The following is a 57671-nucleotide window of genomic DNA, read 5'->3' as shown; positions in this document are numbered from 1 at the left end:
GTGATAACGCCGCATCGGCGGTGGGCGTCGGTGCGGTTAATGCGGGCGATGCCTTTATCTCGCTCGGCACGTCGGGCGTGATTTTTGTGGTTAACGATCGGCTGCGTGCCGATCCGCAATCCGGCGTGCACGCTTTCTGCCATGCGCTGCCGGGACGCTGGCACCAGATGAGCGTGATGCTCAGCGCCGCCAGCTGTCTGCGCTGGCTGTGCAATCTGCTGTCGGTCACCGAAAGCCAGCTGATGGATGAGATGGCACAGCTCAGCGCGGAACAGCTGCGTCAGGCACCGCTGTTTCTGCCGTATCTCTCCGGCGAACGCACGCCGCATAACGATCCGCAGGCGACCGGGGCATTTTTCCATCTGCGCCACGAAACGCCGCGCGCGCTGCTCGGCTATGCGGTGATTGAGGGCGTAGCGTTTGGCCTGGCGGATGGTCTGGCGGTGCTGGGCGATACGCAGCAGCAGATTCAGCAGTGCAGCCTGACCGGCGGCGGTGCGCGCAGCACGCTGTGGGCGCAGCTGATTGCCGACGTGCTGCAGCTGCCGATAGTGACCCATCCGGCCAGCGCCTCCGGCGCGCTGGGTGCGGCACGGCTGGCGTGGCTGGCCGACGGCGGCAGTGAAGCCGACGTGTGCCTGAAGCCGCCGGTGCAGGCGCGCTATCAGCCCGATGCGGCGCGCGGGGCCGTGCTGCAGCAGCGGCTGCGCCTGTTCCGTGAACTCTATGTACAACAACAGCAGGCGCGCGCGTTGCTGCCTGCCTGATCGGATTAGCGAACGGAAGGAAGATTGTCATGCAATCGAACGCATACTGGTTTGGCTTACCGAAAAAGATGTTCTGGGGCTTTCTGGCCATCGCCATTTTCATGGCCGGCGACGGCTTCGAAATGGCGTTTCTCTCGCGCCACATCACTGACATGGGCTTTTCGCCGGCCCAGTCGGCGGTGGTGTTTACGTTTTATGGTCTGGCCGCCGCGCTGGCGGCGTGGGCCTCCGGTGTGGTGGCGGAGCTGATTACGCCGCAGCGCGCCATGATGATTGGCTTTGTGCTGTGGATCGTCATGCATGCGCTGTTTATGTCGCTGGGGCTCGGGCTGCGTAACTATCCGCTGATGGTGCTGTTCTACGGCATTCGCGGCCTGGCCTATCCGCTGTTTATCTACTCGTTCATGATGATGCTGGTGCAGGTGCTGCCGCGTGACAAGCTGGCCGCCGCCACCGGCTGGTTCTGGGCGATGTATTCCGTGGGGATTGGCGTGGTGGGCAGCTATCTGCCGAGCCTGACCATCCCGATGCTGGGCGAAACCGGCACCTTATGGCTGGCGATTGTCTGGGTGGCGTGCGGCGGCGTGCTGGCCTACTTCAGCCTGCGCAACGTGCCGGTGGATCGTTCCCGCGTTAATCTGCCGCTGCGCGATAAGATGACGGAGATGTCGCGTGCCGTAACCATTCTGTTCACCAACCAGCATGTGTTTTATGCCTGCCTGATCCGCATCATCAATACGCTGTCGCTGTTTGGTTTTGCCATCATCATGCCGCTGCTGTTTGTCGATCGGCTCGGCTTTACCATCTCCGAATGGCTGCAGATTTGGGCGGTGTTCTTCTTCGTCACCATCTTTACCAATATTTTCTGGGGCATTACCGGTGAGAAGCTGGGCTGGATCCGTCAGGTGCGCTGGTTCGGCTGCCTCGGTATGGCGATCTCCAGCCTGGCGTTTTACTACCTGCCGCTGTATGCCGGGCATAATTTCTGGGTGGCGCTGATTCCGGCGATCATGCTGGGGATCTTTGTCGCTGCCTTTGTGCCGATGACCGCGGTGTTCCCGACGCTGGAACCGCATCATAAGGGCGCAGCGGTATCGATTTACAATCTGTCGGCCGGGCTGAGTAACTTTGTTGCCCCGGCGATTGCTTCACTGCTGCTGCCGTTCTTCGATATCGTCGGGGTGGTGTGGGCCTATACCGCGCTCTACCTGTTCGCCGGCGTGCTGACCTTTATCATTCGCGTGCCGCAGCCGGGACACACGCGGGAAGCGTCAGCGGTGAAGTCGTCGGTGGTGCAGCAGCGCAGCTAACGCTGAGCCTGTCGCACCGGCAGCCGCCGCTGCCGGTGCTGACACGGCGCTATTCCAGCTTCTGTTTCACTTTCTTCACGTCGTCAGCGCTGACCGGTGCGGCGGCATTTCCCCAGCTGTTGCGGATGTAGCTCACCACCGCGGCGATCTCCTCATCACCCAGCGTGCCGGCAAAGGCCGGCATTGCCGGTGCCGTGGGGCGGGCATCAGTATCGACTCCGCGACTACCGGCGGCGACCACCCGAATTAGCGAGGTGGCATCCTCCTGATTGAGCAACGGATTGTCCGCCAGCTGCGGGAAGATATTCTTCTCACCGCGGCCGCCCGGGCTGTGGCAGGCTGAACACTTCGCCGCATAGATTTGCGCGCCCAGCTTCATGCGATCGTCCGTCGCGGCAAGTGCGGCGGGCACTTGCTCATCACGCGATTCCCCGCTTTTCAGGTACACCGCCACCGCCTGCAGATCTTCATCGCGCCAGTGCTGCGTGGAGTGACGCACCGCGTCGGCCATCGGACCGGAAGCGATATCGAAACGGTTCACGCCGGTACGCAGGTAGCTGACGATATCCTGCTGGCTCCATTTGCCCAGCCCGCTGTGCGGGTTCGCGGTGATGTCCGGCGCCATCCAGCCTTCGACCACTTCGCCACGCAAAAACGCGCCGTTTTTATCGCCGCCGAGCAGATTTTTCGGCGTATGGCAGGTGCCGCAGTGGCCCGCGCCCTGCACCAGATACGCATCGCGATTCCACTGGGCGGATTGACGGGCGTCCGGCTGGAACGCGCCCTGGTCAAAGTTGATCCAGTTCCACACCATCAGGCTGGTGCGGATGTTGAAAGGGAAGGGCAGCTGATTGGTCTCGACCGGGTTGTGTATCGGCTGCAGCGTCTGCATCCATGCCCACAAATCCTGCAGATCCTTATCCGACATTTTGGTGTAGGCGGTGAACGGCATCGCGCCGTACAGCCGCTTGCCGCCGTGGCCGATGCCCTCGGTCATGGCGCGGCGGAAATCTTCATAGCGCCAGTTGCCGATGCCGGTTTCGCGGTCCGGCGTGATGTTAGCGCCGACCAGCGTACCAAACGGCGTCTGCAATCTGACGCCCCCGGCAAACGGCTGCTGCGGATCGGCGGTGTGGCAGGCGGTGCAGTCCGCCAGCGTGGCGATATAGCTGCCGCGCGCGTACTGATCGTATTCCGGCTGGGCGTGAGACACAAAGCTGGTAAGCAGCAGCGCGGCAGCGCACAGAGAGAGGCGTGTTTTCATGCGGTAATCATCTCCCCGGGACGTTGCAGATAGTAGTGACGAATCGCATGCGCCGCTTTGAATGCCAGCGCGCCGACGGTGCCGGTCGGGTTATAGCCCGGGTTTTGCGGAAAGGCTGACGCGCCCACCACGAACAGGTTCGGTACATCCCACACCTGCAGATGTTTATTGACCGAGCTGGTTGAGGGATCGCTGCCCATGATAAAGCCGCCAACCACGTGCGACGACTGATACGGCACGCTGCTCCAGTGGCCGGTCATCGGTTTGACAATCATCTCGCGCGGGTTCATTGATTTAGCGATTTCCGCCACTTTACCCGTGCAGTACTGCGCCATTTTCAGATCGTTCGCCGCAAAGTCGAAAGTAATGCGCAGCAGCGGTCGGCCGTGCGGATCTTTGTAGTTGGGATCGAGCGACAGATAGTTGGTGCGCGTGGTGTAGCTGCTGGCCTCGCAGCCAATCGACATGGTGCTGAGGTAGTTGTCTTTCAGCGCGCGCTTCCACTTTGAGCCCCATTTGGGCGTGTTAGGCGGCAGCGGCCGGTAGCCAATCGGTGCCGAGCCGATGGGCGTCACGCGGATGCTGCCGCCGCCGAAGAAGCCCAGACCGCTGTGGTCAAAATTATCGTTATTGAATTCATCAATGCCCATGCCCACCGCGCCGGCACCGATAAACGGGTTAAAGTTTTTGTTGTCAAAAAACAGCGTGACGCCGTTGGCGGTCTGATAGGCGTAATTGCGGCCGGTGGTGCCTTTGTTGGTGACCGGATCATAAGCCTGGCCAATGCCGGAGAGCAGCATCAGGCGCACGTTTTCAAAGGTAAAGGCGGCGACGATCACCAGATCGGCCGGCTGTTCCCACTTATCGCCGGAGGAGTCGATGTAGGTGACGCCGGTGGCCTGTTTGCCGCTGGCATCGGTCAGCACTTCCAGCACTTCGCAGTTGGTATACGCGGTAAAGTTCTCTTTGCGCATCAGCGCCGGCAGCACGGTGGTGATGGCGCTGGCTTTCGAGTAGTTGGCGCAGCCGTAGTTGGTGCAGAAGCCGCAGAAGGTGCAGGGACCCATGGTGACGCCATAGGGATTGGTGTACGCCTCGGAGACCAGCGAGGAGGGCACCGGAAACGGCTGGTAGCCGAGATTTTTTGCTGCTTCGGCAAACAGCGTCGGACCATAGGGCTGGCGCAGCGGCGGCGTCGGATAGTCGGCCGACCGCGCGCCCTCGAACGGATTGCCGCCCGCCCGTTTCTGTCCCTGAATATTGCCGGCGTAACCCGAGGTGCCGGCCACGCGCTCAAATTGCATGTAGTGCGGCTCCATCTCCTCCCAGCTGGTGCCCCAGTCCTGCAGCACCAGCTCATCCGGAATGGCACTGGCGCCGTAGCGTTCGGTCAGGTGGCTTTTCAGGCGAAACTCTTCCGGCTGAAAGCGAAAGGTAATGCCGGCCCAGTGGTTGCCCGCGCCGCCGGTGCCGTTGCCCGGATGGAACGAGCCCCAGGTGCGCATTGGCAGGGCGGTTTGCGACGGATTGTTGCGCATGGTGCAGGTGTTCTGCCGCGTGCGCAGCATCAGCTCTTCGCGCATCACGTAGCGCAGCTCGTCGGTGACGGTGCCAATATTGAAGTCACGCGCGGTGTCGCGCCACGGGCCGCGCTCAATGCCGATCACTTCCAGGCCTTCGTCGGCCAGTTCATTGGCGATAATCGATCCGGCCCAGCCGAGACCAATCACCACCACATCGGTTTTCGGTAATTTCTTCATCATCTATCCCCGTGCTTTCCATTGCGCAATGCTGATCGGCTCTAAGCCCAGATTTTCGTTGTGGCGCTCAACGTATTCGCGATAGTCGTAGCGCGCGCCGGGAAAGCCCAGCATCTTCCACGACACCATGTCTTTGTTGCCGCCGTAGATCGGATCGGCAAAGAAGCCTTCCATGGTGTTGTTCAGCACCTCAAGAAACAGCGACTGCGCATCAAAGCCGCTGAAATGCACCTTTCCGGCTTCCATGTCTGCCAGCAGCGCGTCCTGCTGCGCCGGCGTCAGATCGACAAAGTTCTTTTGCGAAGTTTGCTGCACGTAGCGGTTGAGCGCCGCCAGCCCCTGGCGATAGCGCTGTTGCGGCACCAGCGGCGACTGGTCGCCCTGCTCGGTGGTGCCTTGCTGAAACGGGCCCTGCATGTAGAGACGTTCGAAGGTGCCATAAAAGCCGTGCAGCTGGCGGTCGATAAAGACAGCGCAGCCGGCTTCTTTGCCGCCAACGCTCAGCTCGTCCGCCGGGATAATGCGGTCAACCATGGCCTCCACGGTGCGCGCTTCTTCTTCGGTGAAGAACAGCCAGCCCTGAGCCTGGAACTGTTCCGGTGGGTTATCGGCGAAGGGTGTCCAGCCGGGAGCGCCCTTGAGGGAGACAGCATCGGCGGCGCGGGTGACGCCAGCGGCAACGCCCAGCGTCGACCAGGTCAGCACCTGGCGTCGTGTGACACCGGGCAGGGTTTTGGCTCGTTTTTTCATCATCGCTTCCAGACAGAGTAACAAGATAAGGCGTAACCGGCCGGCGTGCGCGGCGGCACAGCGGTCCGGAATCTTCAGTTTTTGTAAATTTTTATGGCGAATGTTAACTGTAGACGGGCTGGGTGGTGACGACCAATAACCGTACAAAAAAGTGCACTATTTGATAATCCGCCGGTTTTTTTCTGAACTAAGCGCCACGTTAAATCTGCAGGCTTCGCTTGAACTCAGCGCGCTGGCTGCCAGGCTTAACCGTTTCAACCACGAAAAAACCAGGAGGAAATATGTCGCGCTTTGCAGAGAAAGTGGTGGTGATTACCGGAGCCGGATCCGGCATTGGTGCCGCAGCGGCGCAGCGTTTCGCCAGTGAAGGCGCTCAGGTGGTGCTGGTGGGCAGAACCCGCGACAAGCTGGAACAGGTGCTGAGCACGCTGAGCGGCGAGAAGCATCTGGTGGCACCCTGCGACGTCGGCGATGCGGATCAGGTTAAACAACTGGCAGAGCAGGTGCAGCAGCAGTATGGGCGCGTGGATGTGCTGGTGAATAACGCCGGCAGCATCGTGCAGGGCAAAATTCACGAAGTGTCGATAGCGGACTGGAAGTCGCTGATGAGCACTGACCTCGACGGTGTATTTTACTGCACCCACTTCTTTATGCCCGCGCTGCTCAACAGTAAAGGCAACGTGGTGAATACCTCGTCGGTATCCGGACTGGGCGGCGACTGGGGCATGAGTGTCTACAACGCCGCCAAGGGCGCGGTGACCAATTTTACCCGCGCGCTGGCGATGGATTATGGCACCGACGGCGTGCGTGTTAATGCCGTTTGCCCTGGCTTTACCTTCACCGATCTCACCGAAGAGATGAAAAACGATGAGGCGCTGCTTGCACGCTTCTATGACCGTATTCCGCTGGGCCGCGCCGGTGAACCGGAAGATATCGCCAGCGCGATTGCTTTCATTGCCAGCGACGATGCGCGTTATATCACCGGCGTTAACCTGCCGGTCGATGGCGGTCTGACGGCGTCGAACGGCCAGCCGAAACAGGCGTAAGTGATAACAGGCGGAGGGTCAGGTGTAATGTCACCGTCAATCCGCCTGTTAGTCGGTCATGGCTCACCCGCTTCGCCATCGTGACTCGCTGACACATAGCTGGCCGTATAACCGCCGTTCTCTAACGCCACGATTCTGGCAAAGCCAGACGCGCCAAAATGCATGCCGGCAATCACCGTATTTTCCGCTGCCACCTGCTGCAAAATACGCTGGCGCGTCTCTCTGGCCATGACGGGATCGATATCGAAGGCGATAGAAACCTGCGGACAGGCCAGCTGAACAGGCGGGTAATGCACAATATCACCCCAAATCAATAAACGCTCGCCGTCTGAATCAATGCGAAACCCGCAATGCCCTGGAGTATGACCGGGCAACGCCAGCGCACGGATTCCCGGGCTGATCTCCTCATCCGCCATTAGCTGCAGCCGCGGGCTATAAGCCTGCAGCATGCGCCGCACCAGCGCCGCGTTTAACTGCGCGCGTTCACTCAGCTGGCTGATCGCCGCATCATCCTGCCAGAAGGCGGCTTCGCTGTGGCTGAGGCAGAGCCGGGCATGGCGAAAGACCGGCTGACCCGCGCTGTCCAGCAAGCCGCCAATATGATCGGGGTGCGCATGGGTTAATAACAGGGTATCGATGTCGTCCGGCGTCACCCCGGCCAGCTGCAGATGAGGCAGTAATTTGCCGCTCTGCGCATCGCGTTTTCCCATCCCGGTATCCACCAGAATCACGCGTCCCTGACCGCGAATCAGATAACAAAACACATGGATGTCGCCCGGCTGTGCTATGCCTGCCTGGCGTTGCAGATCGACCGCATCGTCGTGGTGAATATCCGTTAATAAACTTAGACTGGCTTGCATAGTGCCGTCGCTGATGGCGCTGACCTGATATTTCCCTGTGGTGTATGAAAATATTGCCTGGCTCATAATGATCTCTGTGCGCTAATTTATTCGTTCACGTTAAACAAAATAACGCGGCAATTTTCGCGGCGGATTAGCGCGATGATAATGCTGCGTCAGTGGCTGTTAGCGCGATAATGACGCTAACACCGTTAAGGTGACCAGTGTCATTTTTGACAGAGTTGAGACCCGGATTGTCATGGACATAAAAATTTTGCGCGCCTTTGCCACTGTCGCGGCGCTGGAGCATATTGGTCAGGCTGCGGAACGGTTACATATTTCGCCGTCTCCGCTTAGCCGGCAAATTCAGCAGCTGGAAAGCGAACTGGGCATGGTGCTGTTTCACCGTGAAAAGAAACGTCTGCGCCTGACGGACGAGGGTAAGCGCTTTCTCACCGAGGTGACGCCCTTTTTGCAGCATCACGAACGGCTAAAAGAGTATGCGCAGCATCTGCAGCAGGGTGACGTTGGGCGGCTGGATATTGGATATGTGGAGGCGGCTATTCACTCGCGCCTGCTGCCCGCGGCGCTGGCGCGGCTGGCACCGGGGGCGGGCATTGATGTCCGGCTGCATGCGTTACGTTCTGCACAGCAAATTGCCCGGTTAGAGGCGGGGGCGATCGATATTGCCATTGTGCATACGCTGCCGCACGATGACGCGGATTTTCTGCATAAGAAGATCGCGACCGAACCGGTGCTGCTGGCGATGCCGGCATCCAGTGCGCTGACCGCGCCCGTGGCGGCTGATTTGCACGGCCGGGCGTGGATTGCCGACCAGGAAAATCTCAACCCTGCCGCGCGGGCGCGATTGCTGGCAGCCTGCCAGCGTGCCGGCTTTCAGCCGGATATTCGTTTTGAAGTGAATGGTCCGCTGGCCGCGCTTGCCTGTGTCGAAGCCGGGCTGGGTTTCACCCTGATCCAGCACAGCCTGGCGCGCATCGTTCCGGATAACGTTGTGCTGATGCCGCTACCCGATCTGGCGCTGGAGATTGTGCTATATGCCGTCTGGCGCAGGCAGGATACCCGACCGTTGACGGCGCGTTTTCTGCAGCAGCTTTGCCTCACGCCCGCCGTGGCGCCGCGGTAAGGCTGAGCGGAGGTGCGTCAGCCGGCGACATCCTGCAGCGCTTCCTGCAAATCGTACCAGCGGAAACCAAAGCCGGACTCCTCCAGCCGCTTCGGCAGCACGTGCTGCCCGCCCAGCACCAGCACGGCGGATTCTCCCATCATCAGTTTAATGGCGCTGGCCGGAGTGCGCATAAAGGCCGGACGGTGCATCACCTGGCCCAGCGTGGCGGCGAACTGCTCGTTGCGCACCGCGTAAGGCGCCACCATGTTGAACGGGCCCTGCAACTGATCGTTATCGATCAACCACAGGATGGCGTTGACCAGATCGTCCACGTGGATCCACGGCAGGTACTGTTTGCCGCTGCCAATCGGTCCGCCGACGCCAAGTTTGAACGGCAGCTTCATTTTGCTCAGCGCGCCACCTTCGCGCGCCAGCACCACGCCGGTGCGCAGCAGGCACACGCGGGTGCGCTCGCTTTGCGCCTTCAGCGCCAGCTGCTCCCAGCGGGCGCACAGGGTGTGAGTAAACTCCTCGTGGCCCGGATCGTCCTCGGTCACCACCACATCGCCGGTATCACCATAAAAGCCGGTAGCCGAGCCGGAAATCAACAGGCGCGGCGGATTGCTGCTGGCGTGGATCAGCGAGACGATCTGTTCAGTGATTTGCCAGCGGCTTTCGCACAGGCGCTGCTTCTGCTGCTCGGTCCAGCGCTTGTCGGCAATCGGTTCTCCCGCCAGATTGATGACGCCGTCAATAGCATTGAGATCGGACTGCTGGTTAATGCCTGACCACAGCATCACGCGCGCATCGAGTTTTTCCCGCGCGGCCGCCACGTCACGCGTTACCACATTCACCTGATGGCCCAGCTGCAGCAGGCGCGGAATTAAATGGCGACCTATCAAGCCGGTACCGCCGGTAATAAGCAGGTGCATGTTTAGTCTCCCTGTCATTAATTATCTGCTCTGAATTGAGCATAGAAGAGAAGTGCCGCTGCGGCGTGACAGCGCTTACGCTTATGATGAAAAACCGCCAGTTTGCCGTGGTCCTGCGGCAAAACATCGGACCAGCGCGCCATTGCCTTAGCCGGCAAAAATCGGTAAACATGATGCACACCTGACGCTTAGCCGAGGCAGCTGATGAACTATCCCGCCATTACCTTGTGGTCCGATTCCTGTTTTTTTAGCCCGTATGCCATGTCAGTTTATGTTGCGCTTACCGAGAAGGGCATTCCCTTTACGGTCAGGCGCGTTGACCTGTCGCGCAATGCACAGCTTGACGATGAATACCGCGGCCTGTCGCTGACCTGCCGTGTGCCCACGCTGCAAATTGATGATGTCAGCCTGAATGAATCCTCGGCCATCGCCGAATACCTCGAAGAGCGTTTTCCGGCGCCGGAGTTTGAGCGCCTCTATCCGCGCGATCGCGAAAAACGTGCTCACGCGCGCGAAGTGCAGGCATGGCTGCGCAGCGATTTACTGGCGCTGCGTACGGAGCGACCCACCGAAGTGCTGTTTGCTGCTGAACGCTTTGCTCCGCTCACGCCCGCTGGCGAACAGGCCGCCAGTAAACTGATTGCCGCGGTGCAGCGCCTGCTGCCGGATGGCCAACAGAACCTGTTTGGCGAGTGGTCGATTGCCGACACCGACCTGGCGGTGATGATTAACCGGCTGGCGCTGCACGGCGATCCGCTGCCGGTGAAGCTGCAGCACTATGCAGAATTCCAGTGGCAGCGCGCCTCGGTGCAGCTGTGGCTGGCCGAGTCGGGTAAAGCACGCTAAAACCTTGCGGCGACGAAAAGAACGCTTTACCTTAGCGCTCATTCTAATAAAGCATCGCAAACAGGCGCGTGCTGGGCACGCCGAAAACAGAGAAAGGGTTACCGGATGGTGGATCAAACGGCAGGTGACGGTATCGAGTGGGTGGATATCGTTAGCGAAGAAAACGAAGTGATTGCGCAGGCCAGCCGTGCGCAGATGCGTGCGCAATGTCTGCGCCATCGCGCTACCTATATTGTGGTGCACGACGGCATGGGCAAGATTCTGGTGCAACGCCGTACCGAGAGCAAAGATTTCATGCCGGGTATGCTGGATGCCACTGCGGGCGGCGTAGTGCAAAGCGGTGAAGACCTGCTGGAATCCGCCCGTCGTGAAGCGGAAGAGGAGCTCGGCATCGCCGATGTCCCGTTCGCCGAGCACGGCAAATTTTACTTCGAAGATCAGCACTGCCGCGTATGGGGTGGACTGTTCAGCTGCGTGTCGCACGGTCCGTTTGCCATGCAGGAAGAGGAAGTGGATGAAGTGTTCTGGATGACGCCGGAAGAGATCACCGCCCGCTGTGATGAATTCACCGATGATTCACTCAAAGCCCTGTCGCTGTGGCTGAGCCGCAACAGTGACGCGGTGCGCAGTAAGCAAAGCAGCGAAGCCTGATTCCTGCGCTTCCGCATTAAGGCACCCTAAGGGTGCCTTTTGTGTTTAATGCTGGCTGAGAATGCGGGTGAGAATGTTCAGCGCCGTACTAAACTGGGCGTCCGGAATGGTTAGCGGATAAAGAAAGCGGATCACGTTGCTGTGCACGCCGCAGGTCAGCAGAATCAATCCTTCGGCCAGCGCCTGCTGCTGAATCGCTTTGGCGATTTCCGCCGAGGGCCGGCCGCTGGCGTCATGAAACTCCGCCGCCATCATCGAGCCATAGCCGCGCACCTCGGCCAGCGCACGGCAGCCGGCGCCGTTCAACGCTTCTGCCAGCTGCGTACCGAGCCATTGCGCACGCTCGCACAGCTTTTCCTCACTGATAATATCCAGCACCGCATGCGCGGCGGCAATTGCTGGCGGATGGCCGGCATAGGTGCCGCCCAGACCACCCGGCTCCGGTGCATCCATCACCGCGGCCCGGCCGCTCACTGCCGACAGCGGAAACCCGCCTGCCAGACTTTTCGCCAGGGTGATCAGATCCGGCTGCACCTCATAATATTCACTGGCAAACAGCCTGCCGGTGCGCGCAAAACCGCTCTGTACTTCATCGGCGATCAGCAGGATGCCGTGGCGATCGCACAGTTGACGCAGCGCCGTTACAAACTCTGGCGGCGCGACATAGAATCCGCCTTCGCCCTGAACCGGTTCAAAGATGATGGCCGCCACCTGCTGTGGCGCAATATCGCTGCGGAAAATCATCTCCAGACTGTCGAGCGCATCGTGCACGCTGACGTTATGCAGCGCATTGGGGTAACGCGCATGAAATACCGGGCTGGCAAACGGGCCGAAGCCGGTTTTGTAAGGCAGAACTTTGCCGGTCAGCGCCATGGTCATATTGGTGCGACCGTGGAACGCGCCGCTGAAGGCGATTATCCCCGGACGACCGGTGGCTGCGCGCGCGATTTTCACCGCGTTCTCAACTGCCTCGGCGCCGGTAGAGAAGAAGGTGGTTTTCGCGGCGCCTTCAATCGGTACCAGCGCATTCAGACGCTCCGCAAGGTGAATGTAGTTCTCATACGGCACGATTTGAAACGCGGTATGAGTGAAGCACGTCAGCTGCTGCTGTACCGCCGCCAGCACTTTGGGATGCCGGTGTCCGGTATTGAGCACCGCAATGCCGGCGGCGAAATCAATATATTCCCGCCCCTGCTGGTCCCACAGCGTGGCGTTTTCGGCTTTCGCCGCAAAGAAATCACACATCACGCCCACGCCTCGCGGCGTGGCCTGTAACCGACGGCTGTGCACATCACTGTTGCTCATTGCTGACCTCGTAAGTCGCGGGAGAGTGTAATCAGTGTTAGCGCGCAGACGGGATTTTGCCAGTGCGTTTATACGGGCAGGGTTGTGGCGCAGGATAAAAAAAAGCACGCCCGGGCGGGCGTGCTGATGCGGAGCGGGGAAGGGGATTAGCCTTCAGCCTGCTGCGACTGAATCGCCGTCAGCGCAATGGTGTAGACGATATCATCGACCAGCGCACCGCGTGACAGGTCGTTAACCGGTTTGCGCATGCCCTGCAGCATCGGCCCGATGGAGATCAGGTCGGCAGAACGCTGCACCGCTTTGTAAGTGGTGTTACCGGTGTTGAGATCCGGGAAGATGAATACCGTCGCACGTCCGGCCACCGCTGAGTTCGGTGCTTTAGACTTGGCGACGTCTTCCATGATTGCGGCGTCGTACTGCAGCGGGCCATCAATCACCAGATCCGGGCGTTTTTCCTGCGCAATGCGCGTTGCTTCACGTACTTTCTCCACGTCGCTACCGGCACCGGAGTTACCGGTAGAGTAGGAGATCATCGCCACGCGTGGATCGATGCCGAAGGCTTTGGCGGAGTCGGCAGACTGAATCGCGATCTCGGCCAGCTGTTCCGGATTAGGATCCGGGTTGATGGCGCAGTCACCGTACACCAGCACCTGTTCTGGCAGCAGCATGAAGAACACTGAGGAGACCAGCGAGCTGTTCGGCGCGGTTTTGATCAGCTGCAACGGCGGACGAATGGTGTTGGCGGTGGTGTGAACCGCGCCCGAGACCAGACCGTCAACTTCGCCGCTTTCCAGCATCATGGTACCCAGCACCACGTTATCTTCCAGCTGCTCCTGCGCGACCACTTCGGTCATGCCTTTGCTCTTACGCAGCTCAACCAGGCGCGGCACGTAGTTGTCACGCACCACCTGCGGATCGACAATTTCAATGCCTTTGCCGAGCTCAACGCCCTGCGCTGCGGCCACGCGCTGAATCTCATCCGGATTGCCCAGCAGCACACAGGTGGCGATGCCGCGCTCGGCACAAATCGCCGCCGCTTTAACGGTACGCGGTTCGTCGCCTTCCGGCAGGACGATGCGCTTGCCGGCTTTACGCGCCAGTTCGGTGAGCTGATAGCGGAATGCCGGCGGTGACAGACGACGGCTGCGTTCGGATGTGGCGGTCAGCGATTCAACCCAGTCAGCATTGATAAAGCCGGCCACATACTCCTGCACTTTTTCGATGCGCTGCGTGTCGTCAGCCGGCACTTCCAGGTTAAAGCTCTGCAGGCTGAGCGAGGTTTGCCAGGTGTTGGTTTTTACCATGAACACCGGCAGGCCGGTCTGGAAGGCTCGTTCGCACAGACGGGCGATCGGCGCTTCAATCTGATAGCCGCCGGTCAGCAGCACCGCACCAATTTCGATGCCGTTCATCGCCGCCAGACAGGCCGCCACCAGCACGTCAGGACGGTCGGCTGAGGTCACCAGCAGCGAGCCCGGACGGAAGTGCTCCAGCATATGCGGGATGCTGCGCGCGCAGAAGGTGACGGATTTGACGCGACGCGTGTGGATTTCACCTTCGTTGATGATCTCCGCGTTGAGATGGCGGCACATATCAATGGCGCGCGTCGCGATCAGATCAAAGCTCCACGGCACGCAGCCCAGCACCGGCAGCGGGCTGTTGGCGAACAGTTGCTTAGGATCGATGTTGGCGATGCTGGCTTTCGAGGAGTCGTCGAAAATTTCTGACAGATCCGGACGGGTACGGCCCTGCTCATCCACTGGCGCGTTGAGTTTGTTGATGATGACGCCGGTGATGTTTTTGTTTTTGCTGCCGCCGAAGCTGCTCTGCGTCAGTTCGATGCGCTCTTTCAGCTGTGCCGGTGAGTCGTTACCCAGCGACATGACGAAGACGATCTCCGCGTTCAGCGTTTTGGCAATTTCATAGTTCAGCGCCGAGGCAAACTGATGTTTGCGCGTCGGAACCAGGCCTTCCACCAGCACCACTTCCGCATCTTTGGCGTTGGCGTGGTAGTTGGCGATGATCTCTTCCATCAGCACATCCTGCTGGTTAGAACCCAGCAGCGACTCAACGCGGGACATCGGCAGCGGAACCGCGGCCGGAATAGCGGAGTTTTTGCGAATGATGGTGGTGGTCTGGTCTGGCGCATCGCCGCCAGCGCGCGGCTGGGCGATCGGTTTGAACACGCTCAGGCGCACGCCTTTGCGCTCCATGGCACGAATCACGCCAAGGCTGACGCTGGTCAGGCCGACGCTGGTGCCGGTAGGAATAAGCATAATTGTACGTGACACTATAGAAACCTCGCGGTGTTACAGGGTGTCAAAAACAACACCGTCAGCCGAAGCTGACGGAGAGAAACATTACGCGGTGAGGCGCGCGGCGTCCTGGGCGATGACCCACTCTTCATTGGTTGGAATCACCACCGCCGGGCGGGTACCTTCTTTATTGATGAAGCCGGACTTGCCGAAGCGTGCAGCCAGGTTGCGCTCGTGGTCAACCTCGAAGCCAAGCAGACCCAGTTTGTCCAGCGCCAGCTCACGCACCATCGCCGCGTTTTCACCGATACCGCCGGTAAACACTACCGCATCCAGACGGCCTTCCATCAGCGCGGTGTAGCTGCCGATGTACTTCGCCAGGCGGTGACAGAACACATCCATCGCACGTTTGGCATCGTCCTTAGTAGCGTAGTTATCTTCCACGTAACGGCAGTCGCTGGTGACTTCGGTCAGGCCGAGCAGGCCGGACTCTTTGGTCAGCAGTTTGTTGATCGCATCCACGCTCATACCCAGCGTATCGTGCAGGAAGAAGACGATAGCCGGATCGATGTCACCGCTGCGGGTGCCCATCACCAGACCTTCCAGCGGTGTCAGACCCATTGAGGTATCTACGCACTGGCCGTTACGGATGGCCGCCACAGAACCGCCGTTGCCGAGATGGCAGGTGATGATGTTCAGCTCGCTGACCGGCTTGTTCAGCATTTTGGCGGCTTCCTGCGTCACATAGTAGTGACTGGTGCCGTGCGCGCCGTAGCGGCGCACGCCGTGCTCTTTATACAGGTTGTACGGCAGGGCATAGAGATAGGACTCTTCCGGCATAGTCTGATGGAAGGCGGTGTCGAAAACGGCGACATTTTTATCCGACAGGTGCGGGAAGTTTTTCATGGCTTCGTCGATGCCGATCAGGTGCGCCGGATTGTGCAGTGGCGCGAAGGACGACGCGTCTTTGATGCCCTGAATCACGGACTCGTCAATCACTACCGATTGCGTCAGCTGCTCGCCGCCGTGAACGATACGATGACCGATTGCAGCGATTTGTGCCGAAAGCTCTGGTTTTTGTGCCAGAATAGTTTTAACGATGAAGTTCAGCGCTTCGCTGTGCGCTGCGCCCGCGCCGAGCGGGGCTTCCTGTTTGCTGCCGTCCAGTTTCCACTTGATGCGCGCTTCCGGCAGGTGGAAACACTCCGCCAGACCGGAAAGATATTCGTCACCGCTGGCTGGATTGAGAATGGCAAACTTAAGAGAGGAGCTGCCGCAGTTGAGGACCAGTACTAACTTCGTCGACATGGAAGTACCTATTTTGTTAAATAGTGGCTAAAAATAACGCAATCAGACTAACAGCGTAGCCTATGAAAGCTGGTAGATTAATGATTAACATCATGCGCTAGTCAAAAAAGAAACGACACGCAAAAAATTTCGGTAATTTTACGCAGATTTTTGAAATCCACGAAGCGAAACATGGCTCCAGCGCGCTCTTTTATTGAGCTGCGGCTTCCGGTAATGTTGCAAAAACGGCGTCAGAATACCCACTGTGACCCGCAAAGACAAAATCTTTTGAAGGATGTCACGTAAAGTTGTGTAGTTATAAAATTTTTTTAAATGTTGCAGTAATAGTTGAGGTCTACCATGGCGAATGACGCAGGCAATCCAGGCTGGTTCGGCTTATTTCAGCGCGGCCAGCACTACATGAAAACCTGGCCCGCCGACAAACGTCTGGCGCCGGTGTTTCCTGAGAACCGTGTGGTGACGGCAACCCGCTTTGCGATTCGCTTTATGCCGCCGCTGGCCATTTTTACGCTGACATGGCAAATCGCGCTCGGCGGTCAGCTCGGTCCGGCGATTGCCACCGCGCTGTTTGCCTGTAGCCTGCCGATGCAGGGATTATGGTGGCTGGGTAAACGTTCCGTCACGCCGCTGCCGCCCACGCTGCTGCACTGGTTCCATGAAGTGCGCGCCAAACTGGAAGAGGCCGGACAGGCCATTGCCCCCGTTGACGGCAAGCCAACTTACCAGGCGCTGGCGGATGTGCTCAAGCGTGCTTTTAAGCAGCTCGACCGTACTTTCCTCGACGATCTTTGATCAAATGGCGCTTTTCTCTGCCAGAGAATTTGCGCCCAATCCCGGTTCAAATCAAAGAATAGTGATGCGGACATACACGCATCGCTTTCGTTGTGTAATCATTTCTGCATTGTTTAAATCTTAAGCGGCCCTGCGGCCCGGGAGTAAACCATGGAAATGACCCATGCACAGCGACTGATTCTTTCTAATCAATACCAGATGATGGCGATGCTTGAGCCGGATAACGCCGAGCGCTATCGCCGCTATCAGACCATTATTGAACGCGGCTATGGACTGCAATTGCGCGAGCTGGACAAGGAGTTCGGCGAGCTGAGCGAGGCGACCTGCCGTACGCTGATCGACATTATGGAAATGCATCATGCGCTGCATGTTTCCTGGTCCAATCACAAAGCGCCGTGCAACATTGAAGAGCGTCGCCTGGCGTTTCTCGGCTTCGACGCGGCCACCGAAGCGCGTTACCTCGGCTATGTGCGCTTTATGGTTAATGTGGAAGGGCGCTATACCCATTTCGATTCCGGCACCCACGGCTTCAATGCGCAAACCCCGATGTGGGAAAAATACCAACGCATGCTGGCGGTGTGGCACACTTGTCCGCGTCAGTATCATCTTAGCGAGAATGAGATCGCGCAAATCCTCAATGCCTGAATAAGGAGCAACGTGTGAAGTACAGGGGTTTTCTGTTTGATTTAGACGGGACGCTGGTGGATTCACTGCCGGCCGTGAATCGCGCCTGGTCAAGCTGGGGCGCGCGCCACGGCCTGGCCGCGCAGCAGGTGCTGGACTACATTCACGGCAAACCGGCGATCAACTCGCTGCGCCACTTTATGGCGGGCCAGTCTGAAGCGGCGATCCAGGCTGAATTTCGCTGGCTGGAGCAGCTGGAAGCAGAAGACACGGCAGGCGTGCAGGCGATTGCTGGTGCCCACGCGTTGCTGGCTACCCTGAACGCACTCGACATTCCCTGGGCGATTGTGACCTCGGGATCGATCCCGGTGGCGCACGCCCGCCACAAAGCGGCCGGCTTACCGCTGCCGGAGGTGTTTATTACCGCCGAGGACATTAAATTCGGTAAGCCCAATCCTGAACCTTATTTGCTGGGTGCTGAGCGGCTCGGGCTTTCTGCGCCAGAATGCGTGGTGGTGGAAGATGCACCGGCGGGCATTATCGCCGGGCTGGAAGCGGGCAGCGCCGTGGTGGCGGTCAATCCGCCGGCCGATGCGCCGCGCCTGAGCGAAGTGGCGCTGCAGGTGGAAAATCTGCAGCCGCTGCACATCAGTAAACAGCCGGACGGTTATTTCAGCGTGACGCTCCGCGCCTGAAACAGCCCACGCTGAGCGGCGCAGGTTACAGCGGCGTATCCTGGGAAATTTCATCCAGAGACAGGCTGAAGCTGGGGATGAAGACTTCAACGAAGTAATCCATCTCCGGCGATCGCCGCTGCGCCAGCGTCTTCTCCAGACGGGCTTTGGCCAGCAGAAACTCGTTGTTGCCGGCCGACAGTTCTTCAAGGCACTTGAGGTAGGCGCACAGCGCATCAGCCTGTTTCACCACCGCCTGCTCGCTCTCGCTATGCAGGTGCTCATCCAGCAACGGACGATACGCGTCCTGCAATTCAGGCGGCAGCATCTCAATCAGCTTGTGCTGCGCAATCTTTTCAATCTTCTTGTATTCATGGGCAATCTGCGCGTTGTAGTACTTTACCGGCGTGGGCAAATCGCCGGTCAGCACTTCGCTGGCATCGTGATACAGCGCCAGCATGGCGATGCGATCGGCATTCAGATTGCCGTTAAATTTTTTGTTTTTAATGATGGCCAGCGCATGCGCCACCATGGCGACCTGCAGACTGTGCTCGGAGACATTTTCCGTGCGCACATTGCGCATCAGCGGCCAGCGGTTGATGAGTTTCAGGCGGGAGAGGTGGGCGAAAAAGTGGCTACGGGTCATGGACGGTTCCTGTTGCACGGCGGGGAGCTTGTGCGGCTCCCCGAAAGTCAAACAGTATACGCGTCACAGATTACTGGCGATAGCCTTGCAGGAAGCGACCAAACTTGTTGATGGCCATCTCGAGGTCGTCCACGCGCGGCAGGGTAACGATGCGCACGTGATCCGGCCACGGCCAGTTAAAGGCAGTGCCCTGCACCAGCAGCACTTTTTCCTGCAGCAGGAAATCCAGCACCATTTTCTGGTCGTCCATGATGTTAAATTTCTTCGCATCGATGCGCGGGAACATATACAGCGCGCCCTGCGGCTTCACGCAGCTGACGCCGGGAATATCGTTAATCAGTTCCCAGGCGCGCTGGCGCTGCTCAAACAGCCGCCCACCCGGCGCGATAAACTCGCTGATGCTCTGATAGCCGCCCAGCGCAGTCTGTATGGCATGCTGCGCTGGCACGTTAGCGCACAGACGCATTGAAGCCAGCATCTCCAGACCTTCGATATAGCCTTTAGCGTGCTTTTTCGGTCCGTTCAGCACCATCCAGCCCTGGCGGAAACCCGCCACGCGGTAGGTTTTGGACAGCCCGTTGAAGGTCACGGTCAGCAGATCCGGTGCCAGCGCGGCAATCGAATGATGCTGGGCTTCGTCATACAGAATCTTGTCGTAGATCTCGTCGGCGAAGATGATCAGGTTATGCTGGCGGGCGATCTCCACAATCTCCAGCAGCAGCTCTTTGCTGTACACCGCACCGGTCGGGTTGTTGGGGTTGATGATCACGATCCCGCGGGTACGCGGCGTGATTTTGCTGCGGATATCATCCAGATCCGGGAACCAGCCCGCGGATTCGTCGCACAGATAGTGCACCGCTTTGCCGCTCGACAGCGAAACCGCCGCCGTCCACAGCGGATAATCTGGCGCGGGCACCAGCATCTCATCGCCGCTGTTCAGCAGCGCCTGCATCGCCTGCACGATCAGTTCAGACACACCGTTGCCAATATAGATATCTTCTACCGTAACGTCGCGCATGTCGCGCGCCTGGTAGTGCTGCATGATGGCTTTACGTGCTGAATAGAGACCTTTCGAGTCGCAATAGCCTTGCGCGCTCGGCAGGTTACGAATCACGTCTACCAGGATTTCATCAGGGGCTTCAAAACCAAACGGGGCAGGGTTGCCGATGTTGAGTTTGAGAACTTTGTTGCCTTCTTCTTCGAGACGTTTAGCTTCTTTCAGTACCGGGCCACGAATGTCGTAACAGACATTTTCCAGCTTGCCGGATTTATCAATTTGAAAATTCATCGTTACCGCCTTAATGGGCAGAGTCCTTTTAACCTGCCACTAAAATCAAACCTGCTCAATTTACTCCTCTCACCGTAACAAAAGAAGGGCAGCGCTGGGTTTTGGCGCGATAGCCAGGCTTTGCCGGATTCAGTGGCGCGAAACGCATTTTTAACTATTAAAACTGGTTTAATTATCTATTAAAATGGCAGGAATCAACATTAAATGCTTGCGCTGATCGGGTCGCCTGTAAACCGGGATATCCAGCCGCGCGCCGCGCCATTCAGCAATTTTTCATTTAACTGCGGTCTGAGGAACGGTTAGCGACTTGATGAAATAGTTAAAGGAATCTTGTTAGATGCCGAAAAAATGTGCAGCAATGATTAAGCACTATCTGGCATGAGGCGATGACGACGGTTATTTGCTTTGCGAAGCGGTTGAAACCAGGCCCCGTCAGCCGGGGATAAAACCGCGTGGCAGCGGCTTAAATAGCATTTACGCTGTCACTTTAACGCTTATCATTCAGTTTAAGAACCAGGCGGGTTAAAAAATCAGCAGCGTTGTGGCAGGATGTGCCGGAAATGGCTTTTGGTCAAAAATTACGATGTTTTGAACAAAAACATTTCCATTTATAGCGTAAAAATGATTAAGTATAATTTATTATTTGATGCACTTTATCGCTTCGCATCAGCATAACAAGATGTTATTCCTTTTTGCCCCGCAGGACAGTTTGGCGGGAAACCAGGCAACTACACAGCTTCCAGCAACGTTCTACTGACGTCCCTGGCCCAGGAAGTTGTTCTGACTTTTACGACGCCATTGCCCGTTTTGCGGTGATGTGTTCGTCGGCATCCGCCTGACTCGATTTTTTCATGAGCGCCTTCACACAGGGCGATCATTAAGCACCATTACCACTTATCTCTTTGATAAGTATGGTAATACACCAGGGTAGTAGTTTCAAAAAATCTTATAAGTGAAGAAATAACATGACTAATGCAAATCGTCCGATACTGAATCTCGACCTCGATCTGCTGCGTACTTTTGTCGCCGTTGCTGACCTGAATACCTTTGCAGCCGCCGCTGCAGCAGTATGCAGAACGCAATCAGCCGTAAGCCAGCAGATGCAACGTCTGGAACAATTGGTAGGTAAAGAGCTGTTTGCCAGACATGGACGTAACAAATTGCTGACTGAGCATGGCATTCAGCTGCTTGGCTACGCCAGGAAGATCCTGCGTTTCAACGATGAAGCCTGCACTTCTTTAATGTACAGCAATATCCAGGGCGTGCTGACGATTGGCGCGTCTGACGATACCTCTGATACCATTCTGCCGTTTCTGCTTAACCGCGTAACGTCAGTGTATCCGAAACTGGCAATCGACGTCCGCGTGAAGCGTAATCCGTTTATGATGGAGATGCTGAACCAGGGCGAAGTGGATCTGGTGGTGACCACCTCCAGTCCGGGTAACTTCACCTACCAGGTGCTGCGCACCTCGCCAACGCTGTGGTACTGCGCGGCAGACTATATTTTCCAGCGCGGTGAAGCCATTCCGCTGGTGCTGCTGGACGAGCCAAGCCCGTACCGTGACATGGCGATCGATCATCTCAACGAAGCGGGTATCCCGTGGCGTATCTCCTACGTGGCTTCCACGCTGGCGGCGGTACGTGCGGCGGTAAAAGCGGGGCTGGGTGTCACCGCGCGTCCGGTTGAAATGATGAGCCCGGAGCTGCGCGTGATGGGGGCGGCAGAAGGCCTGCCGGTGCTGCCGGATACGCAATATTTGCTGTGCCGTAATCCGGACAGCGATAATGAGCTGGCACTGGCCATCTTCAACGCGATGCAGTCTACTAACGATCCTTACAATCTGAGCGCGAATCCGGACGGTACGCTGCTGCTGGATGATGAAGAGTAAGGTTGACCGTTACTGGTAATCCGTCACAACCGGCATGCCAGATAATTGTTAAAAGTTAGAGAAAAGAGCCTTAGCCTGATGAAAATCAGCTAAGGCTTTTTTTATGGCGGTTATTTCCGCTTTTTTAGCACGATTAGCACCTGATAATTTCACTAACTTCCTGAAAAGTGAAATGTGTTTCATTTTCATCCTGCGCGGAATTTATTTATCATTTCGTGCCAACTATATCTCCGTCTTTCGTCAGACCGCCTGCCGGTTTTTCCAGCAAAAAACGTCAATATGTGTTCTGGATCAAAAAAATACCCCCGATAAGGGGGGGGAAATCCGCGCAAGACCTGTCAAACTATGATTGTTAAACGCACGATCCATGCATGTGAATACCCGCTACACTGAAATTAACCGTACAAACTGAAGCGATTTAGCTGGCGCTCAGGGGTGCATATGTTAATAATATGATGCGGGTGTAAATTAATGTTTGGATACTTTTGTCAAAGTTGACAAAAGGTTATAGAAAGGAGTAAAAAACCCCATAAAATTGCTGCTTAATTGATAAAGACAGCAAAGTTTATAAGGTTTTTTATCCTTCCCTTGAATCGATGTGGTGTGTTTGCTGCGACAGTGCAGGATGCCATCGCCACTTTTGATGAGTAAGCAAAGAGTATGTCAACAACCACAGAAGTCATCGCTCATCACTGGGCGTTTATTGTTTTCATTGTTATCGCGTTTGGCCTGTGTGCCTTTATGTTAACCGGTGGCTGGTTGTTAGGTGGACGTGCACGCGCGCGCCATAAAGACACGCCGTTTGAATCCGGTATCGAATCCGTCGGTGATACCCATATCCGCCTCTCGGCAAAATTCTATCTGGTTGCGATGTTTTTCGTCATTTTCGACGTCGAAGCCCTCTATCTATACGCATGGTCGACCTCCATTCGCGAAAGCGGCTGGGTCGGCTTTGTCGAAGCCGCAATTTTCATTTTGGTGCTCCTGGCAGGCCTGGTTTATCTGGTGCGCATCGGTGCGCTGGATTGGGCGCCTGCGCGTCGTCGCGTAGTCGTCAAATCGAGCCCGGTCAGCCACAGTCACACCAACCCTCATAAGCAGTAAAAGCGAGGCAATAAGATGGACTACACGCTGACACGCGTAGACCCGAACGGGGGCGATAACGACCGTTATCCCCTGCAGAAACAGGAGATTGTTACCGATCCTCTGGAGCAGCACGTTCATCGCAGCGTCTATATGGGCAAGCTCGAGCACGCCCTGCATGACATGGTGAACTGGGGTCGTAAAAACTCTCTCTGGCCGTATAACTTCGGCCTTTCCTGTTGCTACGTGGAAATGACCACGTCATTCACCGCAGTACATGATGTGGCGCGTTTCGGTGCGGAAGTAATGCGCGCCTCGCCACGTCAGGCTGACTTTATGGTGATCGCCGGTACGCCGTTTACCAAAATGGCGCCGGTGATTCAGCGTTTGTATGACCAGATGCTGGAACCAAAATGGGTGATTTCGATGGGGGCCTGCGCCAATTCCGGCGGCATGTATGACATCTATTCGGTGGTGCAGGGTGTGGATAAATTCCTGCCGGTTGATGTGTATATCCCGGGTTGTCCGCCACGTCCGGAAGCTTACATGCAGGCGCTGCTGCTGCTGCGTGAGTCCATCGGCAAAGAACGTCGTCCGCTCTCGTGGGTGGTTGGCGATCAGGGCGTGTATCGCGCCAATATGCAGTCTGAGCGTGAAAGAAAGCGTGGTGAGCGTATTGCCGTCACCAACCTGAGAACCCCAGACGAAGTTTAAGCACCCCGTACACGGATGGAGCCACGGCCGCAGCAGATAATGACAACGTAGTGTGTGCCGCCATCCTGACGCCTTCTTTTGAGTGCCTGATTACAGGCCGGAATGGTGAGTAACGTATGACAGATTTAACCACGCAAGATCTCGCTCAGCCTGCATGGCAAACCCGGGATCACTTGGATGATCCGGTGATCGGCGAGCTGCGTAACCGTTTTGGGCCGGATGCCTTTACCGTTCAGGCCACCCGCACCGGCATTCCGGTCGTTTGGGTGAAGCGTGAACAGCTACTGGAAATCATTGAATTCCTGCGTAAGCTGCCGAAGCCGTACGTCATGCTCTATGACCTGCACGGTTTCGATGAGCGTTTACGTACTCACCGCGCCGGTCTGCCCGCCGCGGATTTTTCCGTTTTCTATCACTTGCTGTCGATTGAACGCAACCGCGACATCATGCTCAAGGTGGCGCTGTCTGAAAACGATCTGAATGTGCCCACCATCACCAAAATTTTCGCCAACGCCAACTGGTACGAGCGCGAAACCTGGGAGATGTTTGGTATCACCTTCAACGGCCACCCACACCTGACGCGCATCATGATGCCGCAGACCTGGGAAGGGCACCCGCTGCGTAAAGACTACCCGGCGCGCGCCACCGAGTTCGATCCTTTCACGCTGACTAAGCAGAAAGAAGATCTGGAGATGGAGTCACTGACCTTCAAGCCGGAAGACTGGGGCATGAAGCGTGGCACCACCAATGAGGACTTCATGTTCCTCAACCTCGGTCCGAACCACCCTTCAGCGCACGGTGCGTTCCGCATCATTCTGCAGCTGGATGGCGAAGAGATCGTCGACTGCGTGCCGGACGTGGGTTACCACCACCGCGGCGCGGAGAAGATGGGCGAGCGTCAGTCGTGGCACAGCTATATTCCGTATACCGACCGTATCGAGTACCTCGGCGGCTGCGTAAACGAAATGCCGTACGTGCTGGCGGTGGAAAAGCTGGCGGGCATCACCGTACCGGATCGCGTGAATGTGATTCGCGTGATGCTGTCAGAGCTGTTCCGTATCAACAGCCACCTGCTGTACATCTCCACCTTTATTCAGGACGTCGGTGCCATGACGCCGGTGTTCTTTGCCTTTACCGACCGTCAGAAAATCTATGACGTAGTGGAAGCGATCACCGGTTTCCGTATGCACCCGGCGTGGTTCCGCATCGGCGGTGTGGCGCACGATCTGCCGAAAGGCTGGGAACGTCTGCTGCGCGAGTTCCTCGACTGGATGCCGAAGCGTCTGAAAGAGTACGACAAAGCTGCGCTGCGCAACACCGTACTGATGGGCCGTTCGCAGGGCGTGGCCGCTTATAACATGGACGAAGCGCTGGCGTGGGGCACCACCGGTGCCGGTCTGCGCGCCACCGGTCTGGATTTCGACGTGCGTAAATGGCGTCCCTACTCCGGCTATGAAAACTTCGACTTCGAGGTGCCGGTCGGTGCGGGCATCAGCGACGCTTACACCCGCGTGCAGCTGAAGATGGAAGAGATGTGGCAGTCGCTGCGTATCCTTGAGCAGTGCCTGAAGAACATGCCGGAAGGTCCGTTCAAGGCCGATCATCCGCTGACCACGCCGCCACCGAAAGAGCGCACGCTGCAGCACATTGAAACCCTGATCACGCACTTCCTGCAGGTTTCGTGGGGCCCGGTAATGCCGGCCAACGAATCGTTCCAGATGATTGAAGCGACGAAAGGGATCAACAGCTACTACCTGACCAGCGATGGCAGCACCATGAGCTACCGCACCCGCGTGCGTACGCCGAGCTTCCCGCATCTGCAGCAGATCCCTTCGGTGATCCGCGGCAGCCTGGTATCCGACCTGATCGTGTACCTCGGTAGTATCGATTTTGTTATGTCAGACGTGGACCGCTAATTATGCACGATCAAAAAATTGCCATTCAAACCATCGACCCGACTGAGGTCTTTGTGCTGAGCGAGGCCGAGCACCACGCTATTGAGCATGAAAAACATCACTATGAAGATGCGCGCGCGGCGTCGATTGAAGCGCTGAAGATCGTGCAGAAGCAGCGCGGCTGGGTGCCAGACGGTGCCATCAACGCGATTGCTGAGGTACTGGGCATTCCGGCCAGCGACGTAGAAGGTGTGGCGACGTTTTACAGCCAGATCTACCGTACGCCGGTTGGCCGCCACGTGATTCGCTACTGCGACAGCGTGGTGTGCCACATCACCGGTTACCAGGGCATTCAGGCGGCGCTGGAGCAAAACCTGAACATTAAGCCAGGACAAACCACGCCGGATGGCCGCTTTACGCTGCTGCCAACCTGCTGCCTCGGCAACTGTGACAAAGGCCCGACCATGATGGTGGATGAAGATACCCACGTTCACCTGACGCCGGAAGGCATCGCCAATCTGCTGGAGCAGTATCAATGACCATTAAACAGATCATTCGTACTGCGGAAACCCATCCGCTGACCTGGCGTCTGCGTGACGACAAACAGCCGGTATGGTTCGATGAATACCGCAGTAAAAACGGCTACGTTGGCGCCGATAAAGCGCTGAAGGGCATGAGCCAGGACGAGATCGTCGCCGCGGTGAAGGATTCCGGCCTGAAAGGGCGCGGCGGTGCGGGCTTCAGCACCGGCCTGAAATGGAGCCTGATGCCCAAAGATGAATCCATGAACATCCGTTACCTGCTGTGTAACGCCGATGAGATGGAACCTGGCACTTATAAAGACCGCCTGCTGATGGAGCAGTTGCCGCACCAGCTGGTGGAAGGCATGCTGATCAGTGCGTTTGCGCTGAAAGCCTACCGTGGCTACATCTTCCTGCGCGGTGAATACATCGAAGCCGCGGAAAATCTGCGTCGTGCCATCGCCGAAGCCACTGCCGCGGGCTATCTCGGTAAAAACATTCTTGGTACCGGCTTCGATTTCGAGCTGTTTGTTCACACCGGTGCCGGCCGCTATATCTGCGGCGAAGAGACCGCGCTGATCAACTCGCTGGAAGGGCGCCGCGCTAACCCGCGTTCCAAGCCGCCGTTCCCGGCCAGTGCCGGCGTCTGGGGCAAACCGACCTGCGTTAACAACGTTGAGACGCTGTCCAACGTCCCGGCGATCTTCCTGAATGGCGTGGAGTGGTACAAAAACATCTCCAGCAGCGAAGACACAGGCACCAAGATGATGGGCTTCTCCGGTCGGGTGAAAAATCCGGGCGTGTGGGAACTGCCGTTTGGCACCACCGCGCGTGAAATCCTTGAGGATTATGCCGGCGGTATGCGCGATGGCCTGAAGTTCAAAGCCTGGCAACCGGGCGGAGCCGGTACCGACTTCCTGACCGAGCAGCACCTCGACCTGCCGATGGAATTTGCCAGCATCGGCAAAGCCGGCAGCCGTCTGGGTACCGCGCTGGCGATGGCGGTCGACCACGAAATCAATATGGTGTCGCTGGTACGCAACCTCGAAGAGTTCTTTGCGCGCGAGTCGTGCGGCTGGTGTACGCCGTGCCGTGACGGTCTGCCATGGAGCGTGAAGATCCTGCGTGCGCTGGAGCAGAAAAAAGGCCAGCCGGGGGATATCGAAACCCTGCTGCAGCTGTGCCGCCAGCTCGGTCCGGGCAAGACGTTCTGCGCCCACGCACCGGGTGCCGTTGAGCCACTGCAGAGCGCGATTAAATATTTCCGTGACGAGTTTGAAGCTGGCATTGCGCCGCAGGTGTTTGGCAATACCCGCGCCATTGGCGGGATTCAGCCTAACCTGCTGAAAGCGCGCTGGTAAGCCGCCGTCGTACACGGAATCGCCCGGGCCTGAGGCTGCGGGGCAGGAATTAGATGTTTAACGCTCGTTTGCGGACGAGCCTTACGGAAGCATGTTCACTATGGCTACAATCCATGTAGACGGTAAAGAATATGATGTGAACGGAGCGGACAACCTGCTGCAGGCGTGTCTGTCTCTGGGCCTTGATATTCCTTATTTTTGCTGGCATCCGGCGCTGGGAAGCGTAGGAGCCTGCCGCCAGTGCGCGGTGAAGCAATTCCAGAATGCCGAAGATACCCGTGGTCGCCTCGTCATGTCCTGCATGACGCCTGCGTCTGACGGCACCTTTATCTCCATCGACGATGGCGAAGCGAAAGAGTTTCGTGAAAGCGTGGTGGAGTGGCTGATGACCAACCACCCGCACGACTGTCCGGTGTGCGAAGAGGGCGGTAACTGTCACCTGCAGGATATGACGGTAATGACGGGACACAGCTTCCGTCGCTACCGTTTCACCAAACGTACCCATCAGAATCAGGATCTCGGGCCGTTTATCTCGCATGAGATGAACCGCTGTATCGCCTGTTACCGCTGCGTGCGCTACTACAAAGATTACGCCGATGGCAAAGATCTTGGCGTGTACGGCGCGCATGACAACGTCTACTTTGGCCGTCCGGAAGATGGCACGCTGGAGAGCGAATTCTCCGGTAACCTGGTAGAAATCTGCCCGACCGGCGTGTTCACCGATAAAACCCACTCTGAACGCTATAACCGTAAGTGGGATATGCAGTTTGCGCCCAGCATCTGCCAGCAGTGCAGCGTGGGTTGTAACACCAGCCCGGGCGAGCGCTATGGCGAGCTGCGTCGTATCGAAAACCGCTACAACGGATCGGTGAACCACTACTTCCTGTGCGACCGTGGCCGTTTCGGCTATGGCTACGTGAACCGTAAAGATCGTCCGCGTCATCCGGAACAGCTGCGCGGCACTGACCGTATCACGCTGAACGCAGAACAGGCGGTTAATGCCGCCGCGGATATCCTGCGTCAGGCGAAGAAGGTGATCGGTATCGGTTCGCCACGCGCCAGTATCGAAAGCAACTTCGCGCTGCGCGAACTGGTGGGCGCAGAAAACTTCTCAACCGGTATGCCGGCAGCTGAGCAGGCGCGGGTTGAGCTGATGCTGAAAGTACTGCAGCAGGGCGGCATCTACACGCCATCGCTGCGTGAAATTGAAAGCTATGACGCCGTACTGGTGCTGGGTGAAGATCTGACTCAGGTCGGTGCCCGCGTGGCGCTGTCGGTGCGTCAGGCCGTTAAAGGCAAAGCACGCGAAATGGCCGCCGCTCAGAAAGTCGCTGACTGGCAGATCGCCGCCATCCTCAACATTGGTCAGCACGCCAAACATCCGCTGTTTGTCACTAACGTTGATGAAACCCGTCTCGATGATATCGCCGCGTGGAGCTATCGCGCACCGGTGGAAGATCAGGCCCGCCTGGGCTTCGCCATCGCGCACGCGCTGGATGACAGCGCACCGGCGGTTAGCGATTTTGACAGCAGCCTGAACGGCAAGCTGGACGTGGTGGTTCAGGCGCTGGCCGGCGCGAAAAAACCGCTGATCATTTCCGGCACCCACTCGGGCAGCACGGCAATGATTGAAGCGGCAGCCAACGTGGCTAAAGCGCTGAAAGCGCGCGGTGCCGACGTCGGTATTACCTTCCTCGCCGGTGCGGCCAACAGCTTTGGTCTCGGCCTGATGGGCGGCCAGTCGCTGGACAGCGCGCTGGAGCAGCTGGATAAAGGCGAAGCGGAAGCGCTGGTGGTGCTGGAGAACGATCTCTACCGTCACGCGCCGAAAGCCACCGTCGATGCGGCACTGCATAACACCGCGCACGTGATCGTGGTTGATCATCAACGCACGGCCACGCTGGAGAAAGCCGGTCTGGTGCTCTCCACCGCCAGCTTTGCCGAGAGCGACGGCACCTCCATCAACCATGAAGGTCGCGCCCAGCGCTTCTTCCAGGTTTACGATCCGGCCTATTACGACGATAGCGTGGTGATGCTGGAGAGCTGGCGCTGGCTGCATTCGCTGCACAGCGCCGTCGAGAGCCGCCAGATTGACTGGACGCAGCTCGATCACGTGATTGATGCCGCGATTGTGGCGCTGCCGCAGCTGAAAGGGATTAAGGACGCGGCGCCGGACGCCAGCTTCCGTATTCGTGGCCAGAAACTGGCGCGTTCACCGCATCGTGCCAGTGGCCGTACCGCCGCGCGCGCCAACATCAGCGTGCACGAACCGCGTCAGCCGCAGGATAAAGACACCATGTTTGCCTTCTCCATGGAAGGTAACAACCAGCCGTCGGCACCGCGTTCGCAGATTCCTTTTGCCTGGGCACCAGGCTGGAACTCACCGCAGGCGTGGAACAAGTTCCAGGCGGAAGTGGGCGGTAAACTGCGTCATGGCGATCCGGGCGTGCGGCTGTTCGAAGCCAGCGAAAGTGCACTGGACTGGTTCAGCCAGGTTCCGGCACGCTTCGTGGGCGGCAGCCAGTATCGCGTGGCACCTTACTATCAGCTGTTTGGTAGTGAAGAGATGACGCAGCGCTCGCCAACCTTCCAGAAACGCATGGCGCCAGCCACGCTGGTGATCAACCCGGCAGATGCTGAGAAGCTGGGCGTTAATAACGGTGCGTCCGTGGAGCTGGTTTGCGCCGGTGAAACGCTGCGTCTGCCGGTGCGCTTCTCTGCGGCACTGCAGGCGGGGCAGGTGGGTCTGCCGCTTGGCATGCCGGGTGTACCGCCGTTCCTCGCGGGTGCGCAAATTGACAAACTGCAGGAGGCAGCGCAATGAGCTGGCTGACACCGGACGTTATTGACATCATCCTGCAGGTGGTGAAAGCCATTGTGATCCTGTTGGTGGTGGTGGCCTGTGGTGCCTTCATGAGCTTTGCCGAGCGTCGTCTGCTCGGCCTGTGGCAGAACCGTTATGGACCGAACCGCGTAGGCTGGGGCGGCTCGCTGCAGCTGGCGGCGGACATGATCAAAATGTTCTTTAAAGAGGACTGGGTTCCGCCGTTTACCGATCGCTTCATCTTTACCCTGGCACCGGTCATCGCCTTCGTTTCGCTGCTGCTGGCGTTTGCGATTGTGCCGGTTTCGCCGAGCTGGATGGTCACCGATCTGAACATCGGTCTGCTGTTCTTCCTGATGATGGCGGGTCTGGCGGTATACGCCGTACTGTTCGCGGGCTGGTCGAGTAACAACAAATACTCGCTGCTCGGTGCAATGCGTGCCTCCGCGCAGACCCTGAGCTACGAAGTGTTCCTCGGCCTGTCACTGATGGGCGTGGTGGCGCAGGCGGGTTCCTTTAACCTGAACGCCATCGTTGAGAGCCAGACGCACCTGTGGAACATCATCCCGCAGTTCTTTGGCTTCGTGACCTTCTGTATTGCCGGTGTCGCGGTATGCCACCGTCATCCGTTTGACCAGCCGGAAGCGGAGCAGGAACTGGCCGACGGTTACCACATCGAATATGCCGGGATGAAGTTCGGCCTGTTCTTTGTCGGTGAGTACGTGGCCATTACTACCGTATCGGCGCTGATCGTCACCCTGTTCTTCGGTGGCTGGCACGGTCCGTTCCTGCCGCCGTTCATCTGGTTCGCCCTGAAAACGGCGTTCTTTATGGTGATGTTTATCCTGATTCGTGCTGCGCTGCCGCGTCCACGCTATGACCAGGTGCTGTCGTTCGGCTGGAAAGTATGTCTGCCGTTGACGTTATTGAACCTGCTGGCCACTGCCGCAGTGATTCTGTACAACGCGCAGTAAGGGGTTTTGAGATGACTTTAAAAGATATTGTCGTTGGCTTCGGCACGACAGTGCGCAGTATCTGGATGATTGGCATGCATGCCTTCGCCAAGCGCGAAACCCAGATGTATCCGGAAGAGCCGGTTTATCTGCCGCCGCGCTACCGTGGCCGTATCGTGCTGACGCGCGATCCGGACGGCGAAGAGCGCTGCGTGGCCTGTAACCTGTGCGCCGTTGCCTGCCCGGTCGGCTGTATTTCGCTGCAGAAAGCGGAGATGCAGGATGGCCGCTGGTATCCGGAATTTTTCCGCATCAACTTCTCGCGCTGCATCTTCTGTGGTTTATGTGAAGAAGCGTGCCCGACCACCGCGATTCAGCTGACGCCGGACTTCGAACTCGGTGAGTTCAAGCGTCAGGATCTGGTGTATGAGAAGGAAGACCTGCTGATTTCCGGCCCGGGTAAATATCCGGAGTACAACTTCTACCGCATGGCAGGTATGGCGATCGACGGTAAAGACAAAGGCGACGCGGAAAACGAAGCCAAACCGATCGACGTTAAAGGCTTATTACCTTAAGGAGCCAGGTATGGAATTTGCGTTTTATCTTTGCGGACTGGTGGCGGTGCTGACGACATTGCGCGTCATCACCCACACCAATCCGGTACATGCGCTGCTGTACCTGATTGTTTCGCTGCTGTCGATTGCCGGCGTGTTCTTCTCGATGGGTGCCTATTTTGCCGGTGCGCTGGAGATCATCGTCTATGCCGGTGCCATCATGGTGCTGTTTGTGTTCGTAGTGATGATGCTCAACCTGGGTAAAACCCAGCAGGATCAGGAGCGCGAATGGCTGAAGCCGTCGCTGTGGATCGGTCCGGGCATTGTCTCGCTGCTGCTGCTGGTGGTGATGATCTACGCCATCCTGACCGCGACCGACCAGGGTATTGATGGCACCGTCATCGATGCCAAAGCGGTGGGCATCAGTCTGTTTGGCCCGTATGTTCTGGCGGTTGAGCTGGCGTCAATGCTGCTGCTGGCCGGTCTGGTGGTGGCGTTCCATATCGGACGTGAAGATCGTCAGGGCGAAGTGCTGAGCAACCGCGTGTCAGACGCGGCGGCCAATAAGGAGGAGCACGCATGATCCCGTTACAACACGGCCTGATTCTGGCTGCTGTGCTGTTTGTTCTCGGCCTGACCTCGCTGGTGCTGCGCCGCAACCTGCTGTTTATGCTGATCGGTCTGGAGATCATGATCAACGCCGCGGCGCTGGCGCTGGTGGTGGCAGGCAGCTACTGGGGACAAGCCGACGGCCAGGTGATGTACATCCTGGCAATCAGCCTCGCGGCGGCGGAAGCCAGTATTGGTCTGGCGCTGCTGCTCCAGCTCTATCGTCGTCGTCAGACGCTGAACATTGACACAGTGAGCGAGATGCGCGGATGAATCTTCTCTATTTAACCGTATTATTTCCGCTGATTGGCTTCCTGCTATTGGCGTTTTCCCGTGGTCGCTGGTCGGAGAACCTGTCGGCTGCGGTGGGGATGGGTTCAGTGGGCCTTGCGGCGCTGACCACCGTATTTGTGGGTGTGGACTTCTTTAGTCACGGCCAGCAGCCATTTACCCAGGCGCTGTGGACCTGGATGCACGTGGGTAACTTTGACATCAAAGTGAACCTGGTGCTGGACGGTCTGTCGCTGACCATGCTGTCGGTGGTTACCGGCGTCGGCTTCTTCATCCACATGTTCGCTTCCTGGTACATGCGCGGTGAAGAGGGCTATTCACGCTTCTTCGCCTACACCAACCTGTTCATCGCGAGCATGGTGGTGCTGGTGCTGGCCGATAACCTGATGCTGATGTACCTTGGCTGGGAAGGGGTAGGGCTGTGTTCCTACCTGCTGATTGGCTTCTACTACAGCAATCCGGAAAACGGCAAAGCGGCGATGAAAGCCTTCATCATCACCCGTGTCGGTGACGTGTTCCTCGCCTTTGCGCTGTTCATTCTCTACAACGAACTGGGTACGCTGAACTTCCGTGAGCTGATGGAGCTGGCCCCGGCGCACTTCGCGGCGGACAACCACATGCTGCAGTGGGCGACGCTGATGCTGCTGGGCGGTGCCGTGGGTAAATCGGCACAGCTGCCGCTGCAGACGTGGCTGGCCGATGCGATGGCCGGTCCGACGCCGGTCTCCGCGCTGATCCACGCTGCCACCATGGTAACCGCAGGCGTCTATCTGATTGCCCGCACCCACGGTCTGTTCCTGCTGACGCCGGAAGTGCTGCATCTGGTGGGTATCGTTGGTGCGATTACGCTGGTGCTGGCGGGCTTCGCCGCGCTGGTGCAGACCGACATCAAACGCGTGCTGGCTTACTCCACCATGAGTCAGATCGGCTACATGTTCCTGGCGCTGGGCGTACAGGCGTGGGACGCTGCGATTTTCCACCTGATGACCCATGCGTTCTTCAAGGCGCTGCTGTTCCTCTCCTCCGGTTCCGTGATTCTGGCCTGTCATCACGAGCAGAACATTTTCAAAATGGGCGGTCTGCGTAAGAGCATCCCGCTGGTGTATGTCTGCTTCCTGGTGGGCGGTGCCGCGCTGGCCGCGCTGCCGCTGATTACCGCCGGCTTCTACAGTAAGGACGAGATTCTGTTCGGTGCGCTGGCAAACGGTCACATCAATCTGATGGTCGCCGGTCTGGTGGGTGCATTCCTTACCTCAATCTACACCTTCCGCATGATCTTCATCGTGTTCCACGGCGAAGAGAAAATTCATGCGCATGCCGGTAAAGGCATTACGCATCACCTGCCGCTGATTGTGCTGCTGGTACTCTCGACCTTCGTTGGCGCGCTGATTACGCCTCCGCTGGCGGGCGTGCTGCCACAGAACGAGTTTGGTGAAACTGGCAAAGTGGCGCTGGAAATCACCTCGGGTGCCGTGGCGATTATCGGAATCCTGATTGCCGCCGCGCTGTGGCTGGGCAAACGTCAGCTGGTCACCCGCATCGCCAACAGCGCGCCGGGCCGTTTCTTCGGCACCTGGTGGTTTGCGGCCTGGGGCTTCGACTGGCTGTACGACAAGGTATTTGTTAAACCGTACCTTGGCATTGCCTGGCTGCTGCAGCGCGATCCGCTCAACTCCCTGATGAACCTGCCAGCGCTGCTGTCGCGCATTGGTAACAAAGGTCTGATCGTGAGCGAGAACGGCTATCTGCGCTGGTATATCGCGTCGATGAGCGTCGGTGCCGTGGTGGTGCTGGCGCTGATGCTGGTGATTTAACGATTGATGAGCGGGGCGCGCGATGGTTTAGCGCCCCACGTAAGAATGTTCAAAATTGTCTGATACACGGGTGAGATCAACGCAGTCAGTTTGGTGTTCGCCAGCGCAGCAACCGGCGCGTAGTAATACGTGAACGTTGCCCGCGTGGGCGAGGCGAAACAGGCGCGTCCGATAGCCTGAACGAAGACGAAAATAGGGAATGTACGCCGTGTTATTACCTTGGCTAATAATTATACCCTTTGTTGGGGGCTTGCTTTGCTGGCTGGCTGAGCGCCTTGGCGCGAAGGTGCCGCGCTGGATTGCCCTGATCACCATGGGGCTGACGCTGGCGCTGGGCCTGCAGCTGTGGCTGCAGGGCGGCTATTCGCTGACGCAGGCTGCGGGCCTGCCGCAGTGGCAGTCGACTTTCCTGGTGTCGTGGATCCCACGCTTTGGCATTAATTTCCATCTGGCGCTGGATGGCCTGTCGCTGCTGATGGTGGTGCTGACCGGCCTGCTGGGTCTGATGGCGGTACTCTGTTCGTGGAATGAAATCGAAAAGTATCAGGGCTTCTTCCACCTTAACCTGATGTGGATTCTCGGCGGCGTGATCGGCGTGTTCCTCGCCATCGACATGTTCCTGTTCTTCTTCTTCTGGGAAATGATGCTGGTGCCGATGTACTTCCTCATCGCGCTCTGGGGTCACAAAGCGTCTGACGGGAAAACCCGTATCAGCGCGGCAACCAAATTCTTCATCTATACCCAGGCGTCAGGTCTGGTGATGCTGATTGCCATTCTGGCGCTGGTGTTTGTGCACTACAACGCCACTGGCGTCTGGACGTTCAGCTATGAAGAGCTGCTGAAAACGCCAATGTCACACACCGTTGAGTATCTGCTGATGCTGGGCTTCTTCATCGCCTTTGCGGTGAAAATGCCGGTGGTGCCGCTGCACGGCTGGCTGCCGGATGCCCACAGCCAGGCACCGACCGCTGGTTCGGTTGACCTTGCCGGTATCCTGCTGAAAACTGCGGCTTACGGCCTGCTGCGTTTTAGCCTGCCGCTGTTCCCGAATGCGTCGGCGGAGTTCGCGCCGATCGCCATGTGGCTCGGCATCATCGGTATCTTCTACGGCGCCTGGATGGCGTTCTCGCAGACCGATATCAAACGTCTGATCGCCTACACCTCGATTTCGCACATGGGCTTCGTGCTGATTGCCATCTACACCGGCAGCCAGCTGGCGTTCCAGGGCGCGGTGGTGCAGATGATTGCGCACGGCCTGTCGGCCGCGGCGCTGTTCATCCTGTGCGGTCAGCTGTATGAACGTCTGCATACCCGTGACATGCGCCAGATGGGCGGCCTGTGGTCGCGCATCAAGTGGATTCCGGGCCTGTCGCTGTTCTTTGCCGTGGCCAACCTCGGTATGCCGGGCACCGGTAACTTTGTTGGTGAGTTCATGATTCTGACCGGCAGCTATCAGGTGGTGCCGTTGATTATCGTGATTGCCACCTTCGGCCTGGTATTTGCCTCGGTGTACTCGCTGATCATGATGCAGCGCGCTTACTACGGCGAAGCCAAATCAAAAGAGCCGCTGGCTGGAATGTCGCCGCGCGAATTCCTGACCATCGGTGTACTGGTCGTGCTGCTGGTGCTGCTGGGCGTTTATCCGCAGCCAATCCTCGACACGTCCCATGCTGCGATGAGCAATATTCAGCAGTGGTTTACCGCTTCAATTTCAACTACAAGGCCGTAATTCGCCATGACAATAACTCCTCAACAATTGATCGCGTTGCTACCGCTGTTAATCGTCGGATTGACGGTGGTGGTTGTGATGCTGTCCATTGCGTGGCGACGCAACCACTTTGTTAATGCCACGCTGACGGTCATCGGTCTAAACCTCGCGCTGCTGTCGCTGTGGTTTGTGGGCCACGTGGGCGCCATGGATGTCACGCCGCTGCTGCGCGTGGATGGCTATTCGATGTTCTATACCGCGCTGGTGATGCTGGCGAGTCTGGCAACCTGCACTTTTGCTTATCCGTGGCTGGCCGGTTTCCCGGACAACAAAGATGAGTTCTATCTGCTGGTGCTAATCGCGGCGCTGGGCGGGATCGTGCTGGCCAGCGCCAACCATCTGGCAGCGCTGTTCATCGGTATCGAACTGCTGTCGCTGCCGCTGTTTGGTCTTATCGGCTACGCCTTCCGTCAGAAGCGCTCGCTGGAAGCGGCGCTGAAGTACATGATTCTGTCGGCTGCGGCTTCCTCATTCCTGATCTTCGGTATTGCGCTGGTCTACGCCGATTCCGGCAGCCTGAGCTTTGTGCAGCTCGGCAAGAGCCTGAATGACAGCATGATTCAGCAGCCGCTGCTGCTGGTCGGGCTGGGCATGATGATCATCGGTCTTGGCTTCAAGCTGTCGCTGGTGCCGTTCCATCTGTGGACGCCAGACGTTTATCAGGGCGCGCCGGCTCCGGTCTCGACCTTCCTCGCCACCGCCAGCAAAATCGCTATCTTTGCGGTCATCATGCGTCTGTTCATGTACGCACCGGTAACCGACAGTGAAGCGGTGCGCACCGTGCTGGGTGTGATTGCCTTCGTCTCGATTCTGTTCGGTAACCTGATGGCGATTTCGCAGAGCAACATCAAGCGTCTGCTCGGCTATTCATCTATCGCGCATCTTGGCTATCTGCTGGTGGCGCTGATTGCGGTGAAAACCCATCAGCTGTCGCTGGAAACCGCCGGTGTCTATCTGGCCGGTTACCTGTTCAGCAGCCTCGGCGCCTTCGGTGTAGTCAGCCTGATGTCGAGCCCGTACCGTGGTCCGGATGCGGATACGCTTTACTCGTATCGCGGTCTGTTCTGGCATCGTCCTATTCTCTCCGCCGTGATGACGGTGATGATGCTGTCGCTGGCCGGTATCCCAATGACGCTGGGCTTTATCGGTAAGTTTTACGTCATCGCATCAGGCGTTAACGCGCATCTGTGGTGGCTGACCGCGGCGGTTGTCGCCGGTAGCGCCATTGGTCTGTACTACTACCTGCGCGTTACGGTGAGCCTGTACCTCAGCCCGCCGGAACTGCACACCCGCGATACCCCGGCCAACTGGGCGTTCACCGCAGGTGGTGTGGTGGTGCTGATCTCCGCTATCCTGGTGTTGCTGCTCGGTGTTTATCCGCAGCCGCTCATCACGCTGGTGCAGCTGGCCCAGCCGCTGATGTAAACAGCGCGTCATCTTCACAATCAGGCCTGCGGGCCTGATTTTTTTTGCCTGCAATTTGAGAGTTTGATCACATTGCTCCGCGTGTCCGCCCCTGTTACGTGCAGCCCACTGCGTTTAGCGCATGCGCTGTGATAGGCTGTGAAGATCACTTTTTTCGCTCAGACAAGGAAGCATGATGGATATGCAATGGCTTGATTGCCACCACAGTGAACTGACCGCGCAGCAGCTGTATACCGTGCTGGCGCTGCGCAATCAGGTGTTTATCGTCGAACAGGCCTGTCCGTATCAGGATATAGATGGCCAGGATTTGACAGCTGATAACCGCCATCTGCTGGGCTTTCTTGATGGCAAACTGCTGGCCTATGCGCGTCTCCTGACGCCCGCGCTGGCTTCCTCGCCGGTGACCATTGGTCGGGTGATTGTGTCGGAAGAGGCGCGCGGCCTGAAACTGGGCTATCGGCTGATGGAGCAGGCGCTGAACAGCTGCGAACAGCACTGGCCGCAGCGGGCGGTGTATCTGTCCGCGCAGGCGCATCTGGAAGGCTTTTATGGTCGCCTGGGTTTCCGGGCAGTCACGGACGTTTATCTGGAAGATAATATTCCGCACGTCGGCATGCAGAAAAACTAACGGCGAGGTGTTGGCCTCGCCGTGCAGGTTAGCCCGGCGTCATCTGCCGGTCGTCGGTGTACTTGCGCTGATCGGGCGGTGGCGGGAAGTACTGATACAGCCAGGTTTCGCTCAGCGTCTCATCTTTGGTGCGCAGGAACAGGCGCATATCTACCGGTTTGGTTGAGTCGCTATTCGGATACCAGTCAAACAGGATACGGTAACCTTTCAGCGGTTCGACGTAGAGAATCTCCACCTGTTTGAAGGTGCCGGACGACACGGTGATCACCGGTTCGATGCCTTTCGGCGCGGCCGCCTGCAGGTCGCCGCCAATGAAATCGATAGCAAAGCGGCGGCACCACTGGTCCGGGAAGTGTTCGCCCGGTGCCCAGCCTTCCGGGAAGCCACCAATACCGGTGCGCGTGGCATCAACGCGGGCCAGACCGCTGCGGACCGGCGGCAGCTGGCTCCAGTAGAGTTTGTACTGGAAATTAAACTCGCTGCCAGCTTTGACCGGCTCGGCCGGCTGCCAGAAGCAAACAATGTTATCCAGCGTTTCCCCGGTCGTCGGGATCTCCATCAGGTTGATGGCGCCTTTACCCCATTTACCGATCGGCTCCACCCACAGGCTGGGGCGTTTGTCATACCAGCCAATCACGTCCTGATAATCTTTGAAATCATGATTCAGCTGCAGCAGACCGAAGCCGCGTGGGTTTTCATCCTGATAGGCATTAAACTGCAGGCGCTGCGGGTTATTCAGCGGACGGGCAATCCACTCGCCGCTGCCGCTCCACATCGCCAGGCGATCGGAGTCATGAATCTGCGGATGATAGGTATTGCACATGCGGCGCTCGTTGGTGCCGCAGCTGAACATGCTGGTCATTGGCGCAATACCGAGCTGACGAATCTCGTTGCGCGCAAACAGGTGGTTTTCCACCTCCATCACCACGCGTTTTTCTTCGCAGTGAATGGTGAATTTGTAGGCACCGGTGACGCTGGCCCCGTCCAGCAGTGCATACACCACAAAGGTGGTGTCTTCAGCTTTTGGCGTCTCGAACCAGAAGGCGGTGAAGTCGGGAAATTCTTCCTGGCCATTGCTGAAGGTGTTAACCGCGACGCCACGGGCTGACAGGCCATATTGGTAGGTTTCATCTACCGCGCGGAAGTAGCTGGCACCGAGGAAAGAAACGATGTCGCGTCGCGCCAGCTCCGGTTTTTTAAAGGCGCGGAAACCGGCAAAGCCGAGGTCGGTTTTACCCACCAGCTGCTGGGTATCCACGTTGGCGTTGTGATAATTAAACAGTTCCGGACGGAAGTGGATTTCCCGCGCCTCGCGGCTGGCGGCGTCCACGGAGAACATGCGAATGCGGCGCTTAAAGCCCATGCCAACGTGGAAGAACTGCACATCCAGCTCGCGGTCGGCGATGTTGTTCCACAGTGAGTGGTTAGCGTCGTACTGAATTTCGTTATACGCCTGCGGTGTCAGATTGGCCAGGGTCGCGGGCAGGGGGCCGGGCGCGCCGCCCCAGGGCTGTTTGGCCAGCGCCGCGGCTTTCTTTTTCAGCACATCGAAATCGAAGCGCACGGCGGTTCCGTCGGCGATGCCATCATCGGCCCAGGCGGACTGCGCAAACAGCGAGGAGAGCCCGGTCATGCCGCTAACGGCAGAGAGGGCCATGGACGCTTTCATAAATTTTCTACGATTCATGCCGGAAATCTTTTCCTTAGCTGCTCGGGTGTATTGAGGCTGTCGCAAGACATTTAGCGTCAGGCTATAGGGGGTTACGACAGTGGCGAAAATAAAAAATTCAGTCCGCTGAAAATTTATCAGATTAATCAAATAAACGAAGCACAATTCCGCGTGCAACGCCCCGGATGACATAACTTTGCGTTCAGCGCGGCAAAAAGCGCAGTCAGCGGATGACGGCGCGGCGCAAAAACGCAATTTATGACTATAGTTAATCGACACCGCATTTAAACATGGAGGATTGTGAACATGTCATCTACCGATCAATTTGAAACCCGTCTTGATGACGATCTGGCGCTGCTGACGGAAACGCTGGAAGAAGTGCTGCGCTCCTCGGGCGATCCGGCGGACCAGAAATATATCGAACTGAAGCAGAAAGCCGAGCAGGCGCTGGAAGACGTGAAGAATCGCGTGAGCCAGGCGTCCGACAGCTATTACTATCGTGCCAAACAGGCAGCATATCGTGCCGACGATTACGTGCATGAAAAACCGTGGCAGGGCATTGGTATCGGTGCGGCTGCCGGTCTGTTTGTTGGCCTGCTGCTGGCGCGCCGTTAATCCCCGTGGGCGCGATGTCCGTCGCGCCCGATTCCTGCTTTCCCGCTGTTTCCTTTCCGCATCGCGATTAACCCGCCATTTCGCACCGGCGGCGATTGTGTTTCGCCTGCGCGCTCCCTACAGTGAAAGCCACAGGGATAAGGAGAAGAGATCGTGATACGTGTCGAAATGCTCTCAACGGGCGATGAAGTGTTACATGGGCAGATTGTCGATACCAACGCCGCGTGGCTGGCCGATGTGCTGTTTCAGCACGGCCTGCCGATGACCAGTCGCAGTACGGTCGGCGATGCGATGAGCTCGCTGGTTGAAGCGCTACAGAGCCGCAGTCAGATTGCCGACGTGCTGATTGTGAACGGCGGTCTCGGGCCGACCAGCGACGATCTCAGCGCACAGGCAGCGGCCACCGCCAGTGGCAGCGAGCTGGTGCTGCAGCAGGCGTGGCTGGAGAAGATGGAAGCCTGGTTTGCCTGCCGCGGGCGGCTCATGGCACCCAGTAATCGCAAGCAGGCGGAGATTCCGGCCAATGCCGAGTTGATCGATAACCCGGTCGGCACCGCCTGTGGGTTTGCCCTGCAGCTTAATCGCTGCTGGATATTCTTTACCCCCGGCGTGCCGTCAGAATTCAAAGTGATGGTTGAGCAGCAGATTATTCCGCGTCTTAAGGCGCGTTTTACGTTGCCAGAACCCCCACTGTGCCTGCGTCTGACCACCTTTGGTCGCGGCGAGAGCGATATCGCCGCGGAGCTTGAACCGCTGCCGCTGCCGGAAGGCGTAGTGATGGGCTACCGTTCGTCGATGCCCATTATTGAGATCAAACTGACCGGCCCGGCCAGCCAGCGCGTAGCGATGGAGCAGGTGTGGCAGCAGGTTAAGTTACTGCTGGCCGAGTGCACCATTTTTGAAGGCTTTGAAGGATTGCCAGCCGTGCTGGCGCGGGAACTGCACGATCGCGGCTTCCGCCTTGCTCTGAGCGAACAATACACGGCCGGGTTGCTGCACTGGCAGCTGGCCGCCGCACAGGTGCCGCTTAGCGCCGCTGAGCTGCTGCCGGCACGTGAGGAGTCGCTGGAAGCGCAGGTTACGCGCACGCGTCAGTTAGCTGCTCAGCAGGGCACAGTGCTGGCCTTGTCGGTTGGCGATCTGCAGGAAGGGGAAGTGTCGATTGCGCTGCACACCCCGGAAGCCAGCTGGGGCCAGCGGGTGAAATTTACCCACGGGCGGCACAATCTGGAAACCCGGCAGAAAGTGGTGGCAATGATGGCGATGAATATGCTGCGCCGCTGGCTGCACGGCAGTGAAGTCAGTACCGGTCACGGCTGGATTGATGTCCTGGAGACGGTGAAGAGCTGACTCCATTGTGCTGGCGGTAATTTACAGCAAGGTCAGAGGGGAAGTTGAGCACGCCCGGAACGGCAAAACCCGCTCCCTGCGGGCCTCGACACGCGGCATCCTTGCCGCGTGACGTCCGGCTTAGCTCAACATCCCCTCTTCCCGTTAGCATGGGTGTCGCTGCAGGGTGACGTTCTGTTACCGCAATGAAGAAGCCTGATAGGGCGTGGGGGAGGTTGCCGCTTGCAGCAGCCTCCGCGCCAGGACGGCGCGGCGGCAGGCTCCAGGGATGGATTTACGCCGGTGCAGCAAGCGGCAACCTCTCAGACGACCTGTATGGATGTTGCAGCATTAAAGGACTTTTGCGTTTGGTGTAGCGGCAGGTTACAGCTCGATCTCAATCTCCCCTCTGGCCTTACAACAGCAGGGCAGAATCTCGCCCTGCTGAATAAACGCCAGTGGGGTTTCCGCATAATCCACTTCGCCTTTCAGCAGACGCATGCGGCAGGAGCCGCAGTAGCCTTCGCGACACTGAAACTCGACGCACACATTGTGTGCTTCCAGCGTCGTCAGCAGATTAGGGTGTTCGTCTGCGCACTCCAGCCGGGAGCCGGAGCTGCGCAGGATTACCACGGAACGGCTCATGCTTACAGCTGGAAATCGTTGAAGTCGTCTTCGCCCACTTCGGAGTCGATCTGACCCACCAGATAGGAGCTCACTTCAACTTCCTGCGGCGCCACCTGCACGTTATCTGACACCAGCCACGAGTTAATCCATGGAATCGGGTTAGAACGCGTCTGGAACGGCAGATCAAGGCCCACCGCCTGCATGCGGATATTGGTGATGTACTCAATGTACTGGCACAGAATGTCCTTGTTCAGACCAATCATTGAGCCGCCGCTGAACAGATACTCAGCCCACTCTTTTTCCTGCTCGGCCGCTTTCTTAAACAGGTCGAAGCACTCGTCGCGGCACTCAGCGGCGATCTCTTTCATTTCAGGATCGTCTTCACCGGTACGCATCAGATTCAGCATATGCTGGGTGCCGGTCAGGTGCAGCGCTTCGTCACGGGCAATCAGACGAATAATCTTAGCGTTGCCTTCCATCAGTTCGCGCTCGGCGAAGGCGAACGAGCAGGCAAAGCTGACGTAGAAGCGAATCGCTTCCAGCGCGTTAACGCTCATCAGGCAGATATACAGCTGCTTCTTCAGCGCACGCAGATTCACGGTCACGCTCTTGCCCGCCACCTGATGCGTGCCTTCACCCAGCAGATGCCAGTAGTTGGTCATCTCGATCAGATCATCGTAATACTTCGAGATATCCTGCGCGCGCGCCAGAATCTGCTCGTTAGTCACGATGTCATCAAACACCAGTGACGGATCATTGACGATATTACGGATGATGTGGGTGTACGAGCGTGAGTGGATGGTCTCGGAGAACGCCCAGGTTTCCACCCAGGTTTCCAGCTCGGGAATCGAAATCAGCGGCAGCAGCGCTACGTTCGGGCTGCGGCCCTGAATGGAATCCAGCAGCGTCTGATACTTCAGGTTACTGATAAAGATGTGCTTCTCGTGCTCCGGCAGCGCCTGATAGTCGATGCGATCGCGCGAGACGTCAACCTCTTCCGGACGCCAGAAGAAAGAGAGCTGCTTTTCGATCAGCTTTTCAAAGATGTCGTATTTCTGCTGGTCGAAACGGGCAACGTTCACTGACTGGCCGAAGAACATCGGCTCTTTCAGCTGGTCATTTTTGTTCTGTGAGAAAGTAGTGTAAGCCATGACTAAGTCCAAAAGTGAAACGGGCCAGCCGCTGCTGGCCCAGACACGATAAGGCGCCCGCAGGCGCCTTTCGATCAAATTTTACAGGCGCCGCTTTCGCAGCCATCGTCCTGAATAGACGGCGCCAGATCGTCCTGCGCATCCTCGGCACCGTCACGGGTGTTTTGGTAGTACAGGGTCTTCACGCCAAATTTGTACGCGGTCAGCAGATCTTTCAGCAGCTGTTTCATCGGCACTTTGCCATTGGCGAAACGGCCTGGATCATAGTTGGTGTTCGATGAAATCGCCTGATCGATAAACTTCTGCATCACGCCCACCAGCTGCAGATAGCCATCGTTTGATGGCATCTCCCACAGCAGTTCGTACTGATCTTTCAGACGCTCATACTCCGGTACCACCTGGCGCAGAATCCCGTCTTTCGACGCTTTGATACTGATGTGACCGCGCGGCGGCTCGATACCGTTGGTGGCGTTCGAAATCTGCGAAGAGGTCTCAGACGGCATCAGTGCAGACAGCGTGGAGTTGCGCAGGCCGTGGGTTTTAATCGACTCACGCAGCGCTTCCCAGTCAAGGTGCAGCGGCTCATTACATACGCTGTCGAGATCCTTTTTATAGGTATCGATCGGCAGAATGCCCTGCGAATAAGTGGTCTCTTTAAACCACGGGCAGGCACCTTGCTCTTTCGCCAGCTCGTTGGAGGCTTTCAGCAGCCAGTACTGAATGGCTTCAAAGGTTTTGTGCGTCAGGTTGTTGGCGCTGCCGTCGGAGTAGCGCACACCGTGTTTCGCCAGGTAATAGGCATAGTTGATCACGCCAATACCCAGGGTACGACGGCCCATCGCACCGCGTTTTGCCGCCGGGATCGGGTAATCCTGGTAATCGAGCAGGGCATCCAGCGCGCGTACTGCCAGCGTCGCCAGCTCTTCCAGATCGTCCAGGCTTTCAATCGCACCGAGGTTAAAGGCGGACAGGGTGCACAGCGCGATCTCGCCGCTTTCGTCGTTGACGTCTTCCAGCGGTTTGGTCGGCAGCGCAATTTCCAGGCACAGGTTAGACTGACGCACTGGCGCAATGGCCGGATCGAACGGGCTGTGGGTGTTGCAGTGGTCAACGTTCTGCACGTAGATACGGCCGGTTGAGGCACGTTCCTGCATCATCAGCGAGAACAGGTCGACGGCTTTCACGCGCTGCTTGCGGATGCTGTCGTCCTTCTCATATTTGGTATACAGACGCTCAAACTCATCCTGATCGGCGAAGAACGCGTCATACAGGCCTGGCACGTCGGACGGGCTGAACAGAGTGATGTCTTCGCCTTTCAGCAGGCGGGTGTACATCAGCTTGTTGATCTGCACGCCGTAATCCATATGACGTACGCGGTTGCCTTCGACGCCGCGGTTGTTTTTCAACACCAGCAGGCTTTCCACTTCCAGATGCCACATCGGGTAGAACAGCGTTGCCGCACCGCCGCGCACGCCGCCCTGCGAGCAGGATTTCACCGCCGTCTGGAAGTGCTTATAGAATGGGATACAGCCGGTGTGGAACGCTTCACCACCGCGGATCGGGCTGCCGAGCGCACGAATGCGACCCGCGTTGATACCGATGCCGGCACGCTGTGACACATATTTCACAATAGCGCTGGAGGTGGCGTTAATGGAATCCAGGCTGTCGCCGCATTCGATCAGTACGCAGGAGCTGAACTGACGGGTCGGAGTGCGCACGCCGGACATGATAGGTGTAGGCAGCGAGATCTTGAACGTGGAGATCGCATCGTAGAAACGCTTGATGTAATCCATGCGCGTATCGCGCGGATAGCCGGAGAACAGGCAGGCGGCGACCAGAATATACAGGAACTGGGCGCTCTCGTAGATTTCACCGCTGACGCGGTTCTGCACCAGATATTTGCCTTCCAGCTGCTTCACTGCCGCGTAGGAGAAGTTCATGTCGCGCCAGTGGTCGATGAAGCCGTCCATCTGCTCGAACTCTTCGGTGCTGTAGTCTTCCAGCAGATGGCGATCGTATTTACCCATCTCGACCATTTTTACTACCTGGTCGTACAGCTTCGGTGGCTCAAACTGACCGTACGCTTTTTTACGCAGGTGGAAGATCGCCAGACGCGCGGCCAGGTACTGGTAATCAGGCGCGTCACGGGAGATCAAATCGGCAGCCGCTTTGATGATGGTCTCGTGAATGTCCGAGGTTTTGATGCCATCGTAAAACTGGATGTGCGAACGCAACTCAACCTGCGAGACGGAGACATTGTTCAGCCCTTCAGCTGCCCAGTCCAGCACCCGGTGAATCTTATCGAGGTCGATGCGCTCCTGGCGGCCATCGCGTTTCGTAACGAGCAGACTTTGGTTCATGTCGCGTGTTTACCTGTCCATGAAATACAAAATTATCCCCCGTCTATTCACAGGCGGCTCATTGTGAGTAAGCCTGTGGATAAACACTATATATAGGGGGTGCGGAAAGTTTGAACAACAATATGGTGAGTATTCTAGTCAGCAATCGGATCATCACAAGAGTTGATTTTCACAAAATTTTACGCCCTGGGGGGTGGGGAAAATCCTGGATCCCCACGCCACAAGGCCTGCACCTGGTGTCAACGGATAACAGGTTTTTTTTCAATTTTTGATCGAGCGCGTGTTTATTGCTCAACCGCTGCGATTCGGGAAATTTCCCAGGCGAAAAAAGCCCGCGCCGCTCCGTCAGCAGCGAACTTATCTGCGTTTGCTTATGAATTTTTTATGACCTTTTCACCTTACAAAAAGCGCATCGCAGCGTCTAAAAGGAAATTGATCTGGATAGGGCCAGCGCGTGATAAACCGGGTGCGGTCGGAAGTGAAAGGAGAACTGGCAGTTTGTAGAGCGTTATGCCGTTCAGTTGGGTAAATTGCTGGTCGTAGATTCCATAGCGGCGCGATTTTTCGCGTAATACATCGCGCCGCTACAACAGCGCTGCCCACGGGCGGGCAGGCGAAACAGGTCGTTTACGCCTGACGGTGGGTATGCACCATATAATTGACGTCCACCCCGCGGCCAAGGCGGAACTGGTTGGTCAGCGGATTGTAGTGCAGGCCAGTCATATTGCGTTCACGCAGGGCGGTCTCGTCCACCCAGTTCAGCAACTCGGCGGGACGAATAAATTTTTTCACGTCATGGGTACCGCGCGGCACCATGCGCAGCACGTATTCAGCACCAAACACCGCCAGCAGCCAGGCTTTAGGGTTACGGTTGATGGTGGAGAAAAACACCTCGCCGCCCGGTTTCACCAGCTGCGCGCAGGCCAGCACCACGGAACGCGGATCCGGCACGTGTTCCAGCATCTCCATACAGGTCACCACGTCGTACTGACCGGCATGGCTGGCCGCATGGGCTTCAACCGTCTGCTGCACGTAATTGACGCTCACGCCGCTCTCCAGCGCGTGCAGGCGCGCGATCTCCAGCGGCTCGGCGCCCATATCCAGACCGGTGACCTCCGCCCCTTCACGCGCCATGCTCTCGGCGAGAATGCCGCCGCCGCAGCCGACATCCAGCACTTTCTTACCGAACAGCCCATGGCTGTGCTGGGCAATCCAGCCAAGACGCAGGGGATTAATGCGGTGCAACGGCTTAAATTCACCCTCTAAATCCCACCAGCGTGATGCAACCGCCTCAAACTTAGCAATTTCGGCGTGGTCGACGTTCTGGCGGCTTTCCTGCGGTTGTTCATTCATTGAATCATGACTCCTGACAAAATATGCCACCAGTATAAACGCATAAACCCTGCGAGGCATCTCTCAGCGCAAAGGAAAAGCGCCACAAAACCCTGCTTTACGTTCACCGCACGCAAGCGATGTGATATACTTTCGCACCTTTAAAATCCGGGATTATGTAGAGGGATAGCGGCTCCATGAGCGACCTTGCGAGAGAAATTACACCGGTCAATATCGAAGAAGAGTTGAAAAACTCCTACCTCGATTACGCCATGTCGGTCATCGTTGGCCGAGCCTTACCCGATGTACGTGATGGCCTGAAGCCGGTGCATCGCCGTGTGCTTTTTGCCATGAGCGAACTGGGTAACGACTGGAACAAACCCTATAAAAAATCTGCCCGTGTGGTCGGTGACGTTATCGGTAAATATCACCCACACGGTGACTCCGCTGTGTACGAAAGTATCGTGCGCATGGCCCAGCCGTTCTCCCTGCGCTACATGCTGGTCGACGGTCAGGGTAACTTCGGTTCGGTCGACGGCGACTCCGCCGCAGCGATGCGTTATACCGAAGTGCGCATGGCGAAGATCTCCTCTGAACTGCTGGCTGACCTGGAAAAAGAGACGGTCGACTTTGTGCCGAACTATGACGGCACCGAGCAGATCCCAGAAGTCCTGCCGACCAAAATTCCTAACCTGCTGATCAACGGCTCCTCCGGTATTGCCGTCGGCATGGCGACCAATATTCCGCCTCACAACCTGACGGAAGTGATCAACGGCTGTCTGGCGTTTATCGAAGATGAAAACATCAGCGTCGAAGGGCTGATGGAGCACATTACCGGGCCGGATTTCCCGACCGCCGCCTTTATCAACGGTCGTCGTGGCATTGAAGAAGCCTACCGCACCGGGCGCGGTAAAATTTACATCCGCGCGCGCGGCGAGATCGAAACCGACGCCAAAACCGGTCGTGAAACCATCATCGTCAATGAAATCCCGTATCAGGTGAACAAAGCGCGCCTGATCGAGAAAATTGCCGAGCTGGTGAAAGAGAAGCGCGTTGAGGGCATCAGCGGCCTGCGTGACGAATCTGACAAAGACGGCATGCGTATCGTCATTGAAGTGAAACGCGATGCGGTCGGCGAAGTGGTGCTCAACAACCTCTACTCGCTGACGCAGCTGCAGGTCTCTTTCGGCATCAACATGGTTGCCCTGCATCAGGGCCAGCCGAAGATCATGACGCTGAAGGAGATCATTGAAGCCTTCGTTCGCCACCGCCGTGAAGTGGTGACGCGTCGTACCATCTTTGAACTGCGTAAAGCGCGCGATCGTGCGCACATCCTTGAAGGTCTGGCGATTGCGCTGGCCAACATCGATCCGATTATCGAGCTGATTCGTCGTGCTCCGACGCCAGCCGAAGCGAAAAGCGGCCTGCTGGCGCAGTCGTGGGATCTCGGCAACGTCGCCGCCATGCTGGAACGTGCCGGTGACGACGCCGCGCGTCCGGAGTGGCTGGAAGCGGAGTTTGGTATTCGCGACGGTCGCTACTACCTGACCGAGCAGCAGGCACAGGCCATTCTTGATCTGCGTCTGCAGAAACTGACCGGCCTTGAGCATGAAAAACTGCTCGACGAGTACAAAGAGCTGCTGGACCAGATCGCCGAACTGATTCATATCCTGCAGAGCGCCGAGCGCCTGATGGAAGTGATCCGTGAAGAGCTGGTGGCGATGCGCGATCAGTTTGGCGATGCGCGCCGTACGGAAATCACCGCTAACAGCGCTGACATCAACATCGAAGACCTGATCAACCAGGAAGATGTGGTGGTCACCCTGTCGCATCAGGGCTACGTCAAATACCAGCCGCTGTCAGACTATGAAGCCCAGCGTCGCGGCGGTAAGGGCAAATCGGCGGCGCGCATTAAAGAAGAAGACTTTATTGATCGTCTGCTGGTGGCCAACACCCACGACACCATTCTGTGCTTCTCCAGCCGTGGCCGCCTCTACTGGATGAAGGTCTATCAACTGCCGGAAGCCAGCCGTGGCGCGCGCGGTCGTCCGATCGTCAACCTGCTGCCGCTGGAAGCCAACGAGCGTATCACCGCGATTCTGCCAGTGCGCGAATACACCGAAGGCTTCAACATCTTCATGGCGACCGCAGACGGTACCGTGAAGAAAACTGCGCTGCAGGAGTTCAGCCGTCCGCGCAGTGCCGGCATCATTGCCATCAACCTGCGTGAAGACGATGAGCTGATTGGCGTGGCGCTGACCAACGGTAACGACGAAGCGATGCTGTTCTCTGCCGCCGGTAAAGTGGTGCGCTTCGCGGAGAGCGCGGTGCGCGCCATGGGCCGTTCGGCTTCGGGCGTGCGCGGCATCAGGCTGGCCGAAGGCGACAAAGTGGTGTCGCTGATTGTGCCACGTGAAGAGGGCGCGATTCTCACCGTAACGCAGAACGGCTACGGCAAGCGTACTGCCAACAGCGAGTATCCGACCAAATCGCGCGCCACGCAGGGCGTCATCTCGATTAAAGTCACCGAGCGTAACGGGCCAGTGGTTGGCGCGGTACAGGTGGTAGATAGCGATCAGATCATGATGATCACCGATGCCGGTACGCTGGTGCGTACCCGCGTGTCGGAAGTCAGCGTGGTGGGCCGTAATACGCAGGGCGTGATCCTGATTCGTACCGCGGAAGATGAAAACGTGGTCGGCCTGCAGCGCGTCGCTGAACCGGTGGAAGAGGAAGAACTCGACGCCATCGACGGCAGCGTGGCAGAAGGCGAAGACGATATCGCGCCGGAAGTCGACAGCGACGACGACGCACCGGAAACAGACGACGAAGAGTAACCGTTCATTGTCTGTCACAAGCGGCAGGTCAGGGCAACCGACCTGCCGTTTTTTTTGTCTGACTTTCACTCCCAAAGTCGCGTGCCAACTGGCTTTTTCGCCCTGATAAAGCTAGTGTATGAGAACGTTTTCAACGTCCCGATAACCCTTGCCGCCAGTGAGTCTCTTTTGAAATATCTCGTCTCCTTTCGCACCACGCTTCGCATCTCGCGCTACCTGTTTCGTGCGCTGGCACTGCTGCTCTGGTCGCTGGGTGCACTGTTGACCACTTTCTACATCATCAATGTGCTGCACGAGAAAGAGAACGCGGTGCGCCAGGAGTTTGCCACCAATTATGGTCAGGCCGAATGGTATGTGCGCCACTCAGCGGATGTGATGCGCGAGCTGAAGTACATCACTGAGAATCGCCTGAGCAGCAGCGTCAACGGGCTGGATATGCTCAACGGCATGCCGGGCGGCAAAAGCACGCTGCCGCAGTTTACGCCGCTGTTTACCGACGGTGACTGCACGTCAATGAGCAACACCTGGCGTAACTCGCTCGATTCCCTGAGCTATTTCATTAACTACTGGAAAAGCAATTTTGCCTCAGCCTATGAACTCAATCGGGTGTTCTTTATTGGCGGCGAAAATCAGTGCCTCGCAGACTTCACCATCGGCAACAATAATCCGGTCGATCGCGAACGCAGCCTGAAGGCGCTGCGCGAAAACGTGCTGCACTACCGCAGCGGCAACGAGGAAGAGCGGCGTAATCCGATGTACTGGATTACCAACAGCAGCCAGCCAGGCATCGGCAACTTCTACATGGTGGTGCCGGTTTACGTCGCCAACAAACTGCAGGCGCTGCTCGGCGTGGAACAGAACATTCGCCTGGATGAATTTATTCAGCCCGGCGGGCTGCCGCTGGTGGCCACCATCACCGACGAAAACTATCGCCCGCTGATCAGCTCACGACGCGGCGGACCCGGTTATTCGCTGGACGATCTGCCGGATAACAGCACCTGGTTTGGTTATCTTGACGGCTATCGTCAGCTGGTGCTGAAAAAGCCGCTGCCGCCGTCCAGCCTCAATGTGGTGTGGTCGCTGTCGACCGATGTGCTGATGGATCAGCTCAAGCTGATGCTGATCAACGCGCTGCTGCTCAATATCCTCAGCGCGCTGATTCTGTTTACCCTGGCGTGGGTGTTCGAACGCCGCATGTTCCTGCCGGCGGAAGACAACGCCCACCGGCTGGAGGAGCACGAGCAGTTCAACCGCAAGATTGTCGCGTCAGCGCCGGTCGGCATCTGTATTTTGCGTACCAGCGATGGCACCAACATCCTCAGTAATGAACTGGCGCATAACTATCTGACGCTGCTGACGCAGGAAGATCGCCTGCGGCTGAACGAAATCATCGGCGGCCAGCAGGTTAATTTTGTCGATATGCTGACCGGCAGTAACACTAACCTGCAAATCAGCTTTGTGCATTCGCGCTACCGCAACGAGAACGTGGCGATTTGCGTGCTGGTCGACGTCTCGGCGCGCGTGCGCATGGAGCAGTCGCTGCAGGAGATGGCGCACGCCGCCGAGCAGGCCAGCCAGTCCAAGTCGATGTTCCTTGCTACCGTCAGTCACGAACTGCGTACGCCGCTGTACGGCATTATCGGTAACCTCGATCTGCTGCAGACCAAATCGCTGCCGAAGGGCGTGGATTCGCTGGTCACGGCGATGAACAACTCATCCAGCCTGTTGCTGAAAATCATCAGCGATATTCTCGACTTCTCGAAGATCGAGTCCGAGCAGCTGAAGATTGAGCCGCGTCCCTTCTCGCCGCGTGAGGTGGTCAACCATATTGCCAGCAACTATCTGTCGCTGGTGGTGCGTAAGCGCCTGACGCTGTATGTGTTCATCGAGAACGATGTGCCGCTGGCGCTGGATGGCGATCCGCTGCGCCTGCAGCAGGTGATCTCCAACCTGCTGAACAACGCCATCAAGTTCACCCATACCGGCTGCATTATCCTGCACGCCTATGTGAAAGAGGGGTATCTGGCGTTTCGCGTGCGCGACACCGGCGTGGGAATCCCGGCAAAAGAGATCACGCGCCTGTTCGACCCGTTCTTCCAGGTCGGCTCCGGCGTGCAGCGTAATTTCCAGGGCACCGGGCTGGGACTGGCGATCTGTGAAAAGCTCATCAACATGATGGATGGCGACATCGAAGTCGACTCTGAACCGGGCATGGGCAGCCAGTTCGTGGTGCGTATTCCGATCTACGCCGGACAGCAACCCGCGCCGCCGCTGCTGGATGGTCTGCAGGAAAAAGCCATCTGGCTCGATCTGCGCAACGACTATCTGGCGGCCTTCCTGCTGCGTCTGCTCCAGCAGCAGGGCATCCAGGTTGCGCACTATCAGGGGCGGGCTGGGGCGGACGATGTGATGATCTGCGATCACCACGACGCGCCAGCGCAGACGGTACGCGCGCGCATCCGTATCTGCGGTGAACACATTGATATGCCGCAGGAAACGACGCCGGGACAGTGGGTGCACAGCAGCGCGACGCTGCACGATCTGCCGCTGCTGCTGGGCCGGATTTATCGCATTGCCATCGACAGCGAAACGGCGACCACGCTGGAACTGCCGGTGCCGCAGCAGGCCTCCAGCTATGAAGACATCATGGTGCTGATCGTTGATGACCATCCGATTAACCGGATGCTGCTGTCTGAACAGCTCGGCACGCTGGGCTATCAGACCAAAACGGCGCAGGACGGCGTGGATGCGCTCAACGTGCTCAGCCGCAACCATATCGATATCGTGCTGAGCGACGTTAACATGCCAAACATGGACGGCTACCGGCTGACGCAGCGTCTGCGCCAGCTGGGGCATGCCTTCCCGGTGATTGGGGTGACCGCTAACGCACTGGCGGAAGAGAAACAGCGCTGTATGGATGCCGGCATGGATAACTGCCTGTCAAAACCGGTGACGTTGGATGTGCTGAAAACCACGCTGGCGCTGTATGCGGAACGTGTTCGCAAAAGCCGGGAAGGATAAGCAGGGCAGAGGAGAGGCGGTGCCGAAGCACCGCCGCAGGGATTACTCTTTGTCGACCTGAGTGGCGCTGACGGAAGAGAGGTAGTTCAGCAGCGCGATATCGTTATCCACGCCCAGCTTCATCATTGCTGATTTCTTCTGGCTACTGATGGTTTTGATACTGCGGTTCAGCTTCTTGGCGATCTCGGTAACGAGGAAACCTTCGGCGAACAGACGCAGCACTTCGCTCTCTTTCGGTGACAGACGTTTGTCGCCGTAGCCGCCGGCGCTGATTTTCTCCAGCAGTTTGGCCACGCTTTCTGGCGTGTACTTTTTGCCTTTCTGCAGGGCTGCCAGCGCTTTCGGCAGGTCGGTCGGTGCACCCTGCTTCAGCACGATGCCTTCGATATCCAGATCCAGTACCGCGCTCAGGATCGCCGGGTTATTGTTCATGGTCAGAACAATAATGGAGAGATCAGGATAGTGACGCTTGATGTACTTGATCAGCGTGATGCCGTCGCCGTATTTTTCGCCCGGCATCGACAGATCGGTAATCAGGACGTTGGCATCCAGTTTGGACAAGCTATTGATCAGTGCTGTTGAGTCTTCAAACTCACCTACCACATTCACCCATTCGATCTGTTCCAGAGATTTACGGATACCGAACAGAACGATTGGATGGTCATCGGCAATAATTACATTCAGGTTATTCATCTTATTGGTTACCTTGCTGCAGCAGTTGGTTGACGTACGCGTCAATTTCACTGGTGGTATTTTTAATGGTTAAATCGTCGCACAGTTTAATGTGCTGTTCTAACTCTTCACAAAGCTGTTTACCCGGCAGTAAATTGAGCATGGCAAACACGCCTTTCAGGCGATGCGCTGTCTGAGCAAGCGAGGGATAGTCCTTCTCCGCCGACTCAGTATACAGTCTCTTCACATCTGGCGGTACTGTCTCCGTAAACAGCTGGAAATAGCCGCCGCTCAGCAGCGGCGTGGCAGCCTCATCGTCGTCGCTCTCCTCTATCGAATCGTGAGCCAGTTGCTTCTCAATCAGGGCCAGCAGCGCATCAAGCAGCGCATTGCTGAGATTGAAATTGACCCGGAATTGCTGGTCGTTGAGGGCGTGATGCCCCATTTCGTCGCCCGCCAGCAACAGCGCCCAGCCCTGCAGGCGAGCCGGATCGTCCGTCACCAGCACATCATGCTCCTGCCCGGACAAGCGTTCGTCCGAGGTCAGGCAATTTGCCCCCCAGTTCTCGAGGTGGCGGCAGACAATTTTGTGTACGTCTTCGACCGCGATATCCACCAGCGCCGTCACGCCTTCCAGCAGTTTCTCTTCCTGCTCGCTCTGCTGTTCCAGCGCCAGCGGCAGCTGAATGTTGTAGCGCGTGCCGATATCCGGTTTGGCGATAATCTCCAGCTGGCCGCCCATCTGTTTGCACAGCTGCTTACACAGGAAAAACGCCATGCCGGACGCCTGACCGTAACGATCCTGCGTGGTTTCGCCAAGGTAAGGGAAATCGACGTTGGCCAGCTCGTCGCCGGTCAGGCCTGAGCCGGTATCCACCAGCTGGAACAGCACGCTGTTGACTTTGCTGTCGCTGGCTTTGATATCGAGGGAAATCTTGCCCCACTGCGTGGTGGTGAGCGCGTAGTGCATCAGCGTGGTCAGGACTTTACGCAGCGCGCGGCGATCGCCAAAGCGCATCTCGTCGTTGGCCAGCTGATTGTTGACCACCAGCGTCAGCCCTTTGCGCCGCAGCAGCGGCAGGCTCTCCAGCGCAATCTCATCCAGCAGATCCTGCAGGTTAAACACGCCCGCATCCGGCGACCAGTCGTGGGCTTCCAGCCGGTTGAGCAGGACGATATCGTCCACCAGCCGCGCCAGACCCTGGCTCTCATCCAGCAGATCCAGCACGCTCTCGTCGTCATCGCGCTGGCTGAGCTGCACCAGCTGCGTCACCATGCTCTGCAGCGGACGATTAAGCGCATGGCCAAGATTCTGCATCAGCTGCTGGCGCATCTGGTGGTTGCGATCCAGCACCTGCTGCGCTTTTTGCAGCTTCTTATTCACCAGCAGCTCGCGATCCTGATCGCGCATCATAAACAGCTGGGTGTGCGGCGACAGCATGCTGCGCGCGTGGCGAATCTCATACACTTCGTTGTTAATGGTAGCCTGCAGCACCCCCTGATGCTGATCGGACATATTGATGATCTTCTGCAGATTGAGGTGCGGCAGCAGATGCTCAGCGATTTTGTTGCTCAGCAGGGTGCGATTGGTACCAAAGTCATACACCAGCAGCCCGACCGGCAGGCTGGCGACGATCTCCTCATTCAGCATACGCAGCGAATCAAGCTCAGCGCTCTGGTTCTCATTTGGTCGCAGCGACTGCTGGCGCAGCAGCGTAATGCCGGCAATAGACAGCAGGAACAGCAACAGGTTGATCAGCAGCGGCCACATCAGGTTGTGCAGGGTATCCATCGCCAGGCTGGCGAGCGGCACCCGGTACACCAGCTGGAGCGAGGTGCTGGGCAGCGTGGCGGCAATCTCCAGATTCGGGTTAACCAGCGTCACCGCGGTGCTTTCGCTGCTGGCGTCATCGCTGGTGGCGCTGCCGGGCTGGCTGGCATCCTGGCGCAGCTGGAAATTCTCCAGCGGCATACTGCGTGGAATCAAATCGTTAACCGGCAGATCGAACGCCACCACCGTGGCTAAATGACCTGGCTGGTTAAACGTGGTGCGCAGCGTGAAGTAGTGATCGTTCTGCCAGGCAAAGTGGCGCAGCGGCGAGAAGCTTTCGCGTTCGTCGAGCGCATTGGCCTGCTGCAGCATTTCGGCGCGGCGGCTGTCCACCAGCGTATTGATGGCGCTCTCTTTATAGCGCGTCGCCATATCCTTGAGCGGCAGGGTCGAGATCATGATCAGGCTGTTGTCCTGACCATTGAGGAAGTACATCGACCACGCCGGATTTTCAGCGCCCCACAGCGTATCGAGATAATTGGACATGCGCAGCGTCATATCCAGCGTGCTGCTGTCGTGCGAGCCGAAAATCAGCGCTTCGGTCTTGCGGCGGGTTTTCTCCAGATAGTAAACATCCGGGCGCAGGCGCGTCTCCTGCAGGCTGCTGCTCGGCGTCGAGCCCGCGGCGCTGGTGGCGAGATTTTCATAGATTTGCCAGGTGGCAAAGCGGTAAGCATCAATACGTTTTTGCATCGCGCGCGCCAGGTCGGTCATGGCGTAGCGCTTTTCCATGATCCACGCATTCACACTGTTATGCACCATGGCACCGAGCGCGAGAAACAGCACCAGGTTAAACACCACGAAAAAGCGCGTTACGTTGCCGGAGGTCAGCGGAAATTTATAAGGCAGCATAGGTGTCTCAGGATCCTGCAATTAACGCGCGACCAGCCGGGCGCTGGCGGCAACCGCCAGCAGCAGCAGGGCGATAAGTAAAAACGCGCCGCTCAGGCTGAGCCACTGGGAAATAAAGCCGATTAAAGCCGGGCCTGAAAGAATACCCGCATAGCCGAGCGTTGTCATGGCGGAAATCGCCAGATTGGCCGGCATATCCTGTTGATTACCGGCGGCATTAAACAGCATCGGCACGGTATTGGCCAGGCCAAAGCCCACCAGCAAAAAGGCCAGCAGCGCCGCCTGCGGCCACGGCAGCAGCACCGCCAGCGTCATGCCGGCTGCCGCCGCCAGCGCACCGGTCAGCATCACCGGATAGCGGCCAAAGCGCTGAATCACTTTATCGCCCGTCAGACGACCTATGGTCATGGCGATGGAGAAGATGGCGTAACCCAGGCCGGCGTGCGCCACGCTCATGCCCGGACTTTGCAGCAGCAGCAGGGCGCTCCAGTCGAGTACCGCGCCTTCCGCAAGGAACAAAATAAAGCACAGGCAACCGAGGAAGGCGACCCAGCCGCGCGGGATCACCAGCCAGGGTTGATCGGGCTGATGCAGGCGCTCCGTCATCAGCGTCGGCAGGCTGCACAGCAACAGCAGCACCATCAGCAGCATGATAACGCCCACCGCCTGCAGCGGTGTCAGACCCGCGCCAAGTAACAGGCTGACCGCGCCGGCGCCGAGAATACCGCCAAGGCTGAAGAAACCGTGGAAACCGGACATCATCGGCTTGGCCGCCGCTTTCTCAACCTCAACCGCCTGTACATTCATGGCCACATCCAGCATGCCGAGCCCGGCACCGAACACCATCAGCGTGGCGGCCA

Annotated in this window: 47 protein-coding genes (2 of these 47 cut by a window edge); 28 read left to right on the top strand and 19 right to left on the bottom strand. The window is 57.7% G+C overall.

Translation table 11 applies throughout. The features are described 5' to 3' along the window. Both xylB and OXR61_RS12170 read left to right on the top strand, forming a co-directional pair. Nucleotides 1-767, top strand: the 3' portion of a protein-coding gene (gene xylB / locus OXR61_RS12175) for a xylulokinase (RefSeq protein WP_021509190.1). Its footprint begins 703 nt before the window's first position; 767 of the gene's 1470 nt are visible here — the last part of the coding sequence; its start codon lies beyond the left edge, outside the window; it ends in the stop codon at nucleotides 765-767. Nucleotides 768-796: 29 nt separating this feature from the next. Next, the gene (locus OXR61_RS12170) at nucleotides 797-2077 is read left to right on the top strand and encodes an MFS transporter (protein WP_021509191.1); all 1281 of its coding nucleotides are present in this window, start codon (nucleotides 797-799) and stop codon (nucleotides 2075-2077) included. A 49-nt stretch (nucleotides 2078-2126) separates the two neighbouring features. On the opposite strand, the gene OXR61_RS12165 is transcribed toward OXR61_RS12170, so the two are convergent. The 3 genes from OXR61_RS12165 to OXR61_RS12155 are packed head-to-tail and all read right to left on the bottom strand — an operon-like array spanning nucleotide 2127 to nucleotide 5854. Continuing rightward, entirely contained in the window at nucleotides 2127-3341 is a 1215-nt protein-coding gene (locus tag OXR61_RS12165) for a cytochrome c (RefSeq protein WP_267412256.1), read from the bottom strand. After that, nucleotides 3338-5104 (bottom strand): GMC family oxidoreductase, encoded by a 1767-nt coding sequence (locus tag OXR61_RS12160; protein ID WP_021509193.1) that lies wholly within the window; start codon nucleotides 5102-5104, stop codon nucleotides 3338-3340. Before OXR61_RS12160 ends, OXR61_RS12165 begins: the two co-directional genes overlap by 4 nt. Next, complete coding sequence (locus OXR61_RS12155; RefSeq protein WP_230857109.1) at nucleotides 5105-5854, bottom strand: gluconate 2-dehydrogenase subunit 3 family protein; 750 nt, start codon at nucleotides 5852-5854, stop codon at nucleotides 5105-5107. It abuts the gene before it with no gap. Nucleotides 5855-6132: 278 nt separating this feature from the next. On the opposite strand from OXR61_RS12155, the gene OXR61_RS12150 reads away from it, so the two are divergent. Further along, nucleotides 6133-6897 carry an SDR family oxidoreductase gene (locus OXR61_RS12150; protein ID WP_021509195.1) on the top strand — a complete coding sequence of 255 codons (765 nt, stop codon included), beginning with the start codon at nucleotides 6133-6135 and terminating at the stop codon, nucleotides 6895-6897. Nucleotides 6898-6953: 56 nt separating this feature from the next. Here OXR61_RS12150 and OXR61_RS12145 read toward each other — a convergent pair whose 3' ends face one another. Further along, complete coding sequence (locus OXR61_RS12145; RefSeq protein ID WP_021509196.1) at nucleotides 6954-7823, bottom strand: MBL fold metallo-hydrolase; 870 nt, start codon at nucleotides 7821-7823, stop codon at nucleotides 6954-6956. A gap of 172 nt (nucleotides 7824-7995) precedes the next feature. On the opposite strand from OXR61_RS12145, the gene OXR61_RS12140 reads away from it, so the two are divergent. Next, nucleotides 7996-8883, top strand: coding sequence for a LysR substrate-binding domain-containing protein (locus OXR61_RS12140; protein WP_021509197.1), 888 nt, complete (start codon nucleotides 7996-7998; stop codon nucleotides 8881-8883). Nucleotides 8884-8900: 17 nt separating this feature from the next. Here OXR61_RS12140 and OXR61_RS12135 read toward each other — a convergent pair whose 3' ends face one another. Beyond that, the gene (locus OXR61_RS12135; RefSeq protein ID WP_021509198.1) at nucleotides 8901-9797 is read right to left on the bottom strand and encodes a TIGR01777 family oxidoreductase; all 897 of its coding nucleotides are present in this window, start codon (nucleotides 9795-9797) and stop codon (nucleotides 8901-8903) included. 204 nt (nucleotides 9798-10001) lie between these two features. Between OXR61_RS12135 and yfcF the strand changes: the two genes are divergently transcribed. Together yfcF and yfcD are read left to right on the top strand one after the other, a co-directional pair. Then, nucleotides 10002-10643, top strand: a complete 642-nt coding sequence (yfcF, locus tag OXR61_RS12130) for a glutathione transferase (protein ID WP_021509199.1) — start codon at nucleotides 10002-10004, stop codon at nucleotides 10641-10643. Between the two features lie 105 nt (nucleotides 10644-10748). Further along, a complete protein-coding gene (gene yfcD, locus OXR61_RS12125) occupies nucleotides 10749-11294 on the top strand; it encodes an NUDIX hydrolase YfcD (RefSeq protein ID WP_021509200.1) in 546 nt (181 codons plus the stop codon). 45 nt (nucleotides 11295-11339) lie between these two features. On the opposite strand, the gene OXR61_RS12120 is transcribed toward yfcD, so the two are convergent. The 3 genes from OXR61_RS12120 to ackA all read right to left on the bottom strand — a co-directional run bounded on the left by OXR61_RS12120 (nucleotide 11340) and on the right by ackA (nucleotide 16162). Next, on the bottom strand, nucleotides 11340-12599 hold the full coding sequence (locus OXR61_RS12120; protein ID WP_021509201.1) for a 4-aminobutyrate--2-oxoglutarate transaminase: 1260 nt from the start codon (nucleotides 12597-12599) through the stop codon (nucleotides 11340-11342). A 146-nt stretch (nucleotides 12600-12745) separates the two neighbouring features. After that, a complete protein-coding gene (gene pta, locus OXR61_RS12115; RefSeq protein ID WP_176428128.1) occupies nucleotides 12746-14890 on the bottom strand; it encodes a phosphate acetyltransferase in 2145 nt (714 codons plus the stop codon). A 69-nt stretch (nucleotides 14891-14959) separates the two neighbouring features. Beyond that, nucleotides 14960-16162: an acetate kinase gene (gene ackA, locus OXR61_RS12110; RefSeq protein WP_021509203.1), complete on the bottom strand. Its 1203-nt coding sequence runs from the start codon at nucleotides 16160-16162 to the stop codon at nucleotides 14960-14962. A 339-nt stretch (nucleotides 16163-16501) separates the two neighbouring features. Here ackA and yfbV point away from each other — a divergent pair, with 339 nt between their 5' ends. The 3 genes from yfbV to OXR61_RS12095 all read left to right on the top strand — a co-directional run bounded on the left by yfbV (nucleotide 16502) and on the right by OXR61_RS12095 (nucleotide 18273). Then, the gene (gene yfbV, locus OXR61_RS12105) at nucleotides 16502-16954 is read left to right on the top strand and encodes a terminus macrodomain insulation protein YfbV (RefSeq protein WP_021509204.1); all 453 of its coding nucleotides are present in this window, start codon (nucleotides 16502-16504) and stop codon (nucleotides 16952-16954) included. A gap of 150 nt (nucleotides 16955-17104) precedes the next feature. Beyond that, nucleotides 17105-17599 (top strand): YfbU family protein, encoded by a 495-nt coding sequence (locus tag OXR61_RS12100; protein ID WP_021509205.1) that lies wholly within the window; start codon nucleotides 17105-17107, stop codon nucleotides 17597-17599. Between the two features lie 14 nt (nucleotides 17600-17613). Next, nucleotides 17614-18273, top strand: coding sequence for a sugar phosphatase (locus OXR61_RS12095; RefSeq protein ID WP_021509206.1), 660 nt, complete (start codon nucleotides 17614-17616; stop codon nucleotides 18271-18273). 25 nt (nucleotides 18274-18298) lie between these two features. On the opposite strand, the gene yfbR is transcribed toward OXR61_RS12095, so the two are convergent. Together yfbR and OXR61_RS12085 are read right to left on the bottom strand one after the other, a co-directional pair. Continuing rightward, a complete protein-coding gene (gene yfbR, locus OXR61_RS12090; protein ID WP_021509207.1) occupies nucleotides 18299-18898 on the bottom strand; it encodes a 5'-deoxynucleotidase in 600 nt (199 codons plus the stop codon). Nucleotides 18899-18968: 70 nt separating this feature from the next. Further along, the gene (locus OXR61_RS12085; RefSeq protein ID WP_021509208.1) at nucleotides 18969-20186 is read right to left on the bottom strand and encodes a pyridoxal phosphate-dependent aminotransferase; all 1218 of its coding nucleotides are present in this window, start codon (nucleotides 20184-20186) and stop codon (nucleotides 18969-18971) included. Nucleotides 20187-21151: 965 nt separating this feature from the next. Between OXR61_RS12085 and lrhA the strand changes: the two genes are divergently transcribed. Continuing rightward, entirely contained in the window at nucleotides 21152-22075 is a 924-nt protein-coding gene (lrhA, locus tag OXR61_RS12080; RefSeq protein ID WP_021509211.1) for a transcriptional regulator LrhA, read from the top strand. A gap of 48 nt (nucleotides 22076-22123) precedes the next feature. Here the strand turns inward: lrhA and OXR61_RS12075 are convergent, their stop codons facing one another. Then, a complete protein-coding gene (locus OXR61_RS12075; protein ID WP_021509212.1) occupies nucleotides 22124-22258 on the bottom strand; it encodes a hypothetical protein in 135 nt (44 codons plus the stop codon). Nucleotides 22259-22735: 477 nt separating this feature from the next. On the opposite strand from OXR61_RS12075, the gene OXR61_RS12070 reads away from it, so the two are divergent. From OXR61_RS12070 to OXR61_RS12005, 14 genes are all read left to right on the top strand, one after another. After that, on the top strand, nucleotides 22736-23179 hold the full coding sequence (locus tag OXR61_RS12070; RefSeq protein WP_021509213.1) for an NADH-quinone oxidoreductase subunit A: 444 nt from the start codon (nucleotides 22736-22738) through the stop codon (nucleotides 23177-23179). Nucleotides 23180-23194: 15 nt separating this feature from the next. Continuing rightward, nucleotides 23195-23872 (top strand): NADH-quinone oxidoreductase subunit B, encoded by a 678-nt coding sequence (locus tag OXR61_RS12065; RefSeq protein ID WP_021509214.1) that lies wholly within the window; start codon nucleotides 23195-23197, stop codon nucleotides 23870-23872. Nucleotides 23873-23988: 116 nt separating this feature from the next. Further along, nucleotides 23989-25788 carry an NADH-quinone oxidoreductase subunit C/D gene (nuoC, locus tag OXR61_RS12060; RefSeq protein WP_031280036.1) on the top strand — a complete coding sequence of 600 codons (1800 nt, stop codon included), beginning with the start codon at nucleotides 23989-23991 and terminating at the stop codon, nucleotides 25786-25788. Nucleotides 25789-25790: 2 nt separating this feature from the next. Then, on the top strand, nucleotides 25791-26306 hold the full coding sequence (nuoE, locus tag OXR61_RS12055; protein ID WP_021509216.1) for an NADH-quinone oxidoreductase subunit NuoE: 516 nt from the start codon (nucleotides 25791-25793) through the stop codon (nucleotides 26304-26306). A 2-nt stretch (nucleotides 26307-26308) separates the two neighbouring features. After that, nucleotides 26309-27649, top strand: a complete 1341-nt coding sequence (nuoF, locus tag OXR61_RS12050) for an NADH-quinone oxidoreductase subunit NuoF (RefSeq protein WP_031280037.1) — start codon at nucleotides 26309-26311, stop codon at nucleotides 27647-27649. 100 nt (nucleotides 27650-27749) lie between these two features. Then, nucleotides 27750-30473 carry an NADH-quinone oxidoreductase subunit NuoG gene (gene nuoG, locus OXR61_RS12045; protein ID WP_021509218.1) on the top strand — a complete coding sequence of 908 codons (2724 nt, stop codon included), beginning with the start codon at nucleotides 27750-27752 and terminating at the stop codon, nucleotides 30471-30473. Continuing rightward, on the top strand, nucleotides 30470-31447 hold the full coding sequence (nuoH, locus tag OXR61_RS12040; protein WP_021509219.1) for an NADH-quinone oxidoreductase subunit NuoH: 978 nt from the start codon (nucleotides 30470-30472) through the stop codon (nucleotides 31445-31447). The genes nuoG and nuoH overlap by 4 nt, the downstream gene beginning before the upstream one ends. 11 nt (nucleotides 31448-31458) lie before the next feature. Then, on the top strand, nucleotides 31459-32001 hold the full coding sequence (gene nuoI / locus OXR61_RS12035) for an NADH-quinone oxidoreductase subunit NuoI (protein ID WP_021509220.1): 543 nt from the start codon (nucleotides 31459-31461) through the stop codon (nucleotides 31999-32001). A 10-nt stretch (nucleotides 32002-32011) separates the two neighbouring features. After that, nucleotides 32012-32563, top strand: a complete 552-nt coding sequence (gene nuoJ / locus OXR61_RS12030) for an NADH-quinone oxidoreductase subunit J (RefSeq protein WP_021509221.1) — start codon at nucleotides 32012-32014, stop codon at nucleotides 32561-32563. Then, the gene (gene nuoK / locus OXR61_RS12025) at nucleotides 32560-32862 is read left to right on the top strand and encodes an NADH-quinone oxidoreductase subunit NuoK (RefSeq protein WP_013509877.1); all 303 of its coding nucleotides are present in this window, start codon (nucleotides 32560-32562) and stop codon (nucleotides 32860-32862) included. Before nuoJ ends, nuoK begins: the two co-directional genes overlap by 4 nt. Continuing rightward, nucleotides 32859-34694 (top strand): NADH-quinone oxidoreductase subunit L, encoded by a 1836-nt coding sequence (gene nuoL, locus OXR61_RS12020; protein WP_021509222.1) that lies wholly within the window; start codon nucleotides 32859-32861, stop codon nucleotides 34692-34694. Before nuoK ends, nuoL begins: the two co-directional genes overlap by 4 nt. 208 nt (nucleotides 34695-34902) lie before the next feature. Beyond that, on the top strand, nucleotides 34903-36423 hold the full coding sequence (gene nuoM, locus OXR61_RS12015) for an NADH-quinone oxidoreductase subunit M (protein WP_031280038.1): 1521 nt from the start codon (nucleotides 34903-34905) through the stop codon (nucleotides 36421-36423). A 6-nt stretch (nucleotides 36424-36429) separates the two neighbouring features. Beyond that, the gene (gene nuoN / locus OXR61_RS12010) at nucleotides 36430-37887 is read left to right on the top strand and encodes an NADH-quinone oxidoreductase subunit NuoN (RefSeq protein WP_031280039.1); all 1458 of its coding nucleotides are present in this window, start codon (nucleotides 36430-36432) and stop codon (nucleotides 37885-37887) included. 175 nt (nucleotides 37888-38062) lie between these two features. Continuing rightward, entirely contained in the window at nucleotides 38063-38515 is a 453-nt protein-coding gene (locus tag OXR61_RS12005) for a GNAT family N-acetyltransferase (protein ID WP_021509225.1), read from the top strand. Nucleotides 38516-38543: 28 nt separating this feature from the next. Here the strand turns inward: OXR61_RS12005 and OXR61_RS12000 are convergent, their stop codons facing one another. Next, nucleotides 38544-40202 (bottom strand): glucan biosynthesis protein, encoded by a 1659-nt coding sequence (locus OXR61_RS12000; RefSeq protein WP_031280040.1) that lies wholly within the window; start codon nucleotides 40200-40202, stop codon nucleotides 38544-38546. Nucleotides 40203-40490: 288 nt separating this feature from the next. Here OXR61_RS12000 and elaB point away from each other — a divergent pair, with 288 nt between their 5' ends. Together elaB and OXR61_RS11990 are read left to right on the top strand one after the other, a co-directional pair. Next, nucleotides 40491-40799, top strand: a complete 309-nt coding sequence (gene elaB / locus OXR61_RS11995) for a stress response protein ElaB (RefSeq protein ID WP_021509227.1) — start codon at nucleotides 40491-40493, stop codon at nucleotides 40797-40799. Nucleotides 40800-40952: 153 nt separating this feature from the next. Further along, on the top strand, nucleotides 40953-42149 hold the full coding sequence (locus OXR61_RS11990; protein WP_267412231.1) for a nicotinamide mononucleotide deamidase-related protein YfaY: 1197 nt from the start codon (nucleotides 40953-40955) through the stop codon (nucleotides 42147-42149). Nucleotides 42150-42512: 363 nt separating this feature from the next. On the opposite strand, the gene yfaE is transcribed toward OXR61_RS11990, so the two are convergent. From yfaE to ubiG, 4 genes are all read right to left on the bottom strand, one after another. Then, complete coding sequence (gene yfaE / locus OXR61_RS11985) at nucleotides 42513-42773, bottom strand: class I ribonucleotide reductase maintenance protein YfaE (RefSeq protein ID WP_021509229.1); 261 nt, start codon at nucleotides 42771-42773, stop codon at nucleotides 42513-42515. A 2-nt stretch (nucleotides 42774-42775) separates the two neighbouring features. Continuing rightward, nucleotides 42776-43906, bottom strand: a complete 1131-nt coding sequence (gene nrdB / locus OXR61_RS11980; RefSeq protein ID WP_021509230.1) for a class Ia ribonucleoside-diphosphate reductase subunit beta — start codon at nucleotides 43904-43906, stop codon at nucleotides 42776-42778. Nucleotides 43907-43980: 74 nt separating this feature from the next. Then, nucleotides 43981-46266: a class 1a ribonucleoside-diphosphate reductase subunit alpha gene (gene nrdA / locus OXR61_RS11975; protein WP_021509231.1), complete on the bottom strand. Its 2286-nt coding sequence runs from the start codon at nucleotides 46264-46266 to the stop codon at nucleotides 43981-43983. Between the two features lie 627 nt (nucleotides 46267-46893). Then, entirely contained in the window at nucleotides 46894-47619 is a 726-nt protein-coding gene (gene ubiG / locus OXR61_RS11970) for a bifunctional 2-polyprenyl-6-hydroxyphenol methylase/3-demethylubiquinol 3-O-methyltransferase UbiG (RefSeq protein ID WP_021509232.1), read from the bottom strand. 176 nt (nucleotides 47620-47795) lie between these two features. On the opposite strand from ubiG, the gene gyrA reads away from it, so the two are divergent. Further along, on the top strand, nucleotides 47796-50435 hold the full coding sequence (gyrA, locus tag OXR61_RS11965) for a DNA topoisomerase (ATP-hydrolyzing) subunit A (RefSeq protein ID WP_021509233.1): 2640 nt from the start codon (nucleotides 47796-47798) through the stop codon (nucleotides 50433-50435). Nucleotides 50436-50603: 168 nt separating this feature from the next. Next, on the top strand, nucleotides 50604-53456 hold the full coding sequence (gene rcsC, locus OXR61_RS11960; RefSeq protein ID WP_021509234.1) for a two-component system sensor histidine kinase RcsC: 2853 nt from the start codon (nucleotides 50604-50606) through the stop codon (nucleotides 53454-53456). Nucleotides 53457-53498: 42 nt separating this feature from the next. On the opposite strand, the gene rcsB is transcribed toward rcsC, so the two are convergent. The 3 genes in view from rcsB to OXR61_RS11945 are tightly spaced (at most 24 nt apart) and all read right to left on the bottom strand, a layout consistent with a single transcriptional unit that may run on beyond the window. Then, complete coding sequence (rcsB, locus tag OXR61_RS11955; protein ID WP_013509853.1) at nucleotides 53499-54149, bottom strand: response regulator transcription factor RcsB; 651 nt, start codon at nucleotides 54147-54149, stop codon at nucleotides 53499-53501. 1 nt (nucleotide 54150) lies between these two features. Further along, on the bottom strand, nucleotides 54151-56808 hold the full coding sequence (gene rcsD / locus OXR61_RS11950; protein WP_031280042.1) for a phosphotransferase RcsD: 2658 nt from the start codon (nucleotides 56806-56808) through the stop codon (nucleotides 54151-54153). A 24-nt stretch (nucleotides 56809-56832) separates the two neighbouring features. Next, on the bottom strand, nucleotides 56833-57671 hold the 3' portion of the coding sequence (locus OXR61_RS11945) for an MFS transporter (protein WP_021509236.1). It continues 316 nt past the right edge of the window; only the last 839 of its 1155 coding nucleotides appear in the window; its start codon lies off the right edge, out of view — the gene reads right to left on this strand; it ends in the stop codon at nucleotides 56833-56835.

This window comes from Pantoea sp. GM_Pan_4, assembly GCF_026541005.1.
GTDB classification, from domain to species: Bacteria; Pseudomonadota; Gammaproteobacteria; order Enterobacterales; family Enterobacteriaceae; genus Pantoea; species Pantoea dispersa.
This window is presented reverse-complemented; position numbering and strand designations above follow the sequence as displayed.

Coding starts and splice junctions, on each gene's coding strand:
- ubiG (WP_021509232.1), bottom strand. CDS start 47,619: ATGAATGAACAACCGCAGGAAAGCCGCCAGAACGTCGACCACGCCGAA.
- elaB (WP_021509227.1), top strand. CDS start 40,491: ATGTCATCTACCGATCAATTTGAAACCCGTCTTGATGACGATCTGGCG.
- yfbR (WP_021509207.1), bottom strand. CDS start 18,898: ATGACCCGTAGCCACTTTTTCGCCCACCTCTCCCGCCTGAAACTCATC.
- nuoC (WP_031280036.1), top strand. CDS start 23,989: ATGACAGATTTAACCACGCAAGATCTCGCTCAGCCTGCATGGCAAACC.
- nuoG (WP_021509218.1), top strand. CDS start 27,750: ATGGCTACAATCCATGTAGACGGTAAAGAATATGATGTGAACGGAGCG.
- nuoH (WP_021509219.1), top strand. CDS start 30,470: ATGAGCTGGCTGACACCGGACGTTATTGACATCATCCTGCAGGTGGTG.
- OXR61_RS12165 (WP_267412256.1), bottom strand. CDS start 3,341: ATGAAAACACGCCTCTCTCTGTGCGCTGCCGCGCTGCTGCTTACCAGC.
- OXR61_RS12005 (WP_021509225.1), top strand. CDS start 38,063: ATGGATATGCAATGGCTTGATTGCCACCACAGTGAACTGACCGCGCAG.
- OXR61_RS12065 (WP_021509214.1), top strand. CDS start 23,195: ATGGACTACACGCTGACACGCGTAGACCCGAACGGGGGCGATAACGAC.
- OXR61_RS12085 (WP_021509208.1), bottom strand. CDS start 20,186: ATGAATTTTCAAATTGATAAATCCGGCAAGCTGGAAAATGTCTGTTAC.
- rcsB (WP_013509853.1), bottom strand. CDS start 54,149: ATGAATAACCTGAATGTAATTATTGCCGATGACCATCCAATCGTTCTG.
- yfaE (WP_021509229.1), bottom strand. CDS start 42,773: ATGAGCCGTTCCGTGGTAATCCTGCGCAGCTCCGGCTCCCGGCTGGAG.
- yfbV (WP_021509204.1), top strand. CDS start 16,502: ATGGCGAATGACGCAGGCAATCCAGGCTGGTTCGGCTTATTTCAGCGC.
- nrdA (WP_021509231.1), bottom strand. CDS start 46,266: ATGAACCAAAGTCTGCTCGTTACGAAACGCGATGGCCGCCAGGAGCGC.
- nuoJ (WP_021509221.1), top strand. CDS start 32,012: ATGGAATTTGCGTTTTATCTTTGCGGACTGGTGGCGGTGCTGACGACA.
- nuoN (WP_031280039.1), top strand. CDS start 36,430: ATGACAATAACTCCTCAACAATTGATCGCGTTGCTACCGCTGTTAATC.
- nrdB (WP_021509230.1), bottom strand. CDS start 43,906: ATGGCTTACACTACTTTCTCACAGAACAAAAATGACCAGCTGAAAGAG.
- ackA (WP_021509203.1), bottom strand. CDS start 16,162: ATGTCGACGAAGTTAGTACTGGTCCTCAACTGCGGCAGCTCCTCTCTT.
- OXR61_RS12120 (WP_021509201.1), bottom strand. CDS start 12,599: ATGAGCAACAGTGATGTGCACAGCCGTCGGTTACAGGCCACGCCGCGA.
- OXR61_RS12000 (WP_031280040.1), bottom strand. CDS start 40,202: ATGAATCGTAGAAAATTTATGAAAGCGTCCATGGCCCTCTCTGCCGTT.
- OXR61_RS12170 (WP_021509191.1), top strand. CDS start 797: ATGCAATCGAACGCATACTGGTTTGGCTTACCGAAAAAGATGTTCTGG.
- OXR61_RS12155 (WP_230857109.1), bottom strand. CDS start 5,854: ATGATGAAAAAACGAGCCAAAACCCTGCCCGGTGTCACACGACGCCAG.
- lrhA (WP_021509211.1), top strand. CDS start 21,152: ATGACTAATGCAAATCGTCCGATACTGAATCTCGACCTCGATCTGCTG.
- nuoE (WP_021509216.1), top strand. CDS start 25,791: ATGCACGATCAAAAAATTGCCATTCAAACCATCGACCCGACTGAGGTC.
- OXR61_RS12145 (WP_021509196.1), bottom strand. CDS start 7,823: ATGAGCCAGGCAATATTTTCATACACCACAGGGAAATATCAGGTCAGC.
- OXR61_RS12075 (WP_021509212.1), bottom strand. CDS start 22,258: ATGAAACACATTTCACTTTTCAGGAAGTTAGTGAAATTATCAGGTGCT.
- gyrA (WP_021509233.1), top strand. CDS start 47,796: ATGAGCGACCTTGCGAGAGAAATTACACCGGTCAATATCGAAGAAGAG.
- OXR61_RS12160 (WP_021509193.1), bottom strand. CDS start 5,104: ATGATGAAGAAATTACCGAAAACCGATGTGGTGGTGATTGGTCTCGGC.
- nuoK (WP_013509877.1), top strand. CDS start 32,560: ATGATCCCGTTACAACACGGCCTGATTCTGGCTGCTGTGCTGTTTGTT.
- nuoL (WP_021509222.1), top strand. CDS start 32,859: ATGAATCTTCTCTATTTAACCGTATTATTTCCGCTGATTGGCTTCCTG.
- OXR61_RS12150 (WP_021509195.1), top strand. CDS start 6,133: ATGTCGCGCTTTGCAGAGAAAGTGGTGGTGATTACCGGAGCCGGATCC.
- OXR61_RS12100 (WP_021509205.1), top strand. CDS start 17,105: ATGGAAATGACCCATGCACAGCGACTGATTCTTTCTAATCAATACCAG.
- OXR61_RS12070 (WP_021509213.1), top strand. CDS start 22,736: ATGTCAACAACCACAGAAGTCATCGCTCATCACTGGGCGTTTATTGTT.
- yfcD (WP_021509200.1), top strand. CDS start 10,749: ATGGTGGATCAAACGGCAGGTGACGGTATCGAGTGGGTGGATATCGTT.
- OXR61_RS12140 (WP_021509197.1), top strand. CDS start 7,996: ATGGACATAAAAATTTTGCGCGCCTTTGCCACTGTCGCGGCGCTGGAG.
- yfcF (WP_021509199.1), top strand. CDS start 10,002: ATGAACTATCCCGCCATTACCTTGTGGTCCGATTCCTGTTTTTTTAGC.
- OXR61_RS12135 (WP_021509198.1), bottom strand. CDS start 9,797: ATGCACCTGCTTATTACCGGCGGTACCGGCTTGATAGGTCGCCATTTA.
- nuoI (WP_021509220.1), top strand. CDS start 31,459: ATGACTTTAAAAGATATTGTCGTTGGCTTCGGCACGACAGTGCGCAGT.